The organism is Pseudomonas sp. A-RE-22 (assembly GCF_019956035.1).
Taxonomy (GTDB): domain Bacteria; phylum Pseudomonadota; class Gammaproteobacteria; order Pseudomonadales; family Pseudomonadaceae; genus Aquipseudomonas; species Aquipseudomonas brassicacearum.
In genome coordinates, this window is sequence record NZ_JAHBCZ010000014.1 from 57,197 (window position 1) to 104,438 (window position 47,242).

General features: G+C 59.9%; 50 protein-coding genes and 1 pseudogene (1 of these 51 only partly in view). 26 read left to right on the plus strand and 25 right to left on the minus strand.

Annotation, left to right across the window (positions count from 1 at the left end; all coding sequences use genetic code 11):
• The 7 genes from KGA89_RS09430 to KGA89_RS09460 form a co-directional block, all read left to right on the plus strand.
• Positions 1-68: the 3' end of a DUF4410 domain-containing protein gene (locus KGA89_RS09430; protein ID WP_043042784.1), read on the plus strand. Its footprint begins 478 nt before the window's first position; only the last 68 of its 546 coding nucleotides appear in the window; its start codon lies off the left edge, out of view; its stop codon occupies positions 66-68.
• 61 nt (positions 69-129) lie between these two features.
• Positions 130-348, plus strand: a complete 219-nt coding sequence (locus tag KGA89_RS09435) for a hypothetical protein (RefSeq protein ID WP_043042785.1) — start codon at positions 130-132, stop codon at positions 346-348.
• Between the two features lie 253 nt (positions 349-601).
• The gene (locus tag KGA89_RS09440; RefSeq protein ID WP_223471362.1) at positions 602-1,027 is read left to right on the plus strand and encodes a hypothetical protein; all 426 of its coding nucleotides are present in this window, start codon (positions 602-604) and stop codon (positions 1,025-1,027) included.
• 105 nt (positions 1,028-1,132) lie between these two features.
• Positions 1,133-1,333, plus strand: a complete 201-nt coding sequence (locus tag KGA89_RS09445) for a hypothetical protein (RefSeq protein ID WP_013693816.1) — start codon at positions 1,133-1,135, stop codon at positions 1,331-1,333.
• A gap of 307 nt (positions 1,334-1,640) precedes the next feature.
• Positions 1,641-2,147 (plus strand): AAA family ATPase, encoded by a 507-nt coding sequence (locus KGA89_RS09450; RefSeq protein WP_038858727.1) that lies wholly within the window; start codon positions 1,641-1,643, stop codon positions 2,145-2,147.
• Positions 2,148-2,210: 63 nt separating this feature from the next.
• Positions 2,211-2,648 carry a GNAT family N-acetyltransferase gene (locus KGA89_RS09455; RefSeq protein ID WP_033028208.1) on the plus strand — a complete coding sequence of 146 codons (438 nt, stop codon included), beginning with the start codon at positions 2,211-2,213 and terminating at the stop codon, positions 2,646-2,648.
• Positions 2,649-2,838: 190 nt separating this feature from the next.
• The gene (locus KGA89_RS09460) at positions 2,839-3,570 is read left to right on the plus strand and encodes a polyphenol oxidase family protein (protein WP_003203790.1); all 732 of its coding nucleotides are present in this window, start codon (positions 2,839-2,841) and stop codon (positions 3,568-3,570) included.
• A 137-nt stretch (positions 3,571-3,707) separates the two neighbouring features.
• On the opposite strand, the gene KGA89_RS09465 is transcribed toward KGA89_RS09460, so the two are convergent.
• Positions 3,708-3,917 carry a hypothetical protein gene (locus KGA89_RS09465; protein WP_003203789.1) on the minus strand — a complete coding sequence of 70 codons (210 nt, stop codon included), beginning with the start codon at positions 3,915-3,917 and terminating at the stop codon, positions 3,708-3,710.
• Between the two features lie 625 nt (positions 3,918-4,542).
• Positions 4,543-5,427 (minus strand): LysR substrate-binding domain-containing protein, encoded by an 885-nt coding sequence (locus KGA89_RS09470; RefSeq protein WP_100264115.1) that lies wholly within the window; start codon positions 5,425-5,427, stop codon positions 4,543-4,545.
• A gap of 106 nt (positions 5,428-5,533) precedes the next feature.
• Here KGA89_RS09470 and KGA89_RS09475 point away from each other — a divergent pair, with 106 nt between their 5' ends.
• The 5 genes from KGA89_RS09475 to KGA89_RS09495 all read left to right on the plus strand — a co-directional run bounded on the left by KGA89_RS09475 (position 5,534) and on the right by KGA89_RS09495 (position 7,975).
• Entirely contained in the window at positions 5,534-5,983 is a 450-nt protein-coding gene (locus KGA89_RS09475) for a PACE efflux transporter (protein WP_013693812.1), read from the plus strand.
• 119 nt (positions 5,984-6,102) lie between these two features.
• Positions 6,103-6,510: a hypothetical protein gene (locus KGA89_RS09480; protein WP_100264114.1), complete on the plus strand. Its 408-nt coding sequence runs from the start codon at positions 6,103-6,105 to the stop codon at positions 6,508-6,510.
• A 148-nt stretch (positions 6,511-6,658) separates the two neighbouring features.
• Positions 6,659-7,027, plus strand: a complete 369-nt coding sequence (locus tag KGA89_RS09485) for a hypothetical protein (RefSeq protein WP_003203784.1) — start codon at positions 6,659-6,661, stop codon at positions 7,025-7,027.
• A gap of 183 nt (positions 7,028-7,210) precedes the next feature.
• Positions 7,211-7,492, plus strand: a complete 282-nt coding sequence (locus KGA89_RS09490) for a hypothetical protein (protein ID WP_003203782.1) — start codon at positions 7,211-7,213, stop codon at positions 7,490-7,492.
• A gap of 84 nt (positions 7,493-7,576) precedes the next feature.
• Positions 7,577-7,975, plus strand: coding sequence for a hypothetical protein (locus KGA89_RS09495; protein ID WP_100264135.1), 399 nt, complete (start codon positions 7,577-7,579; stop codon positions 7,973-7,975).
• Positions 7,976-7,990: 15 nt separating this feature from the next.
• Here the strand turns inward: KGA89_RS09495 and KGA89_RS30760 are convergent.
• Positions 7,991-8,091 (minus strand): annotated as a pseudogene (locus KGA89_RS30760) (transposase domain-containing protein); the annotation flags it as partial.
• A 587-nt stretch (positions 8,092-8,678) separates the two neighbouring features.
• Between KGA89_RS30760 and KGA89_RS09500 the strand changes: the two are divergent.
• From KGA89_RS09500 to KGA89_RS09510, 3 genes are all read left to right on the plus strand, one after another.
• Positions 8,679-9,392 carry a helix-turn-helix transcriptional regulator gene (locus KGA89_RS09500; protein ID WP_100264113.1) on the plus strand — a complete coding sequence of 238 codons (714 nt, stop codon included), beginning with the start codon at positions 8,679-8,681 and terminating at the stop codon, positions 9,390-9,392.
• A 44-nt stretch (positions 9,393-9,436) separates the two neighbouring features.
• Entirely contained in the window at positions 9,437-9,745 is a 309-nt protein-coding gene (locus tag KGA89_RS09505; protein ID WP_223471364.1) for an antibiotic biosynthesis monooxygenase family protein, read from the plus strand.
• A 229-nt stretch (positions 9,746-9,974) separates the two neighbouring features.
• Positions 9,975-10,244, plus strand: a complete 270-nt coding sequence (locus tag KGA89_RS09510; RefSeq protein ID WP_100264111.1) for a YceK/YidQ family lipoprotein — start codon at positions 9,975-9,977, stop codon at positions 10,242-10,244.
• A gap of 121 nt (positions 10,245-10,365) precedes the next feature.
• Here KGA89_RS09510 and KGA89_RS09515 read toward each other — a convergent pair whose 3' ends face one another.
• Positions 10,366-10,794, minus strand: coding sequence for a DUF2628 domain-containing protein (locus tag KGA89_RS09515; protein WP_003203778.1), 429 nt, complete (start codon positions 10,792-10,794; stop codon positions 10,366-10,368).
• A gap of 237 nt (positions 10,795-11,031) precedes the next feature.
• Entirely contained in the window at positions 11,032-11,946 is a 915-nt protein-coding gene (locus KGA89_RS09520) for a LysR family transcriptional regulator (protein ID WP_223471366.1), read from the minus strand.
• Positions 11,947-12,179: 233 nt separating this feature from the next.
• Here KGA89_RS09520 and KGA89_RS09525 point away from each other — a divergent pair, with 233 nt between their 5' ends.
• From KGA89_RS09525 to KGA89_RS09535, 3 genes are all read left to right on the plus strand, one after another.
• Complete coding sequence (locus KGA89_RS09525; protein ID WP_028236718.1) at positions 12,180-12,944, plus strand: sulfite exporter TauE/SafE family protein; 765 nt, start codon at positions 12,180-12,182, stop codon at positions 12,942-12,944.
• 93 nt (positions 12,945-13,037) lie between these two features.
• Positions 13,038-13,748 carry an AzlC family ABC transporter permease gene (locus KGA89_RS09530; RefSeq protein ID WP_223471368.1) on the plus strand — a complete coding sequence of 237 codons (711 nt, stop codon included), beginning with the start codon at positions 13,038-13,040 and terminating at the stop codon, positions 13,746-13,748.
• Complete coding sequence (locus KGA89_RS09535; RefSeq protein WP_223471370.1) at positions 13,745-14,053, plus strand: AzlD family protein; 309 nt, start codon at positions 13,745-13,747, stop codon at positions 14,051-14,053. The genes KGA89_RS09530 and KGA89_RS09535 overlap by 4 nt, the downstream gene beginning before the upstream one ends.
• A gap of 53 nt (positions 14,054-14,106) precedes the next feature.
• Here the strand turns inward: KGA89_RS09535 and KGA89_RS09540 are convergent, their stop codons facing one another.
• Positions 14,107-14,313, minus strand: a complete 207-nt coding sequence (locus tag KGA89_RS09540) for a hypothetical protein (RefSeq protein ID WP_027912993.1) — start codon at positions 14,311-14,313, stop codon at positions 14,107-14,109.
• Positions 14,314-14,545: 232 nt separating this feature from the next.
• Entirely contained in the window at positions 14,546-15,757 is a 1,212-nt protein-coding gene (locus KGA89_RS09545) for an MFS transporter (protein ID WP_223471371.1), read from the minus strand.
• Positions 15,758-15,886: 129 nt separating this feature from the next.
• Here KGA89_RS09545 and KGA89_RS09550 point away from each other — a divergent pair, with 129 nt between their 5' ends.
• A complete protein-coding gene (locus KGA89_RS09550; protein ID WP_223471373.1) occupies positions 15,887-16,399 on the plus strand; it encodes an anti-virulence regulator CigR family protein in 513 nt (170 codons plus the stop codon).
• Positions 16,400-16,896: 497 nt separating this feature from the next.
• Here the strand turns inward: KGA89_RS09550 and KGA89_RS09560 are convergent, their stop codons facing one another.
• Positions 16,897-18,747, minus strand: coding sequence for a sigma-54-dependent Fis family transcriptional regulator (locus KGA89_RS09560; RefSeq protein ID WP_223471375.1), 1,851 nt, complete (start codon positions 18,745-18,747; stop codon positions 16,897-16,899).
• Between the two features lie 420 nt (positions 18,748-19,167).
• Between KGA89_RS09560 and KGA89_RS09565 the strand changes: the two genes are divergently transcribed.
• From KGA89_RS09565 to KGA89_RS09590, 6 genes are read left to right on the plus strand one after another with little or no spacing between them, the layout of a single operon-like run.
• Positions 19,168-20,262 (plus strand): ABC transporter ATP-binding protein, encoded by a 1,095-nt coding sequence (locus KGA89_RS09565; protein WP_003203764.1) that lies wholly within the window; start codon positions 19,168-19,170, stop codon positions 20,260-20,262.
• The gene (locus KGA89_RS09570) at positions 20,262-21,371 is read left to right on the plus strand and encodes an ABC transporter ATP-binding protein (RefSeq protein WP_223471376.1); all 1,110 of its coding nucleotides are present in this window, start codon (positions 20,262-20,264) and stop codon (positions 21,369-21,371) included. Before KGA89_RS09565 ends, KGA89_RS09570 begins: the two co-directional genes overlap by 1 nt.
• Entirely contained in the window at positions 21,368-22,234 is an 867-nt protein-coding gene (locus KGA89_RS09575; RefSeq protein ID WP_003179834.1) for a carbohydrate ABC transporter permease, read from the plus strand. Before KGA89_RS09570 ends, KGA89_RS09575 begins: the two co-directional genes overlap by 4 nt.
• Before the next feature lie 10 nt (positions 22,235-22,244).
• A complete protein-coding gene (locus tag KGA89_RS09580) occupies positions 22,245-23,045 on the plus strand; it encodes a carbohydrate ABC transporter permease (RefSeq protein ID WP_003203759.1) in 801 nt (266 codons plus the stop codon).
• A 10-nt stretch (positions 23,046-23,055) separates the two neighbouring features.
• A complete protein-coding gene (locus KGA89_RS09585) occupies positions 23,056-23,328 on the plus strand; it encodes a DUF2160 domain-containing protein (RefSeq protein WP_003203757.1) in 273 nt (90 codons plus the stop codon).
• Between the two features lie 48 nt (positions 23,329-23,376).
• On the plus strand, positions 23,377-25,119 hold the full coding sequence (locus KGA89_RS09590) for an ABC transporter substrate-binding protein (RefSeq protein WP_003203755.1): 1,743 nt from the start codon (positions 23,377-23,379) through the stop codon (positions 25,117-25,119).
• 318 nt (positions 25,120-25,437) lie between these two features.
• On the opposite strand, the gene KGA89_RS09595 is transcribed toward KGA89_RS09590, so the two are convergent.
• The 17 genes from KGA89_RS09595 to KGA89_RS09675 form a co-directional block, all read right to left on the minus strand.
• Positions 25,438-26,376, minus strand: coding sequence for an alpha/beta hydrolase (locus KGA89_RS09595; RefSeq protein WP_263292957.1), 939 nt, complete (start codon positions 26,374-26,376; stop codon positions 25,438-25,440).
• A 161-nt stretch (positions 26,377-26,537) separates the two neighbouring features.
• On the minus strand, positions 26,538-27,296 hold the full coding sequence (locus tag KGA89_RS09600; RefSeq protein WP_223471380.1) for a ChbG/HpnK family deacetylase: 759 nt from the start codon (positions 27,294-27,296) through the stop codon (positions 26,538-26,540).
• Positions 27,268-28,443 carry a GNAT family N-acetyltransferase gene (locus KGA89_RS09605; protein ID WP_003203750.1) on the minus strand — a complete coding sequence of 392 codons (1,176 nt, stop codon included), beginning with the start codon at positions 28,441-28,443 and terminating at the stop codon, positions 27,268-27,270. The genes KGA89_RS09600 and KGA89_RS09605 overlap by 29 nt, the downstream gene beginning before the upstream one ends.
• Before the next feature lie 5 nt (positions 28,444-28,448).
• On the minus strand, positions 28,449-29,138 hold the full coding sequence (locus KGA89_RS09610; RefSeq protein WP_003203748.1) for a GNAT family N-acetyltransferase: 690 nt from the start codon (positions 29,136-29,138) through the stop codon (positions 28,449-28,451).
• Entirely contained in the window at positions 29,135-31,084 is a 1,950-nt protein-coding gene (locus KGA89_RS09615; protein WP_051003472.1) for a hypothetical protein, read from the minus strand. The genes KGA89_RS09610 and KGA89_RS09615 overlap by 4 nt, the downstream gene beginning before the upstream one ends.
• 113 nt (positions 31,085-31,197) lie before the next feature.
• Positions 31,198-32,502, minus strand: a complete 1,305-nt coding sequence (locus tag KGA89_RS09620; RefSeq protein WP_013693803.1) for a lipopolysaccharide biosynthesis protein — start codon at positions 32,500-32,502, stop codon at positions 31,198-31,200.
• Positions 32,499-33,503, minus strand: a complete 1,005-nt coding sequence (locus KGA89_RS09625; protein WP_003203742.1) for a polysaccharide deacetylase family protein — start codon at positions 33,501-33,503, stop codon at positions 32,499-32,501. The genes KGA89_RS09620 and KGA89_RS09625 overlap by 4 nt, the downstream gene beginning before the upstream one ends.
• A gap of 12 nt (positions 33,504-33,515) precedes the next feature.
• The gene (locus KGA89_RS09630; RefSeq protein WP_003203741.1) at positions 33,516-34,652 is read right to left on the minus strand and encodes a glycosyltransferase family 2 protein; all 1,137 of its coding nucleotides are present in this window, start codon (positions 34,650-34,652) and stop codon (positions 33,516-33,518) included.
• Complete coding sequence (locus KGA89_RS09635) at positions 34,645-35,604, minus strand: glycosyltransferase (RefSeq protein WP_003203738.1); 960 nt, start codon at positions 35,602-35,604, stop codon at positions 34,645-34,647. Before KGA89_RS09635 ends, KGA89_RS09630 begins: the two co-directional genes overlap by 8 nt.
• The gene (locus tag KGA89_RS09640; RefSeq protein WP_003203736.1) at positions 35,601-36,971 is read right to left on the minus strand and encodes an O-antigen ligase family protein; all 1,371 of its coding nucleotides are present in this window, start codon (positions 36,969-36,971) and stop codon (positions 35,601-35,603) included. The genes KGA89_RS09635 and KGA89_RS09640 overlap by 4 nt, the downstream gene beginning before the upstream one ends.
• Positions 36,968-38,071 (minus strand): glycosyltransferase family 4 protein, encoded by a 1,104-nt coding sequence (locus tag KGA89_RS09645; RefSeq protein WP_028236724.1) that lies wholly within the window; start codon positions 38,069-38,071, stop codon positions 36,968-36,970. Before KGA89_RS09645 ends, KGA89_RS09640 begins: the two co-directional genes overlap by 4 nt.
• Positions 38,068-39,660, minus strand: coding sequence for a GumC family protein (locus tag KGA89_RS09650; protein WP_223471382.1), 1,593 nt, complete (start codon positions 39,658-39,660; stop codon positions 38,068-38,070). Before KGA89_RS09650 ends, KGA89_RS09645 begins: the two co-directional genes overlap by 4 nt.
• A 16-nt stretch (positions 39,661-39,676) precedes the next feature.
• The gene (locus KGA89_RS09655; RefSeq protein ID WP_003203731.1) at positions 39,677-40,702 is read right to left on the minus strand and encodes a polysaccharide biosynthesis/export family protein; all 1,026 of its coding nucleotides are present in this window, start codon (positions 40,700-40,702) and stop codon (positions 39,677-39,679) included.
• Positions 40,703-40,722: 20 nt separating this feature from the next.
• The gene (locus KGA89_RS09660; RefSeq protein ID WP_003203727.1) at positions 40,723-41,367 is read right to left on the minus strand and encodes a CpsD/CapB family tyrosine-protein kinase; all 645 of its coding nucleotides are present in this window, start codon (positions 41,365-41,367) and stop codon (positions 40,723-40,725) included.
• Positions 41,368-42,114 carry a sugar transferase gene (locus KGA89_RS09665; protein WP_003203726.1) on the minus strand — a complete coding sequence of 249 codons (747 nt, stop codon included), beginning with the start codon at positions 42,112-42,114 and terminating at the stop codon, positions 41,368-41,370.
• Positions 42,101-43,180, minus strand: a complete 1,080-nt coding sequence (locus tag KGA89_RS09670) for an NAD-dependent epimerase (RefSeq protein WP_223471383.1) — start codon at positions 43,178-43,180, stop codon at positions 42,101-42,103. Before KGA89_RS09670 ends, KGA89_RS09665 begins: the two co-directional genes overlap by 14 nt.
• Positions 43,177-44,541, minus strand: coding sequence for a UDP-glucose dehydrogenase family protein (locus KGA89_RS09675; protein ID WP_223471384.1), 1,365 nt, complete (start codon positions 44,539-44,541; stop codon positions 43,177-43,179). The genes KGA89_RS09670 and KGA89_RS09675 overlap by 4 nt, the downstream gene beginning before the upstream one ends.
• A gap of 375 nt (positions 44,542-44,916) precedes the next feature.
• On the opposite strand from KGA89_RS09675, the gene KGA89_RS09680 reads away from it, so the two are divergent.
• Positions 44,917-46,614: a sulfatase-like hydrolase/transferase gene (locus tag KGA89_RS09680; protein WP_223471385.1), complete on the plus strand. Its 1,698-nt coding sequence runs from the start codon at positions 44,917-44,919 to the stop codon at positions 46,612-46,614.
• The last annotated feature ends 628 nt before the right edge of the window (positions 46,615-47,242 follow it).

The window sequence follows — 47,242 nt, forward strand, 5'->3', positions numbered from 1 at the left end:
CCAAAGAGCAGGTCCAGGCTATTTCTCAGAAAATCATCAGTGACATCAAGAGCGCAAAAACCAAGTAATGCGATCCTGGATAACCGGCGTCATGAGTCGACGAATAAAGTGGGTTGCGGAAGAGCGCGGATGACTCAATGGAAAACACAGGGAGTCTGGAGCAAGGCGTGGACCTATGCGTTGTTGGTATTTCTCGTAGTGTTTTCCTTTTACTCCGACGCGACCTGGCTGGGCGACGGCCCATCCAAGCCCAAGCGGGTCTTCAGCCCCGGCTTCATCGCGTTCTGCGCATTGGTGGCTGTGTTTGAGCTAATAGTGCTGAATCACTTCTATGGTGCGAGTAGATGAGGTGAGAGTTAAAGGATTGAGGGGACGCGGGGCAGGCCACGATTATGAGACGGGCTGATTACAGATGAACTCAAAATCGTGGTCTGTCCCCCTGTTTCCCACCTCACGCCCGGCTGCATCCCTCCAGCTTCACTCAATCCGGCTCCGGAACTTTTCCTTAAAATGATGTCAATTTGATAGCGTGTCGCGACGCTCAATAAAACAGGATCAACCAGTGCCAGGCTGTTTCCTGGCAGGCCCAGGAACGTATGAAATGAAAGTGATTCTTGCGATGGTATTGATGTTCAGCGGTTACGCCTTTGCCGGTTGTGGCAACATCGATGATCATGACCAGCGCGCTTATTGCAATGCCAGGGAAAGCGGCAGCAGTTGCGGGAACATTGATAATCACGATTTGCGTGCGGCGTGTAACGCAGAGCTGGGAGGCAGTTCCTGCGGCAACATTGATGATCATGACCAGCGTGCCTATTGCAATGCCAAGCAGGGCGGCAGCAGTTGCGGCAACATCGATAATCATGACTTGCGTGCGCGATGCAACGCGGAGACGGGTAGCAGTTCCTGCGGCAACATTGATGACCATGACCAGCGCGCCTACTGCAATGCCACCACCGGCAGCAGTAGTTGCGGGAATATCGACAATCATGACCAGCGCGTCCAGTGTGAGTCCGCGAAGCGCTGATTGGGGGCATCGGCGGGGGATGGGTAGGGAGCACCTGCATAGCGTTCTGCCGTGATGTATCTGCGTCGAAGCTGATGAAGCAACGCCCCCAGGGAGGGTTGATCAATGCCAAAGAAACTTCAGGAAAGCAAAGCAGCGACGGCTGCTGACATTGAGCGCTCCATCCAGGCACTGAACAAAATGGCGGAACGCCTCTGGGGCGATGGTCGGGAGGCTGAGGCGAAAGCCCTGCTCGATGCCTTGGATGCTTTAAACAGGGCGCTCGACAGGATCAGGATTGGGGAGAGTCGCAGGGTTCTTCATTGAAGCATGAAGGGAAATGGGTCACACCCACGATATGAAACGGGCCGATTACAAGGGGGCCAAAATCGTGGTCTTGTCCCTGGTTTCACGGCGTCGGCGTACCTTTGGCGCGCAAAGAAAAGCCCGACTGGGGAGGCCGGGCTAAAAGGGTTTCACTAGGAGCTGAGATGACCATAGGCGCTCGGCTGTGAAAGGGATGTGAAAGATTGCGTCCAGTACGAGTTTAAAATCGTAGTCTGTCCCTTGGTCTCGCTGCCGCATAACTGGTTGCTGGCTACACTGGGTTAGCTCACTCATCGAAGGACATGGAATGCTCATCGTCTTCAGCGGCCTTCCCGGCACCGGAAAAACGACTATCGCCAATGATCTTGCCGCTGCAACAGGCGCCGTGTACCTGCGGATCGATACGATTGAACAGGCGATTCGAAACTCGGGTGCTCTTGCGCGAGATGTGGGACGCAGTGGTTACATGGTTGCTAATGAGCTCGCCCTGAGCAACCTTCGTTTGGGGCGCACAGTCATTGTTGATTGTGTCAATCCCGTCCTCGAAAGCCGAGTCGCGTGGAGCGAAATCGCCTCACAGGCTGGTATTCGATTGGCAAATATCCAAGTGATTTGCTCCGATAAACATGAGCATCAGCGCCGGGTCGAAACAAGGATGGTTGATGTTCCCGGGCTGACTCCACCCACTTGGCAGTCTGTACTGGATCATGAATATGAGCAGTGGGAGGAAGCTCCGTTTTGCATAGACACAGCCTTGACCTCTCCGGTGCAAGCGGTCTCGATGATCATCGACCGATTTTTGTCCAGTGAGTAGCATCCCTGCGCCGCTCGGATACAAATGATGGGCGAGCCTATGCAATACCCAGTTGAGAACAACATGAAAGTGCGAAAAGCCTTACTAGCCGATGCAGAATCGGTATCCAAACTCCTAGGCCAGTTAGGCTACCAAGTCTCGCAAAAGCTAATCCGAGATAAGCTTGAGGCTTTAGAGCTTAGCGCTCGCGATACCGTGCTGCTGGCACAAGACGGTAAAAATATTGTCGGTGTCATAAGCTTGCACGTACTTGAGCTGTTTCATCAGCCGGGTAGGCTCGGACGCATAACTTCCCTTGTCATTGATGAAAATTTCCGAGGACAAGGAGTAGGGGCAATGCTTGTTTCCGCTGCTGACGCGTTTTTTACAGAGCAGCTTTGCGTCCGAGCTGAGGTGACTAGCAGTGATCATCGAATACAGGCTCACACTTTTTATCAACAGCACGGTTACGCGGTCGACGAGCGCCGGTTTGTCAAACGGTATGATTCTTCCGGGGCATAGTAGGTTTAAATTCGGCTAGCACGTCACCCTGACCAAAGAACGTCCTGCGAAGTCACCTTGCGCTCCCTGGCGCTGGACTTAAGCCCATAACTCCGTGGCATCTGCGCGGCGCGGGTATCTACGGGCTTGATCCGCCCTCCATGCCGAAGTTGCGTCGGTATCACGGATTCCCATCAATAGGATCTGCTTTATGACCTACCACGCCTCGTTGCTGCTCGATATCCCCGGCATAGATCATGGTTTCGAAACTTCTGGAAATTTAACGCTGCCGGAAGGAACACGTTACTGCACTCAGGCTCATGGTACGGTCATCATCGATGCTGACGTGGTAGGGCGGGGTGAACGCCCTGTCGCCGATGCACTGTTCTCAAGAGGAGTTCGGGATGCAGTAGCGGTCATCACTGCCGATTGCTTACCGGTGTTGGTGGCGTCGGTAGATCAACCACTTGTAGCGGCAATCCACGCCGGGTGGCAGGGGTTGAAAGCTGGCATCCTCGGCCATTCGTTAAGCCGGTTAGAGAAGGAAGGTGCTCCTCTCGCTGGATTGCGAATAGCAATAGGCCCCTCCATCGGCCCCTGTTGTTATGAGGTGAACAGGACGTTTGTCGAGCGTATTGAACATGCCGATAGCCATCTTTGGCAAAACGATTCTCCTCCGTGGACGGCCCACAGAGTGCCACCCGCGAATACGCCATGGGTCGAGCCCGAGGCCACACATAATGAAGCCTGGTTCGATCTACGAAAATATGCGTTGTATCACCTGGCGGGGAGTGGTGTAAGTCGTGAACAGGTCCAGGTGCTTGGACATTGTACTTATTGCTGCGGCGCTGATCTGGGCAGCTACCGGCGGAGGAGCCATCGAGCCGAACCTAAAACCTTCCAGTATTCTTGGATAAGACGTCAAGGGGAGCAGATTCGCTGAGGGTGGAATATCAGCATGAGGCAGAATGCTTGAGGTAGATAACGCGGACAGGGAACTTACTTTGTGCAGAGAACGGCGGAAACGGCTTTCGAATAGCCTCGTCTCCATTCAAACCCAACATTGTACGGATACGGGGTCTAGAACTGGTGCAGCGCCACCATTATCGCAATCACCACAGCAGCAATTCCTAATCCCATCGTCCAGTTCGACTCGGGCGTATCCTTGAACCACATACCTTTACTCGGGTAGCGGCCCCAACTGATGAGCTTGACTATCGGCCAACCGATTGGATAAAAAATTGCCCGCGCCACAGGTTCGAGAACGAAGTCCACTAATATGTCCAGCATCGTAGCTCCACCTCGCGATCCTCGGTAAGCGTACCGCAAGCACGCCTTGCGTAGTTAAATGGATGCCCACTTATGAAACAGCAATTTCAGTCGCTCGTTTCGTCGGTAGACGAGTCCGGGGGGACAGAGACAGACCACGATGGTCGACGTGCTGCTTTCAGGATCTGCTGGGTGGATTATGGTACCGAACAGGCCTCAGGTATGGATGAAAACAGAAAAAAGCGCCTTCAGATACTAGCAGAGTGGGCAGATAACCATAGTTGGAACAACCGTGAAGAAATAGCGGCAAGTGAACGCTGTCTTTGTACGGGATGCGGTCTATGGTTGAAGCCTTCCGAGATCCTTAAGTGGTATCAGGACAGGCATGCGTGCTGTCCCGACTGCGGTTTGACCGGGGTCATTGTCGGCTCCAGGTCGGGTATTCCGCTTGATGAGTACCGGAGCAATATGGACATTGAATAGCTCAGTTTTACAGGGCGAGAGCAGATCACGATTATTCGGTGGACCGATAATGGATGGACTTTTAAGCAGTTCCATCTCGCAGCTTTTGGACTTCCAGCTTCTGCGGGAACGATGCTTTCATGGCGCTGAAGGCAGAATGAAAGTTTGTAGTTGCGAATAGGCTTTACTCATTAATCACCCCCAACAACCACTCACTAAACCCCCGCACCGCCGTCTGCCGCTCCCGTCCCGGCACACACACCACCGTATACCGCGCACCCGCCAAGCGAACCTCAGGGCGATAATCAACCAGCTCCCCACGCGCAACAGCCTCAGCAACCAGCACATTGCTGGCGAGCACCAGCCCGTGCCCGGCGATCGCCGCCTGCAGGGCATGCTGCTCCTCGTCATAACGTCGAAAACGCGCGTTCTCCAGCCAGCCCAGGGTCTTGGCTTTGGCGCACCATGCAGGCCAGTCGACCGCCACCTTTGCACTGCTCAGCCACGGCACGTCGATCAGTTCGATGGACGAGCCCGCTGCGGGCGGTTGCCAGCCGGGACGGCAATACACGCCAAAGTACTCGTCCAGCAAAGGCTGTTCGAACAGCTGTGGGTCAGGCATGAAGAGGGCGCGGATCGCCAGGTCGATGCTGGCGTCACGCTGCAGGTCGACCACGTCGTTGCTGGTATGCAGCCTGACGTCGATCTCGGGGTACAACCGATGAAAATCCCCGAGCCGCGGTATCAGCCACAGGCTGGCGAATGCCGGCGTCGTGCTCACCACCAAGGACTGGGCAGCACAAGGCGGCGACAGCACCTGCAGGCCATGTTGGATATCAAGCAGGGCGCGGTGCATGAACGGCTGAAGGCGCTCGCCATCGGCGCTCAGGCGTACGCTTTGGCTGGAGCGTTCGAACAGCCGCACGCCAAGGAAGGCTTCAAGGCTTTTGACCTGATGGGAGATCGCCGCCGGGCTGACGTTCAGTTCCTGGGCCGCTGCCTTGAAGCTGCCCAGTCGTGCAGCGGACTCGAAGCCGCGCAAGGCGGTGAGGGGCAGTTTGGCGAACATGGGTGGGTAGGTTACTCAGGTTGAGCGTGGCTCAATTTAGCTCAATTGTGCGCGGGTGCTCAACTTGCCAGGCTGTGGTCTCCCACCTCGCTCCAGGAGCCCAGCGATGCAAGGCACGCCCCGTAAAATCCTTCAGGCCATCCTCTACGAAGCCGGCGGCGTGCTGTTCGTGGCCCCGGCGCTCGCGCTGACCTACGAACAAGGGATGGGCTATTCAACTCTGCTGTCGCTGGTGATTTCTGCCGTCGCGCTGGCTTGGAACATGCTTTTCAACGGCCTGTTCGAGTGGTGGGAACGTCGCCAACCCAGTCGCCATCGCAACTGGCAGCGACGGCTGCTTCACTCCCTGGGATTTGAAGGCGGCTTGACGTTGATTCTTACCCCGGTGATTGCTGCGTGGCTAGGTATCAGTCTATGGCTGGCGCTGATGACCAATCTGGGACTGTTTGTGTTCTTCTTTTTTTACTCGCTGGTTTTTCAATGGCTGTTTGATCGGGTGTTTGATGTTCCGCTTTCGGCGCAGGCCGATCAGGGTTCTGTATCCAACGCCCGTTGAGTCAGTTGCAGGAATTTGTATGGGAGGCAGTGAGTTATTCCTGGCCGAAAGTCGTTACAATTTGGCACGACTCGGGGCATTCGCAACGCGCCGCATTTCATTGAACAAGGAAGTACTACGTGAAACGGAATTTCTCCCTGGTCCTCGTCCTGGCTGCAACTCTCCTTGGCTGCGCCGCCAACAAGTCGGCCAACGACCCATCCTTGATCGGTTCATGGAAAGGCCTGCGGGCAGAAAACGGCAAATGCCAGTTCCTCTCCTGGAAAAATGACTTCAAGCCCGACGGTCGTTTCACCATCACCTTTTTCCGGGATGCCCAACAGACTCAGCCAATTCAAACCGAACATGGCACCTGGTCCGCTGCCAATGGCAAGAATGAATTGAGAACCGATGGCGTGCGTATGCCAGATGTCTACACGTACAAGTTGATCGATGTCGACACGGTGCACTACGTAAGTGTGGCGTCAGACCCTTCCGGCGATTGCCAGGAAGATTATGACTTCATTGAGCGACGCATTCGCGGTTAAGCCGATTTGACATGAGTTTGCCTTGTTGGCGACGTGTTTTCCGCAATCAGACATCTACTCGTTGGCCTGAGCCTGTTTGATCTTGCGTGAATAAATGATGCTGGTATGGTGGCGCCTCGTTTAAATCAGCATTCCAGAGGGATCTCTTATGCGCTCATTTTTCGCCAAGACGTTTGGCGGTCTTACGACCAGTTACTACATCCGCCAGTTTCTTTTTGGGCTGGTGTTTACAGTGATGATCATCTCCTTGGCGGCCAACAGCCCCGCAGGAATCGGTGCGAAGCCTGGGCTGATCGTGTTGGCGATCATCAATACTTTGCTTTATCCGTACTCTCGGTTCGTCTACGAAAGCGTTGTCGGCTACATCATGGGCAACAATGTTTTTTTCGTGAATGCACTGTTCATGCTGATGGTGAAGGCTTTCACCATGGCCATGTGCTGGTCGTTCGCGATTTTCGTAGCGCCGGTGGGGTTGGCGTACCTGTTCTGGCGCAACAGCCGTTCGGTCGTTGAATAGGTCAATAGCTCAACGCGTTTGCAGTTGAAAATTGGTGTGGGTAGGGCAAACGTGAACAGACCTTGATTATGGGGAAACTCATAATCGTGGTCGGTGCCCGGTTTCCCAGTACGAGGAAAGCCGCAGGGTTCTCTATTGATCCGCTACCGGATGTGAGTCCTCAATTTACGATATGGAAATCTCATGAAAAAAAACCTCGCAATACTTGCTCTCTTGGCCCTGACCGGCTGCGCCTATCAGAAATCTCAGTACGTTCTCGATATCGAGAATGCGCCCCTGCCAACGACTCCTGAAGCAACAGCCAGCGAGTGCGCTCGCATCTACGCCGAGATCGACAAGAATAACCAGGCTATGGCTCGCAGCTACCAGGACGGTAGCTTCACCATGAAGGCTCAGAACGAAAAAGATGCGCGTAATGAAGCGCTATCTATTCGGACATTCAAGATAGGCTGCCCTCGGCGGTAATGTCAGCACTGGCGGTCCTGATGGTCGTTAACCACTCCGATCCCGCTATGATGCAGGGCTTAGATGGCGACTGTAGATAAAACCATGCAAAGGTTGTCATTCTTCGTCAGAATGTTGTTTGCATGTTGCCTTCTTGTCGCCACGGCTAATCACATCCGTACGGATGCTTTACATGGTTTGCTCTGGGACTACGGATACGGACCTGGCGCTTATTTGGCGAGCCGTATCTTTTGGGGAGCGCTTACATTTTTTGACCCGCTCGCAGCTCTGCTCCTGTTCCTCAAGCCAAGAGCCGGAATTGTGCTTACGGCTGCGATCATCTTGGTCGACGTAGCTCACAACACCTTATACGTCGCATTGAAGCAGCAGTGGCTGGAGCCGTTCTATCTGTCCCAGTTGGCGTTCCTTATCTTTGTATTCCTGCTGTCCCCCATCGCTTGGCGCGGCTTGACTCCAGACGCTGTAATTACCAGTCCAGCTTGAACGTAATTCAGTCCGCTGATGCGGCAGTAGCTGATTGATTTCACTCGCCCGCTGCGTCGGCAGGCGCGCGCGAACCTCCTTCAGATAAGAATCGGGTCATGACCATTCAGCCATGCATGCAGTCTGGATCAACCGGGTGCCGATGCTAGAAGAACTCATTATCGACGATGATATTGGGCGCGCCGGGGTAGGGTGTCATTGGTCGGCGACTCGTCTAGACCGGGGGTTTATGCCGGGCTGAGGGTTGCCACGCAGGTTGTTGGCGACTACCCTGAAAATGTTTGGATTGTTACGAGAGATTTTAAGCGTGGCGATTTTCGGTCAACCCACTTACGGATGAGGTGAACACAATGTTTTCTCATGAGGGTGCTGCAATAGAGGTATTGCTCTTCATTTTTGGCTTTGCCGGGTTTGCCCTGGCACTGTGGTTCGTTCATGCCTATTTTGAGCGAAAGACTAGAACTGGTGTAAAAAAACAACATTCAGGTCGTTAAGGCAGTTGAGTTTCGGCTGATGTTTCTTCGTAGACGTCTGCCGAACCTGCCGTCAGGGTGGCCACGCTCAGGGTGAGGGAGTCCATCTATTGAGATGCACTCTCCCGTGGGGCAAACTCCTGTTGCTTCATTGGCCGATAACAGGAGTTTACGGATGCCATTTCCACTGATGGAACAGAATGCCTTGAACCCTCAGTTGAGCGCACAAGGTGCGTAAAGCTGATCGCTTATTTCAATTGGTGAATCTGATTCGTATCCATCAGCCAATCTCTGCTGAACGACTGGCGAGCCGAATTGGCGTTTCCGTTCGCTCGATCTATCGATACATCGATGACCTTTCCTTCAGTGGAATCCCAATCTATGGGACCACCGGTGTGGGATATGCCTTGGACGCCGACTTCGAGATGCCGCCTTTAACGTTGAACAGGCTCGAACTGGATGCATTGATGCTCGGGATGGAAATGCTTTCAGCCTCCGCCGATAACGATCTGAGTGCTGCTGCAAGGATGTTGTTGAGCAAAATCTCAGCGTCTCTGGTCCATCACAAGGTTGACCCCAGCACGGCAAAAATCAGGGCACTTGGAACAACACCTTCCTCCACGCGTGGTCATCTGGCAACGCTTCGCAATGCCATCGAAAACACTCAGGCGCTGAAAATAACGTATACCCGTTTGGACGGTGCGGTTTCGCAACGCCTCATTTGCCCCCTTGGTCTTTTCTACTGGGGAGGAAAGTGGACAGTTGGAAGCTGGTGTTGCACCAGAACGGCTTACCGCGATTTTCGGGTCGATCGCATCACCTCCATCGCTGTTGCCCAACAACCATCACCCAACAATCCTGCCCTTGACCTCCAAGCGTATATGAAGCACCAGGCAAGCCAGTGGAAAGCGATCACCGCTACTGACACTACGCTGTCAGTATGAGCCACTGATAATGGGGACTCCTTAACACGCAGAAGGTCATTCCCATGCAGCACTCGTCTCATGTACTCAAACTTGCCATTTTCAAGGTCAAGCAGGAATGCGTTGCGCAAATGCCTGGGCTCCGCGCAGGGCTTCGTGAAACATTAAAGAGCTTTCCTGGTTTGATCGAGTACCGTGCCTACTGCCCTATGAGCGACGATCGAGTCTTCGTGGACTTGGCCATGTGGGACAGTCTTGAGAACGCGCAAAAAGCGGCAAAGGCGTTCAACGATGGCGATCCGAGATTCTCTGGGTATATGCACGCCATTGAAAACCTGACGTTCCTGAGTCACCTCGTTCCAGAGATGAGTTGACCCTCGACGGACTGCCAGAGCGGACAAGAGACACCGATGCCCTTGCTGTCAGGCATCGGTGTCGTTACTTCCAGCGTAAGTATCCTCAGAGAGACTGACGTTCGGGTCGTTGTTTCTGACGGGAGTACGGCGCACTGATGCAAGACATGTAACTTATGTCGCCCGTTTCACAGGGCTTGGAGTAGAGTGCGGATCGCTCTTCTTCCGGTCCGTATTCGTGAGTGATCGCATGAAATTGTTCCTAGGCATATTGGCCGTTGTGCTGCTGGCAGGTTGTTCGACGCTCTCTGAAACCTTCGATGATCGTCCACGTTGTGGTCCCCATCCGTATTGCGGGACCTCCACCGATATTGAAGTGATCAAGGCCGCAACGGATGAAAACGCCGGAGTGTTTCGTGCCTTGGTGCCGTTGGCGTTGATTGACCTGCCATTCAGCTTGGTCACCGATACGCTATTGCTGCCGTATACCGTGTTTGCTGAAGAACCGACTCGGAACTAATCGGACCCGCCCGAAGACTTCGCAGGTCCGTAGGCTGGGTTATCCAGACTCCCACGACTCAGAAACAACAAGCCCGCACACTCATGATGAGGTGCGGGCTCTTGATGACCCAAGCCTGCAATCAGAGACGCATGCCTTTGAACGGGTTCCAGCCTTGCTCACCTTTCACTTCCTTGAGGTAGTAGGCGTAGTTGGCCATGAGTGCGTACATCATCGACAGGGCGATGCTCAGGCCTGTACTCAACGGCCGAGGAAACTCCATGCCGAGGATTGCGAAAATCACGCTCAATGCGATATTGATCGCCAGGAAAATACCCAGCAGGGCGAGGTTTTTCTTCCAGAGGCCGAGGACGAACAGGTAGATAGGGCCGAAGAAAAATGCAATCACGTTGGCATTGATGAGGATTTTCTTCTTGACGCCTGGCAGCGTCTTGACGGCTTCCTTGTAGCGCGGGTCGTTTGGTGCACCATAGGTTTCAAAGAAGTCAAAGCGTTCCTGCCACTTGGCGCTGTATTTACCCGTGCTTTGTACTTGTTCAGTTGTGCTCATTTTGCAAGGCTCCTGCTTTCCATTAGTAATTTTTCTTTCTTCCAAGAAATCCTGTGCTCTGTTTCTAGCGCATTGATTGCTTTGATCTTTGACGAAGGGCGCGAGTGAGTCGCCTGAGGTATTTATTTTGCCGTTTTATGGCCGTTGGTGTGGAACATTCCGCACTGGCCACTTGAGCGGTCGCCTGGTCTGTGACGTGCTTCACTCTATTTTTTCAACGGGGGCGCCGGCCGACCTTCAGGAGCGGCTGACGCTGTCTCCGTAGACACGGATCATGTCCAGCAGGTTTTTGACCCGCAACGGCAGGTTGCCGGCTGGATAGACCGCATGCATGCGCGGGTCTTTACCTGTGCTGGAGGTCAGCTTGTACTCGGGGAACACCCGCGCCAGGCGTCCCGCCGCCACTTCCGGCTCCGCCAGCCAGTCGGCCAGGCGGGCAATCCCGGCACCGGCCAGCGCAGCCTGGAACACCGCCGCGCCGGAACTGAAGCGAAACTTGGGGTGCACGCGAAAGCTGCCGGCCTGGCCCAGCCCACGAAAATTCCATTCCTTGAGAATCCGCGGTGCCGTGTGCAGGATCAATGCGTGCTGTTCCAGCGCCTCGATGGAAGCCGGCAGCCCGCATCGTTCCAGGTAGCCAGGGCTGGCGTAGAGGTAGCGCGAATAGCTCCACAGCGGGTAGCCGATCAGGTCGCTGGATTGTGGAAAGGCGCCGCGAATCGAAAAGTCCAGCTTGCCCTTGACCGGATCGACCGCCGCATCGGTGAAGATCACATCCACGCTGACATCGGGATAACGCTGGCTGTACTGGGCGATCAACCCGGGGATCACCGTGTGGGCGAAGGATTGCGGTGCGGAAAAGCGGATCCAGCCGGTGGCCAGGCCGCTGAGCCCGGCCAGGTCCTCGTCCGCCTCACGTTGCAGATCGAGCATTCTGTAGGCGTGGGGCAGTAGCCGCTCGCCGGCCTCGGTCAGCGTCACGGCATTGGCCGAGCGATTGAACAGCTTGACCCCGCTGCGTTCTTCCAGCCCTTGAATGGCGCGGGTCAGCGAGCTGGGGGAGCGCCCCAGGCTGCGGGCTGCGACGACAAAGCTGCGCTTGCGGGCCACCGTCGCAAAGGCTTCAAGATCAGCCAACATATCCAGCGCCACCGGCTACCTCATTGCACTTTTCACAATATGACATTGCAACACAAAAAAGCCCTTTCCGTTAGCCTTCCCGCTCTCAGCACAAGGACGTAGCTAAACAGGAGCGATGGATATGTCGACGCTGGATGAAACACTCAGAAAAGCAACCGCTCTTGCGGGTGAAGCGACCCACGAATGGCGGGTGCCAAAAGCCCCCCTCTCGACCACCCACCCCTTTATTGCCAGAGCCTGATTCAATGTTCGATATCGTCCTGCTATGTGTCTTCGCCTTCGCCGCCGGCCTGATCGATGCGGCCGTCGGCGGCGGCGGCCTGATCCAGATCCCGGCACTGTTCAATGTGTTGCCCAGCGCCCAGCCCGCAGCGCTGCTCGGCACCAACAAGGTCGCGGCGGCCTGCGGCACGGCCTTTGCTGCGCGCTCGTTCGTGCGCAAGGTGGTGATCGACTGGAGCCTGGTGGTTCCTGCCGCTGGCGCGGCCTTTGTCATGGCCTTCGCTGGCGCGGCGACGGTATCGATCGTGCCGCAGGCACTGATGCGCCCGGCGGTGTTGGTGCTAATCATATTGATGGCGATCTACACCTTCTGGAAAAAGGACTTCGGCAGCCTGCACAAGCCCATGCGCATCGGCACCAAGGAGAAGCTGCTGGCGGTACTGATCGGTGGCGCCATCGGTTTCTACGACGGTTTGTTCGGACCGGGCACCGGCAGCTTCCTGATCTTCCTGTTCATTCGCTGTTTCGCCTTCGACTTCCTGCACGCCTCGGCGTCGGCCAAGCTGGTGAATATCGCCACCAATGTCGCGGCGCTGCTGTTCTTTATCCCGAGCGGCAACGTGCTCTACTTGGTAGCGCTGCCGATGGCGCTGTTCAATATCTTTGGCGCGCTGACCGGCACCTGGCTGGCGGTGCGCAAGGGAGTGCCCTTTGTTCGCGCGCTGTTCCTGGTGCTGCTGGTGATCCTGATCAGCAAGCTGTCCTATGACCTGATCTCGGCGGGTTGAGTTGCCCATTGCCCCGCCAAAAAGTGTTCGGCAAGCAGATTCAGCCCCATACTCTCGGTTTTTGCCCCGCAGATATTCAGAAGAGGCCCTGTTTTGTCGAATGTTGAACCCCACCTGCACGCGCTGACGTTGAATCACATCTACGACGGTTTCAAACAGCTGATCCCCATCTCTCTTTTCGTCGTCGTGTTCGGCGTTGCTTTCGGCCTGGCGGCTGCGCAAACGGGCTTGAGTGATACGTCAGCGGTGCTCATGAGCGCGCTGGTTTTTGCCGGCGCTTCTCAATTTGCCGCGCTGGACCTATGGGGCCAGCAAGTGCCGGTCGTTCCGCTGATGATCACCGTCTTCGCCATCAACGCCCGGCACTTATTGATGGGCGCGACGCTTTACCCGTGGCTGCGGGAGCTGCCCGTTGCCAAGCGCTACGGTGTCATGCTGGTTGTTTCGGACGCCAACTGGGCCATGGCGATGCAGGCGTTCAGTCGTGGCAAGCCGGGGCTCGGGCTTTTATTCGGCGGCGGCATTGCACTCTGGGTCGCGTGGATCCTGGGCAGTTGGCTGGGGCTTCATTTTGGCAGCGCCATTGAGAACCCGGTCAGTTTCGGGCTCGATATGGTGATGGGCTGTTTCTTGTTGGCGATGGTCGTCGGCGGGAAGAAAAACCTGCGCATGTTCATCATCTGGACCGTGGCGGCCTGCTCATCGCTGTTGGCTTACTGGTACTTGCCGGCGAACAGTCATGTCGTGGTCGGCGCTTTGGCGGGGGGCATTCTGGGCGCGCTGTGGATGGAGAAAAAACAATGAGCATTGAAACGGCGGGTTACGGCACCCTGGTTGTCATATTGATAATGGCCGCGGTGACGTTGGCGACTCGGTGGGGCGGTGTTTTCGTGATGTCGTTCGTGTCGATCAACTATAGGGTGCAGCAGTTCATCACGGCCATGTCCGGTTCGGTATTGGTGGCGGTGTTGGCTCCGCTGGCGGTTAAAGGTGACAACGGCGCACGCCTGGCTTTGCTGACCACGGCAATCGTCATGCTGACACTGAAAAAACCGCTGCCGGCAATTGGGGCCGGCATACTTGCAGCTGCTTTAGCCAGGCAGTTCTGAAAGGTCGAGTCGCCCGCGAACAAGCGAGCGACGAAACCCCATCAACACCCAGGTCAAAAACTCAGCGCCGCCGCTTCCCCAAACGAGTGATCCTGTACACCCGTCATGAAGTGCAGCGACATCTCCTGTGGCGCCTCGATGGGTGGAATTTCAAAACTCCCCACCACCTGACCCTGAAGCGCACTCAGCCGCATCGACTCTTCTTCCTTTAACTTTGCCATTCTCGCGTGATTCGCTGCGATTTCGTTGAGAGTTGACACGGTACATCTCCGTTTGCTGACCAAGCATTGATTAATTTGCCGCCGCGTCAGAATTACGTCGTTCTTGGCTGCTGAGACAGGCCAGTGCAAACCCTGAGCCAGACGTGGCCGCCTGTTGGCCCCGACACTCGACAGGTGACGAATGGCGGGCAGGCGTGCATTGACGTCGGCAACGTTGCAACCATGCCTCAACAATAAGTCACTGATAATACAATCCGCCCCCCCGATAGGGTCAGTCGGTCTCGGCGTTGTAGACGCTTGATCGGTATGTCGAATGCCTGTGCAGCACAACCACTGCGGCTCCGATCAGACTGGTGGCAACCGCCAGCAGCAGAATCACCTGCTGCGTTCCAACCGGCGCGGCCAGTACCGCGACCAGCAGGCCCGCGAGCGGTTGCGACAGGTTGTTGAGCAGTGTGATGACGCCGACGGTCTTGCCGAAGTCCTGGGGCGGAATGACTTGCTGGCGGAGGGTACGGAAGTAGACGTTGAACATTTTGTCGAAACCGACAATCAGCAAGAAACCGACGACGTAGCCCCCTGTGTTCGGGCTGAGGGCGGTGATGAAGGCGCCGACGGCAATCAGCGTGTAGGAGAGGGCACCCAGTAGTTTCAAGGGCAAGGTGACCCGAGCCAGGAGAAACAGGATGAGGATGGTGGTGACGGCACCGGCTGCCTGTAAGCCTGCGTAGTCATCCTTGCCGGCGCCGTAATGGCCGATGACCATGGCCGCCGAGGTGGCGAGGGTGACGCCGATGATCAGGTTGACGCCCACTGCCAGGCTGATGATCTTTTTCAGTTCCGCCAGGTTGCGAATGTGGCCTAAGGCAATGCGCAGCGGGTTCAGCCAGAGGTCGTGATGCTGCTCGAAGGTTTCCAGGGTGACCGAACTGATGCGTTGCCAGTACAGCATCGCCAGGTCCGCCAGCAGGAACAGCCCGGCAATCGCCAGCACCACCCAGTGCCACGCCCACACCTCAAGCAGCAGCGCAGCGATCAGCGGGCCCAGTACCAAACCGGTCTGGTCGGCGATTTGCGAGTAGGACAGGGTCTTGGTGTAGGTGTAGTGCTTGAAGATGTACGGCATCACCACTTCGCGGGCCATGATGCCCTGCGTGGTCAGCACGCCGCACAGGGCCGAGAGCGCGACGATCCAATAGATACCGCCGAAGACACCATGGAGCACGACCGTCACCCCGCAGGCGACGGCGCGATAGACCTGGCTGATGTGCAGGATGCGAATCGGCGAAAACTTGTCGCACAGCGCGCCGCAGATCGGGAACGCCAGGTAGCGTGGCAAGGACTCGACGAAAAAGGCCAGGCCTGCCCAGGCGACGCTGTTGGTGGTCTGGAAAACAATCAGCGGGACGATGAACAGCAAAATCTGGTCGGCCAACCGGGAGAGGAACATCGAGACGAAAAAAGCCAGGTAATCCTTGCGCATGAAACTCCTTGATTGCTGTGTTCAGGTGTTATCCGGTCCAGGCAAACGGCGCTCAGCGTGATATGGAACTAATATCATCGTTAGTCTCTATATCTTTACAGGGGTCATCCCTTTTTTGAGAGAACTGCCATGTTCAAATCGCGCTCGTTGATTGCTGCAGTGACCTGTTTCGCCCTGGCGGCTGGCCCTGGCATTGTTGTCGCGGACCCGGGCAACGGCAAGGGAAATGCTCAATTCGATCAAGGTCCTGGCCACGGACAGGGAGGCAAAGGCGGGCAAGGCAACAAGGGCGGTCAAGGAAATCCCGGTAACAAGGGTAACCAGGGCGGCAAAGGCAACCAAGGTGGTGGCGGCGGTGATTGGCATAACGGCCCGAGCCTCGACCGCGGCGGCATCCTCGGTGTGATTGGCGGATATCGCGATTACTGGAGCCCCGGCCCGGCGCTGCCGCCAGGCATCCAGAAAAATCTTGCACGAGGCAAGCCGTTGCCACCCGGTATCGCCAAAAAGCTCGATGGGCGACTGCTGGGGCGGTTGCCGCACTATGACGGTTATGAGTGGCAACAGGTCGGCACGGACCTGATCCTGGTGGCGATCGCCACTGGCATCATCTATGAAGTGCTCAATGGCGCGTTCGACTAAGTCGGAGTAATGCCAATCAGTTAAGCAAAACGCCTGTGGGAGCGAGCCTGCCCGCGAAAACGGTGGGTCATTCAACATTGATGTTGGCCGACTCGACGCCTTCGCGAGCAAGCTCGCTCCCACAATTTTTTCCGAGTTGTTCTCGGGTATCACACTCAGCACAAATCCCCTGTGGGAGCGAGTATGACCGGGAGAGCCAGGCCGGCCGCAAGGCCGCCTCGCGAGCAAGCTTTGCTCCCACAGATCTGACGGGTGTACAACTGGGAGAGTCAGGCCGGCTGTTAGGCCGCCTCGCAGTGGACGTTGATCTCGGGCATGCCGAGCCTAAGCGAGGCACCAAGTGGTGGGGCAAAGCGTTTTTGGTTTCTTTTGGCTGGTCCGGCTCCCGGCTTTTCCAAAAGTGACCCGCCGTCAGGGCGGAACCCTAAGTTGCCGTTACCGCAGCAACGGATATGTACTCAATCAACAAGAGCCAGCCCACTCCCACAGGTTTCGTATCAGCTTTCCAGTTGCCGCAAGCGTTTGTACAGGGTATTGCGGCTGACTCCCAGCCGTCGCGCCAGGTGTGAAATATTCCCGCCCACGGCCTGCAACTGACGGTTCAGGTCCTCGGCATCGTTCAGGTCCACCGTCATCGGCTCAGGCGTTTCCACCGGCTCCATTTCAAGATCGACAAAGAAGTCGTCGGGCAGATGTTCCGGACGGATCGGCTGTTCCTCGGCCATCGCCAGGGCCACTTGCAACACGCTGCTGACCTGCCGCAGGTTGCCCGGCCATGGATGGCGCTCGAACAGGTCCAGTACCTCGCGGCTCAGGCCGGCCCATTGGGTCGGTTCGCGGTGGTGTTCCCAAAGGCGTTTGAACAGGGCCTGTTTGTCGCTGCGTTCGCGCAGCGGTGGCAGCTCCAGGGTCAGGCCGCCGATGCGGTAGTACAAGTCTTCGCGAAACCGCCCCAGTTGCACCTGTTCACGCAGCGAGCGGTTGGTGGCAGAGATGATGCGGATGTCCACCGGGAACAGCTCCGCGCTGCCCACCGGCTGTACGCAACGTTCCTGCAAGACTCGCAGCAGCCGGGCCTGGGTCGGCAGGGGCATATCGCCGATCTCGTCGAGGAACAGCGTGCCCCGGTCGGCCTTGCGGATCAGGCCGATGCTGCCTTTCTGATTGGCGCCGGTGAAGGCGCCTTTTTCATAACCGAACAATTCCGATTCCACCAACTCGGCGGGGATCGCTGCGCAGTTGACGGCAATGAACGGCTGTTTGCAGCGCGAACTGGCCTGGTGCAGGGCTTTGACGAAGACTTCCTTGCCAACGCCGGTCTCGCCGTGGATCAGCAGCGGAATGTCCTTCTCCAGCAAGCGCTCGGCCTGGCGCACGGCTTTCTCCACGCGGCTGTCACCGAAGTGCAGGGTGTTGAGGCTGATGACATGGGAGGCAGGAGCCGAGGCCGGCGTGGGCGCGGGCTCGGTGAACACGCGAGCCTTGATCGACACCTGGCTCGGGCGCCTGAGCAAGCACTGGAAACGATTGCTGCCGGACGCTTGCAGGGCGAACGGCAGGCCGTCGGGCTGGTTCAGCAGTTCCAGCAGCGAGACCTTGAACAGGCTTTCGATGCTGACCCGCGACAGGCTCAGGCCCAGCAGGTTGTCGGCCCGACGGTTGGCGGACAGGACCTGGCCGCTCTCATCGAAGATCAGCAGCCCGGCCCATTGGCTGTCGAGATTGTTCAGGCCGGTGTTGAAGGTCAGTTGGAAGTGTTCACCGCGAAACAGGTTGAGGATCAGCCGGTTCTCCACGGTCTGGCTCATCATCTTGACCATGCCCAGGGTATGGGAGGGCGGCAGGTAGCTGTCACTGGAGACGTCCAGCACGGCGATGACCTTGCGCTCGGCATCGAAGATCGGCGCGGCGGAGCCGGTCATGAAGCGATTGGCCTTGAGGAAGTGTTCATCGTGCTCGATGTGCACCGCCTGTTCGCAGGCCAGCGCGGTGCCGATGGCGTTGGTGCCTGTGCAGCGCTCCATCCAGCTCGCCCCGGCGCTGAAGCCATGGGCCAGTTTCGGTTCGATGAAGCGCTGGGTGCCCCAGGAGGTCAGCACTTGGCCCTGGTTGTCGGCCAGCATGATCAGGCAGTTGGAGTTGCTCAGGATGTTTTCGTAGTACGGCAGGACTTCCTGGTGAGTGGTCTGCACCAGTGAATGCTGGCTCTCCAGCAACTGGGCGATGCCTTGGGCGGGCAACTGGTCGAAGGCCGGCACGCTTTGATGGTTCAGGCCGAAGGCGCGGCAACGGGACCAGGAGGCCTGGATGATTGCCTCGTGAGACAAGGCTGGAGCAGGTGCGGCCATGGGGCACTCTCGCAGGAGCTGTTTTTATTGTTGTGGCAAGTCTCGCACAGACTCCTTGTGCTGGGGCAGGCCTGAATACCACTTCATACACAAACCCTTGTGGGAGCGAGCTTGCTCGCGATAGCGGTGGATCAGCAGTATTGATGTGGCTGACACACCGCTATCGCGAGCAAGCTCGCTCCCACAGAGGGCATGGCCAGGCTAGCCGAAAACGTTCTTTCAGTGTTGTTCAAAATTGTTCATTGTCAACCCAGGCGTTGTTCAGTTGTTCATTCATGGCTGTTCACTTGTGTTCATCAACGAACGTCTTTTTCCTACGGATAAATAGAAATTTTAAACAGATCAAGGGGTTGTGATTTCTGGCACGGCTTTCGCTTTCTAACTCGGGTCGCTTGACTCCAATAATAAAAAGGCCGAGCCATGTCATTAAAGCTTGAGCACATCTGTCGCACCGTCGAAGGCCAGACCTGGATCGACGATGCCAATCTGAGTTTCGAACCCGGATCCTTCAACGTTTTGCTGGGCCGTACATTGTCCGGCAAGACCAGCCTCATGCGCCTGATGGCCGGGCTGGACAAGCCCGACAGCGGCCGCATCCTGATGAACGGCGTCGACGTCACCAAGCGCCCGGTGCGGCTGCGCAACGTGTCGATGGTCTATCAGCAGTTCATCAACTACCCGACCATGACCGTTTTCGAAAACATCGCCTCGCCGCTGCGCCAGGCCGGTGTGTCCAACGAGGTGATCCAGAGCAAGGTGCTGGAAACCGCCAGGATGCTGCGCATCGAGAAATTCCTGCAGCGTCATCCGCTGGAGTTGTCCGGTGGCCAGCAGCAGCGCACCGCCATGGCCCGGGCCTTGGTCAAGGACGCGGAGCTGATTCTGTTCGACGAGCCGCTGGTGAACCTGGACTACAAGCTGCGTGAAGAGCTTCGCCAGGAAATGCGCGAATTGTTCCAGGCCCGCCACACCATCGCCGTCTACGCCACCACCGAGCCCAACGAGGCGTTGGCCCTGGGTGGCACCACCACGATCCTGCATGAGGGCCGGGTGATCCAGAGCGGCAAATCGTCCTCTGTGTATCACCAGCCGCAAACCGTGCTGGCCGCCGAATTGTTCTCCGAACCCCCGATCAACCTCATGCCGGGACGCATCGCCGGCAACGAGGTGAGCTTCGCCAATTTCGTGCACTTCCCGCTGAACGTCGACCTGCGCCCGGTGGGCGAGGGTGAGTTCCGTTTTGGCGTGCGCCCCAGCCACATTTCCCTGGTGCCGAGCAACGACGACGACCTCGAACTGGCCGTGACCGTCGAGGTGGCCGAGATCAGTGGCTCGGAGACCTTCCTGCACGTGCGCAACGAGCATTTCCTGCTGGTGTTGCACTTGCCAGGGGTGCATGAGTACGACGTGGATGCGCCGATTCGCATCTACATTCCGACCCATAAACTGTTTGTCTTCGACGCCCAGGGCAAGCTGGTCCAAGCCCCAGGGCAGCGTATCGCGAGGGTTGCCTGATGGCCGAAATTCGTTTGCAGAACCTCGCCCACAGCTACACCAGCACGCCGGCGGGCCCCGAGGATTATGCGATCCGCGAGATGAACCACATCTGGGAGCAGGGTGGCGCCTATGCACTGCTCGGGCCTTCGGGCTGCGGCAAGTCCACGTTGCTCAACATCATTTCCGGACTGCTCAGCCCTTCCGAAGGGCAGGTGATGTTCGACAGCAAGATCGTCAACGAGCTGACCCCGGAACGGCGCAACATTGCCCAGGTGTTCCAGTTCCCGGTGGTGTACGACACCATGACCGTATTCGACAACCTGGCATTCCCGCTGCGCAACCAGGGCATGGCCGAGGCGAGGATCCACACCAAGGTGCAGGAAATCGCCGAGGTCCTGGACCTGCAGAACCTGTTGGATAAAAAGGCCCGCAACCTCACCGCCGACGAAAAACAGAAAGTCTCCATGGGCCGCGGGCTGGTGCGCGACGATGTGTCGGCGATCCTGTTCGACGAGCCGCTGACGGTGATCGACCCGCACCTGAAATGGAAACTGCGGCGCAAGCTCAAGCAGATCCACGAGCAGTTCAACATCACCATGGTCTACGTCACCCACGACCAGTTGGAGGCCTCGACGTTCGCCGACAAGATCGCCGTGATGTACGGCGGCCAGATCGTGCAATTCGGCACGCCCCGGGACTTGTTCGAGCGCCCCAGCCACACCTTTGTCGGCTACTTCATCGGCAGCCCGGGGATGAACCTGATCGAGGTCACGGCACAGCCCGGTGGCGTCGGTTTCGCCTCGACGCACTTGCCTTTGTCCGAAACCTTGCAACGTCGGGTCGCCGAAGCCGAGGGCAAAAGCCTGAAGGTCGGTATCCGTCCCGAGTTCGTGCATGTCTGGGACGGCCCTTACGACGATGCGATGCGCGCTGACGTGGTCCACGTCGAAGACCTGGGCACCTACAAGATCCTGACCCTCAACCTCGATGGCGTACCGCTGAAAGTGCGCCTGGCCGAAGACAAGCCTGTGCCCGAAGGCACCGCGTACATCAGTTTTCCGGGCCAATGGCTGATGGTCTATGCCGATGAATACCTGCTGGAACCGTTGAGTGAGGTGCAGCCATGAACAAGGTGCAGAACAACAAGGCCTGGTGGCTGGTATTGCCGGTGTTCCTGCTGGTGGCCTTCAGTGCCGTGATCCCGATGATGACCGTGGTCAACTATTCGGTGCAGGACATCTTCGACCAGTCCAGCCGCTACTTCGTCGGCGCCGACTGGTACAAGCAGGTGCTGCTCGATCCACGGCTGCACGATTCGCTGCTGCGCCAGTTCATTTACTCGGCGTGCGTGCTGCTGATCGAAATCCCCCTGGGCATCGCCATCGCCCTGACCATGCCGACCAAGGGCAAATGGTCGTCCCTGGTGTTGATCATCCTGGCGATCCCGCTGCTGATTCCCTGGAACGTGGTAGGCACCATCTGGCAGATTTTCGGCCGCGCCGACATCGGCTTGCTGGGCTCCACCCTCAATGGCCTGGGCATCAACTACAACTATGCGGCCAACACCATGGACGCCTGGGTCACCGTGTTGGTGATGGACGTCTGGCACTGGACTTCGTTGGTAGCGCTGTTGTGCTACTCGGGGCTGCGGGCGATTCCGGACGTGTACTACCAGGCCGCGCGGATCGACCGGGCTTCCAGCTGGGCGGTGTTCCGGCACATCCAGTTGCCGAAGATGAAGAGTGTGCTGCTGATCGCCGTGATGCTGCGCTTCATGGACAGTTTCATGATCTACACCGAGCCGTTCGTACTCACTGGCGGCGGGCCGGGCAACGCCACCACGTTCCTCAGCCAGACCCTGACGCAGATGGCTATCGGCCAATTCGACCTGGGCCCGGCGGCGGCGTTTTCCCTGGTGTACTTCCTGATCATTCTGTTGGTGTCCTGGCTGTTCTACACCGCCATGACGCATTCCGACGCCAACCGTTGAGGCCCGCACGATGAGCAAGAGAAAGCTGATACCCCTGCTGATCTACATCCTGTTCCTGCTGGTGCCCATCTACTGGCTGCTGAACATGTCGTTCAAGAGCAACACCGAGATCCTTGGCAGCCTGACTTTGTGGCCGCAGGATTTCACGTTCCACAACTACAAGGTGATCTTCACCGACCCGAGCTGGTACACCGGTTACCTCAACTCGCTGTACTACGTGAGCCTGAACACGGTGATTTCCCTGTGCGTCGCGTTGCCGGCGGCCTATGCGTTTTCCCGTTACCGGTTCCTGGGGGACAAGCACCTGTTCTTCTGGCTGCTGACCAACCGCATGGCCCCACCGGCGGTGTTCCTGCTGCCGTTCTTCCAGCTGTATTCGTCCATCGGGTTGTTCGACACCCATATCGCCGTGGCCCTGGCCCACTGCCTGTTCAACGTGCCGCTGGCGGTGTGGATCCTCGAAGGGTTCATGTCCGGGGTGCCGAAAGAAATTGACGAGACCGCCTACATTGACGGCTACAGTTTCCCCAAGTTCTTCACCAAGATATTCATTCCGTTGATCGGCTCCGGCATCGGTGTCACGGCATTCTTCTGCTTCATGTTTTCCTGGGTCGAGCTGTTGCTGGCCCGGACGTTGACCTCGGTGAATGCCAAGCCGATCGCGGCGGTCATGACCCGTACGGTGTCGGCGTCCGGTATCGACTGGGGCGTGCTGGCGGCGGCGGGGGTGTTGACCATCCTGCCGGGCATGCTGGTGATCTGGTTCGTTCGCAACCACGTGGCCAAGGGCTTCGCCCTGGGCCGAGTCTGAGGAGTCGATGATGGAATGGATGAATTGGACCGTCCCCACGGCGGTATTTTTCGGGGTTATCGCCTTGTTTCTGGCAGGCATGACCACCTGGGAGTTGCGTTCGCCGAGCATCCCTCGGCGTGGTTTCCTGCCGATTACCACGACCCGTGGCGATCGGTTGTTTATCGGTCTTCTCGGTAGCGCCTACCTGCACCTGCTGGTAATCGGCGCCACCGACTGGAGCATCTGGATAGCGTTCGCGTTGTCTTGGGTGTGGCTGTTGGCAGTGATGCGGTGGGGCTAGTCGCGAAGGTTCGCCGATCAGGCTCTTAAACCCAAACAGGAGGTCTCTATGTTCAATAAAAACAATAAGCTGCGACATAGCGTTTCATTGGCAGCCATGCTGGCACTCAGCGGGCTGAGTGCTGCGGCCTGGGCCGACGCCTATGAAGACGCCGCTAAAAAATGGATCGGCAGTGAATTCAAACCGTCGACCTTGACGCAAGACCAGCAGCTTGAAGAACTCAAATGGTTCATCAAGGCATCCGAGCCGTTTCGCGGCATGAAGATCAACGTGGTGTCGGAAACCCTCACCACTCACGAATACGAGTCCAAGGTACTGGCCAAGGCCTTTACCGAAATCACCGGGATCCAGTTGACCCACGACCTGCTGCAAGAAGGCGACGTGGTGGAGAAGATGCAGACGGTGATGCAGTCGGACAAGAATATCTATGACGGCTGGGTCAACGATTCGGACCTGATTGGTACGCACTTTCGCTACGGCAAGACCGAATCGATCACCGACCTGATGGCCAACGAAGGCAAGGCCTACACTTCGCCAACCCTGGACATCAAGGACTTCATCGGTATTTCCTTCACCACTGCGCCGGACGGCAAGATCTATCAGTTGCCCGACCAGCAATTCGCCAACTTGTACTGGTTCCGTGCCGACTGGTTCGAGCGTCCGGAGCTGAAGGCCAAGTTCAAGGAGAAATACGGCTACGAGCTGGGCGTACCAGTGAACTGGTCGGCCTATGAAGACATCGCCAAGTTCTTCTCCGAAGACGTCAAGGAAATCGACGGCAAGCGTATCTACGGTCACATGGACTACGGCAAGAAAGACCCCTCCCTGGGCTGGCGCTTCACCGATGCCTGGTTCTCCATGGCTGGCGGCGGCGACAAGGGCCTGCCCAACGGTCTGCCGGTGGACGAGTGGGGTATTCGCGTCGAAGACTGCCATCCGGTCGGCTCCAGCGTCACCCGTGGCGGCGATACCAACGGCCCTGCAGCGGTGTTCGCCACCACCAAGTACGTGGACTGGTTGAAGAAGTACGCGCCGCCGGAAGCGGCGGGCATGACCTTCTCCGAATCCGGCCCGGTACCGTCCCAAGGCAACATCGCCCAGCAGATTTTCTGGTACACCGCGTTTACCGCCGACATGACCAAGCCGGGCCTGCCGGTGGTGAACGCCGATGGCACGCCGAAATGGCGCATGGCACCTTCGCCACGTGGTCCGTATTGGGAGCAGGGCATGAAGCTGGGGTATCAGGACGTGGGTTCCTGGACATTCATGAAGTCCACGCCTGAGAAACAGAAACTCGCGGCCTGGCTCTATGCGCAGTTCGTGACGTCCAAGACCGTGTCGCTGAAGAAGACCATCGTTGGCCTGACGCCGATTCGTGAGTCGGACATCAACTCCCAGGCGATGACCGACCTGGCGCCGAAACTCGGTGGCCTGGTGGAGTTCTACCGCAGCCCGGCCCGCGTGCAATGGACCCCGACCGGGACCAACGTGCCGGACTATCCGCGCCTGGCGCAACTGTGGTGGAGCCACATCGCCGAAGCCGCCAGCGGCGAGAAGACCCCGCAGCAGGCCCTCGATGGCTTGGCCAAGGACCAGGATGCGATCATGACGCGCCTGGAACGCTCCAAGGCCCAAGCCACCTGCGCCCCGAAAATGAACCCCGAGCGCGACGCGCAATACTGGTTCGACCAACCGGGTGCACCGAAGCCGAAACTGGCGAACGAGAAGCCTAAAGGTGAAACCGTGAGCTACACCGAGCTGTTGAAATCGTGGGAGGCAGCACGCAAGTAAAGCCCCAAGCGTGAAAGCGAACGGCACCGAAAGGTGCCGTTTTTTTTGCGTGCGCTTGCACAGTTTTTCCGCGTCGCTCACAGACCTCGCGTACACCACAAATCCCTTGCTCGCGAAGGCGGTGGCACATTCAGCATTGATGCAAGCAGACCCACCGCTATCGCGAGCAAGCTCGGCTCCCACAGGTATCGGCAGTGAGCACTGATCCTGTAAACAACCAAAGAACTGTGTGGAGGGCGATCTGTGGGAGCAAAGCTTGCTCGCGATAGCGGTGTGACAGTCAATGAAGGTATTGGGTGTCAGCCGGGGACCTGTGCGTTAGCCGGCCTTGGCCGAGCTTACCTGGGGGCGTTCGGCCATGGGCGATGGCTTGTTTTTCATCAACGTGTCCAGCGCTTGCCGGTAGTTTTTGCCCGCCAGGCTCATGCTGTTGTTATGCGTCGCCCCCGGCACCAGCAGCAGGCGCTTGGGCTCCCGGGCGGCGTTGAACAGTTGCTCGCTGAAGCGCGGTGGTACGTAGCGATCGGCAGAGCCATGCACCACCAGCAGCGGCATGTTGATCTCGCCGATTTTGTCGATGGAGTCGAATTTCTGCGACAACAACCAGCGCACCGGCAGGGACGTATTCGCCATCGCGGTGGCGACATCGCCCAGGGAGGTGAACGTGGATTCGATGACCAGGCCTCGGACCTGGGCAGCGCCATTCTTCGCGGCCTCCTGGCCCAACTGCGCAGCGAGATCCACCGCGACGGCACCGCCCAGAGAATGACCGTAGATCAGTCGCAGGGCCGGGTCCGGTTGCAGTACCTTGAGACGCTCCCAGGCGATGCGCGCATCTTCATAGACGCTGGCTTCCGACGGCAGATCCCCATGGCTTTTGCCAAAGCCACGGTAATCGATAGCCAGCACCGAATAGCCCAGCGCCCTCAGTTGCTGGATACGAAACAACTGGCCGGTCAAATTCCAACGCACACCGTGCAAGTACAGGATGGCCGGCGCATTCTTGCGTTCGGCCGGCCACCACCAACCGTGGATATTTTCCCCGGCCTTGAAGTTCTTGGGCTTGAGATCGAATTCCTGCACGCCGCTGGGAAGCCCACTGAACCAGCTCGCGGTCCCCGGCTCGATGCGAAAGACCAGCTCGCGTTCCTTATGCTGCAGCACTGCACAGCCCACCGGCAGCCCGACCACCATTGCGCTCATGACAAGGAAGGCCAGCCAGCGCCGCCGAAGGCGAGAGAATAAAGGTAAAGGCATCGACGCAATTCGCTACTCGAAACTGAAGATGCCTTGTAGCAGATTCTCCGAAAGCGGCGCAGGGATTTCGGACGGCCGTGGCGAGGTAGCAAACGCCCTCGCCACAGGTATACACCGCGTCCCTGTCAGTGCACATCCCCATACTCAACCAGCGTCAATACCTACGCGGTCCGGCCGTACGCGACCTTGGGCACGCCCGCCAGGCGCTTGTTCAGTACTTGGGTCAACGACTCGCCTGGCCTCAGGCTGGCATCGCCAAAATCCTCGTCCAGTTGCATCGGATGCACGATGACCTCAAGCGAGCCATATGCCGGTGGCGCGGCGTAGTCCAGGTCGGCCGGGGTGCAAACGTAGTCCGCTGTCGCACCGCACAGGCTGCGAATGCGCCGGTTGAACAGGGTTTTGAAGATACGCTTGGGCGGGGTCAAGTTCGCCCCCAGGTTGCGCGCCAGGCGCATGGGCACGCCTTGCCTGGCGGCGAAGCGGGCCACCAGTTCGCCGATGGGCCAGATGTTGTGCACATGTTGATGGGAGTCGAGATGGCTGGGACGCAGGCCGCGGTCCAGGCAGTGTTGCCATTGCGCCTGCAGTTCATCTTCCACTGCCGCCAGATCCTTTGAACCCAGGCGCAGGCAATAACGCGACAGGTTCAGGTCGAACTGGCCATTGGCGTCGCAAAAAACCGGGCGCGAGGTGATCGCCTGGCCCAGCGGCGGGCCGTAGCTGAGGTTGAAATGCAGGCCAACGTGGCCGTTGAGCAGCGGTTGCCGGGCCATTTCACACGCCTGCTCGAAACCCGGCATGTTGGCCATGGCCGTGGCCGAACTGATCACGCCGGTCTCGAAGGCCCGCAGGATCAGCGCGTTCTCACTGAGGCTGAGCCCGAAGTCGTCAGCGTTGACGATCACTTGACGCGGCATCTGTCTTCTCCTGGTTTTTAGGGGGGGACGATGCCGTCGTCGCGGTCGGTTTGCTTCGGCGTTTGCCAAACCATGGCTTCAAGCTTTTCCAGAGTCGCAAGGCAAATCCCAGAAGCAAACCACCGGGCTGCCATGAATAGAAACTCCAGCGCCAGTGTTCCAGTTGGCCGGTCATGCGTTCGTGTAACTGATGGCTGGAGTTCTCCAGGCTGACCCGTGATGCGTCGATCCAGCGCCAGTTTTCGTCCAGCCCCCAGCGAATCCACTCCTCGAGCAACACCCGGCCGCTGCCCAGGTCGGCATGCTGCGGCAGGAACGCCAGGTTGTAGTCGTACAGCCGCCCCTGGTCCAGCAGGCCGAGGCGATAGCTGATGCATTCGCCGTTCAGCTCCAGCATCACCACCCGCACCAGGCCTTGGGCGGCGAGGGCGGTGAAGGCGAGGTTCATCCATTGCCGGCGCCCGGGGTCGGCGAAGATGCCGACGCCTTCCTCGCCTTTCCAACTGGCCGCCTCGACATCGGCGAGGGTCCGCAACAGCTGGCCCATGCTGATGGCGTCCGGTTTCACCCGGAGGATCTCGGCACCGCAGGCAGCGATCCGCTTGCGGGCCCGGCGCAACTTGTAGCGTGGGTCGCCAGAGATTTCCTGATGGTCATTGTCGCTGATCAAATGCACTGGCACCCGGCAACTCAGGCGGCGCTCTCCGGTGGAACTCAGCGCCATCCAGGCGCTGAGGACGCTTTGCTCACCGACCGGCTCGATCACTTCATTCAATTGCAGCAGTGCGTGGGGCAAGTGCTGACGGATCTGCGTCAGCGCCTGCCCCATGCCTTCGGCGTCCAGGCGCACCATCAAGGCGATGCGGTCGGCCAATGGATAACCCAAGTGACGCAACACCCGGAACCGCAGCCCGCCGATACGCTCACGCCCCGATACCAAGGGCAGGCACAGGCACAGTGTCTGGTCTTGCCAGCCCAGCAACACGTGCAGCTGCTGGTCCGGCAGCAGGGCGAATTCCGCCGCTTGCAGCCAAGCCAGGGTGTTGAAGGGCGTAGCGTCGGGCACCTGGGTTCGCAGCTGTTCATAAGCTGTCATGGGAAAGTCCTCGGCGCCCAGGGAGCGACACCATTGGAACCGGATCGCCATGGGGGTCAGGCCGCCGCAGTCGAAGCAACCGGCTGGGCCGGTTTACGAAAGGCGTCCAATGCCGAGCCGTTGTAAAGCGTGTCGTGGAAAAAACGCCAGCGACCGAACAGTCGATACATGTGGGTGATCTTGCCGCGCTCCTGGAAGCCCATGCGCAGGTGCATCTTGATCGCCGGGATGTTTTGCAAGTCGCAGACATCGACCATCGTGCTGCAACCTTTGTCCGCCATGACTTTCCACATCTCCAGCTGCATGTCCGCCGATATACTGGAGCCCCAGTATTTACGAATCGCCTCGCCACCGAACTGAAAGTACTCGCCAGGCTTGATCGGGAAGTTGCATTGGTAGAAATGGCGGTCGAAATAGTCTCGCGTACTGCCCCAGGCAAACCCCACGGTGTCGCCTTGATCATCCAGGTACATCAAGCCTGTGTAGCCTTCGGCGGCCAGTTCGCGCATGGTTTTGACGCGGTCGCCGAAATACCGGGCAAAAGCGTCGGCATTGCTGACCGTGATGAACTCCAGGCGCATCGGCGGGTAGGCCTTGAGGTTATGCGGGGGCAGTGGAGTGCGCACATCGTGTTCCAGCCACACCAGTTTCGAGTGGAGAAACACGTAGCGTCTGAGCAGCTGTTTGAAGACGGCGCGCAGGCCTTTTTTCTGAATGCGGTCACGCAATTTCTGCAGAACGTTCATGGTGCCTCCTGACGGGTGGCGGGTTGGGGGGAAACGGGAGCGGTCCAGCTCAGGGCAAACAGGGTTTCTCCTGGCAGGAGAAAGCGGATCTGCCCGGCCTCGCAGTTGAACGGGGCGCTGAGGCTATGGTTGTCGGGGCCGAAATACACCAGCTCGGCTTTCGCCTGGGGGCAGGGCACGCCGTCCAGGCTGACCTGTTGCGGGCGGGTGCTTTTGTTCACGCCCAGCAGGCCGCGTCTTGCGTCGGTGGCCATGGCCAGCACGTCGACTTCAAAGGCGTCGTTGTCCAGGCGCAACACCTGTTCGAGCCAATGCTGTTGGATGAATTGCTGGGCCAGCCCCACCGGCTTGAGTTCCAAGCGCTGGTTGTCCAGCACTCGCACCATGCCTTTTGGGTACTCCGGTTCGTCGGCGGACTGGAACCAGTTGAGCATGTCCAGCCAACCGTCCGCCGAGGCATTGATCACCACGGACGTCCACCACAGGGCGGCGTAATGGGTTTCCTGGTCGTAGGGGCTCAGGCTCGAGCCGCTGGACATGTTGGTCTGATCCAGCAACAAGGCCTTGCGCGGCCGGCCGTTACTGTCCAGGCCCACCAGGTCGGCGGCGCGGCGCACGCTGTTGCGATAGACCCGGGTCGCCAGCAGGTCGCGGATCATCCATTCGTGCCAGGCCAGGGCGTCGATCTGGTCACTGGACTCGGCCAGCAAGCGTCGCGCCCAGTCGATCCCGCGTCGATCAGCGGCGTTTTCCGCCAGGGGACCATTGGTGAACCGGGAGCTGGCCGGTATGGCAATGCGCACCCCGGCGCGGGTGTTGGCGGGGTCGGCGCGAACCTGGCTGGCCATGCTCTTGAACACCTGCTGGAAGCTGGCGAAGTCCGGGTAGTTGAGGTTCGGCTCATCGGCGAAACTGAGGTAGTGGAGGCCTTTGCCGTCCATGGCGCGAGTCGACTTGAGCCAGGCCTGCAAGCCGCTGGTGCTGACGCGATCGGCCTGCAGGTCGGCCTTGCGTGCGCTACCGGCCAGCAGGGTGATGTCCCGGGTAATGCCGAAGCGGTCCTGGTACAGGCGCCGGAACCTATCTTCGTGGTCCGGCTTGGCAGCGGTGACGTCGACAAAACTGTAATAAGTGGCGGCCTGGGGCTTGAGGGTATCGATTACCGGGTAGGCAGAGGGCGGGGGCATGGCGTAGGGCAGGGAAATGCCCAGTTTCGGGGTTGTTCCCAGGACGTCGCCATAGAGTTTCAGGTGAGCCTGCCCCGGGTCCTGGCGCAGCGGCTGCAGGTGCTCAGCGGTCTGGGCGAACAGGTTCGCCGTGCCGTCCAGCCAGAACGCTGCCTTGCCGTTGCCCTGCAACTGCAAACGCCAGGTTTGCTCGACGTTGGCAACGGGCAGGGCGACCTGATCGAACTGCCAATAGGCCGGGTATGGCTTGAGGTTCAGCTGCACCTGTTTGCCATCGGTCACGCGCCGGGCTTGCAGGCTGCGCACACCGCCGTGGAACTTGCCTGCCAGCACGGCTTGTTCACCGGGGGCGACCTTGAAGTACAACTCATCGCCGTCATGGGTTTCAGCGCTGAAATGCACCTTGGCCGGGGCGAACATCGCTTGGGTACGGGCGTCGTGCTCGACGGTGTAGCGGCGGAAACTGTAGCCGGGAATTTCCAGTCGATAACTGGCGGCTCCCGGCAGCAAGGGCCACTGCTGCTCGCCACGTTCCTGGGTCGCCTTGATCAAGCGCTCACCCACCAGGCGCCCCTGGCCGTTGAGCAGGTACAGGTGTTCTGAATTGGCGTTGGCCTGCCAGGCCGGGACCCAGCGCACGGTCACGTAATCCGGGCGGTCGGTCTGCAGGTACAGGCTGCCGTCGCGGATGCCGGTCCATTGCATCGCCGCGCCCTGGGCCAAGAAGGCCAGGCTCCAGAGGCACAGGCCAGCAGCCATTTTCCACCAACGCTGCCAAACCGCCATCGCGAGCAAGCCCGCTCCCACAGGGCAATCAGCAACCCCTGTGGGAGCGAGCTTGCTCGCGATGGCGGTTTGGCAGGCAACCACACTCATGCCGATTTCCCCAACAGCATCCGGCGCATCGGCAGCAAGTCGCTGGGCAGGATGATCAGTGTCTGCCACAGCGCCACGCCGCTGAGGCGGCAGTACATGGCCAGCAGCGCCACGGTCACGCCCAGGTAGGCGATTGAAGACGCGGCGGCGGCCCCGACGATGCCGTAGCGGGGAATCAGGATCAGGTTCAGCGCCAGGTTCAGAACTGCGCCCACGCCCATCAACAGCGAAACCGTGCCGGGGCGGTTCTTGCCCAGCAGATCCAGGCGCAGGATGCTCGCGTAGCACAGCCCGAACAGCCCCGGCAGTAGCGCCAGCAAGGCGGGATACGCCGGCTGGTAGGCGGCGCCAAACAAGGTAACGATCAACCATTGACCGATCAGCGCCATACTCAGGCAGGCGCCGAGCATCACCGTGGCGGTCAGGCGCAGGGCCAGGGGCGTCAGGCGCTGCATGTCGCTGTCCTGTTGCAACAGGCGTTTCATCAGCGGCGTGGTGACAGCTTCGGGCACGATCAGCAGCAGTTCGGCGGCGGCGCTGGCCATGGCGTAGTGACCCAGGGCCGTGCTGCCCAGCAGGGCACCGATGAACAGGAAGTCCGAGCGCAGCAGCACTTGCTGGAACAGCAGGTCCGGGTGGCTGCGGGCACCGTAGCGCAACAATTCGTTCTGACCGGTGCGATCCCAGCGCAGGGTGACCACATGATCGCGGCGCAACCACACCCAACCGGCCAGCACCACCAGGCTCAAGCCGGCCAGCCAACTGATCAGCGCCGCTTCCAGGGCGGCGTCTTTCCACATCCAGAACAGTGCAACGAACAGCAGCAGGGGCGCCAGGGATTCCATCAGGCGCAAGGCATTGAAGGCGCCCACTCCGCCGCAAGCATTGTGCATCGTCAGCAGACCGCTCTTGAGCACGGTCAACGGCACGGCCAGCAACAGCAACCAGGCGAGCAATCCCAATTGCGTGGCGATGTCCAGTTCGCCGCCGAACTCGCGCACCAGCGCCACCACCAGCAAGGTTAACAAGCCAGCCAACAGGCAGCCGAAGACCAGCACCTGGCTGAGCAGCAGACCCATCGAGCGCTGCTGCGCCGCCTGATAACCCACGGCGGAATTCAGGCCACCGCTGGTGGCGGCGCTGATCAGGTCCGGCAGGGTGCTGAGCAAGGCGAACAGCCCGCGTTCACTGGGTCCGAGAATCCGCGCCAGCAGCACATTGCGCAGCAGGCGCAGGCCGATCATCGCCAGGCGCGTGCCCATGCTCAGTGCCAGGTGCTTGAGGTAATGAGCGCGGCTCATGGGCGTGTTCCTCGGCGAATGCGCCAGGCCAGTAATTCAGGGTGGTGGGCGTTGCTCTGGCTGACGCCGAAACGCGGCAGGTTCAGCGGGTCACCGTCGTTGCGATACAGCCCCGCCTCGGTGCCGAGGGCGAAGGCAAAACCGTGGGCCGCCACCTGTTGGCGTACCCGGGCATCGTGATCGCCGTTGGGGTAGCAATACACCGGCAAAGGATGGGCGCAGCCGTTTTCCAGGGCGATCCAGCTGCGCGTCAGTTCTTCGTGCAGGCGCTGGTCATCCAGCCCGGTCAGGATCGCGTGGCTGGCGCCATGGGGGCCGAAGCGGACCAGCCCGGAATCTTCGAGCATGCGTACCTGGGGCCAGTCCAGGGCCTGGGGCTGGGAACCCTGCGGGCAGGCGTCGGTGAGGTCGCTCAATGTGTGTGCATCGAGACTCTTGAGACTCTGCAGGTAATGCAGCAGCGCCAGGCTGCGGCGCTCGTCGTCGATGTCATCGAGCAGCACCGGCAACGGTCGGCCGACGTGCTGCAAATGCTCGATCAATGAGCGCCGTGCCACCTGGCCATGGCTGCCCCAGAGGGTTTCACCGATGCTTTCCCACCAGAAGTGCTGGCGACTGCCGATGAAATCGGTGGAGAGGAAAATACTCGCTGGCACCTGGTATTGGCGCAGCAACGGAAAGGCATTCATGGCGTTGTCGCGCCAACCGTCGTCGAAAGTCAGGGCGACCCGCGGGCGGTTCGGAACGCTCTCAGGGTCGGCCAGCAACAAGCTCATCAGCGGCACGCACTCGAAATGCCGTAGCAGCCAGATCAGCAGATGTTCAAACGCTTCGGGCCCCACGCACAGCTCGTTGCGATGGGGCAGTTCGGCGGCACGGTCGTTGTTCAGCACGCGATGGAGCATCAGGATCACGCCGGCGCCACGCAGGGGATGGCGCCCCAGGGACGTGTTCAGGTACAGCCAGCCGCCGGTGCGCTTGAAGACTTGTTTGATCGACATCGGCCGTACTCCTTAGCGATTCTGCTCGGGGTTCCACTGGCTATAGCGCTGGCCCCGCAGGAACTGCCAGAGCCCGATGCTCATGCCCGCCAGCGTCACCAGCACGAATGCGGCCAGGCGAAAGGGCCGGGGCAGGCGGTGGCGCGCGTCCATCAAGCCGATCAGTGCCATGGCGTAGCCGAGCAATTGCGCCACCAGGCTCAGGCGATAGAACGGATGGTCGTTCCACAGCCAGGCATTGCTCAGCAAGAGCGGCAGCAGCAACACCGGCGCCAGGCGGCGGATCAACTTGTGGCTGATCAACCCAATGGCGTAGAGCCCATGGCGCAGCGGGTTGAGCAGTTCCCGGCGCTGAGCCAGGCTCTGCAGTCCGCCGACGGTGACCCGCTGGCGACGGCGAAACTGCTTGTCGGCTTCGTCCACACCCTGGTCGGTCACCCGGGCCATGGGGGCATAGACGATGGACTTGCCGGCGGCTGGCGCGCAGGTGCTGAGGAAAAAGTCATCGTTGACCTGGGCCGGTATCGGTTGGAACAGCACCCGGCGCAGGGCCAACAGCGCACCGTCGGCCGAGACCATGCAACCGGTGCGACTCTCCACCCGACGCAACCAGCCTTCGTAATGGCGATACAGGCTGTCGCCCAGGCTCAGGCCCTTGCCCGGCACCGGGATTTCCATGTGCCCGGCACAGGCACCGACTTCCGGATCGCCCAAGGGTGCCAACAGATGGCTGAGAGTGTCGCTGGCCCATTGGTTATCGGCGTCGGTGAACACCAGGATTTCGCCGCTGCTGTGGGCGACACCGGTATTGAGGGCGGCGGCCTTGCCCTGGCGCGGCAGGTCGAGCACGGTGATGCGCGGGTCGATCACCTTGCGTGCGCAGGCCACCGTGTCGTCGGTGGAGCCGTCGCTGGCGAGGATGATTCGCAATGAATGGGCCCGATAATCCTGGGCCAGCAAGGTGCGCAATTTTTCCTCGATGTGCCGCGCCTCGTTGTGGGCGGCAATGACGATGCTCACGTCCATCGGAAACGCCTTGCCGTAGCGCCGCATCGGAAACAGCGGCGCCAGCAGGCTCAACATCAAGGGATAACCGAGGTAGGCGTACACCGGCAGCAACAGGCACGACCAGTAAATGAATTCAGCCACGGGCAGGTCTCCTGGCATTCCAATGACACAGATTGAGCAGCAGTGCGGCGCCGGTCAGGTGCAGGCGCACCCCGTGCAAGGCCCACAATTGCAAGGTCAGGCGCGGATCACGCCGGCTCTGGCGCAGGCTCAGGAACAAGGGTGGCAGGGTGGTGACCAGCAACAACGTCAGCGCCAGGTGCAATTGCCCCTGGAGCAACGCGAGCACCGCCAGCAGGTCCAAGCCCCAGGCGCCAATGGACAGCGCCGGGAAGCGCAGCAGGCGCAGGCTCGGGCCATGGCTGCGGAGCAATTGCAGATGGCTGCCCTGGCGCCACAGTTCCTTGCTCATCCACTCGCGCCAACTGCCTTCGTAGCCCCAGTGCAGGGCGACGCTTTCGTTGACCAGCAGCAATTGCGCGTCGGCCTGGCGCAGGCGCAAGGAGAAGTCCTTGTCTTCGCCGGTGCGCAGGGTTTCGTCGAAGCCTGCGACCCGTTCGAACCAGCTGCGACGCATCAACAGGTTGGCACTGGGCAGCCACTGCACCCGATGCAGGAGGCGTGACCCCGGACGTTGGCTGCGGCGCTGCCAGGCTTCGGCGAACCACGGCGCCTGCCGGGGCGTGTCGAGGTCCAGGCCGAGTACGTCGCCCTGGTGGCCTTCGAGTTCCAGCAACAGCTTGAGCCAGTCGGCCGGCATCTCGATGTCGGCATCGATGAACGCCAGCCAGTCACCCTGGGCGACGGCAGCACCGCGGTTGCGCAGGGCGCCGATGTGCACGCCTGGCACGATCAACACCCGTGCCCCCAACTCGTTGGCAATGCGCGGGCCATGGTCGTCGGAGCCGTTGTCCACCACGATCAACTCACATGCCAGGCCTGCCTGGCGGGCGGCTTCCTGCGCTGCGTGCAGCGTACGGCCGATGTGTCGGGCCTCGTTGTACATCGGGATCACAATACTGACGCAGCTCATGGACGAGCCTCCTGCGGCGCGGCCTGCTCGGCGTCGTAGCGCAACACACTGGTGAGGGCGAGCATGATCCACAGCAACTTGTGGTTCGGCGCACTGAGGAACATCAGGAACAACGCCAGCGAGAGGAAACTCATGCCCAGGTGCGTCAGCAGGTCCGCTTGCGCCCAGTCCCGGCGTTGCAGCCAGAGCCGACGGGCGTGCAGCAGGTTATACAGGCCAAGGCCGATCATGCCGACGAACATCAGCCCGCCCGGGACGCCGATTTCGCTGAAGATTTCCAGGTAGGTGTTATGGGCCCGGCGATACAGGTCCCCCAGCTTGCGGTTGGCCGAGAACGCCTTGGCATAGCCGGTGGGTGCGTAGTGCAGCGGAAAGGTCCCGGGGCCTGAGCCGAGTATCGGGTTTTCGCGGATCATCTGGCTGCCGACGACGATGTACGAGGCGCGGCGGCCGAGGGATTCATCCTGGTGGGCGCTGGCGCCGGCGCTGAGGATGCTCAACGACTGGATGCGCGCGACATAGCCGGCCGGCATCACGGCGATCGCCAGGGGGATGATGAGCGCCAGCCCGAGCATGGCGAAGCCCAGGTGCCGTGGGCGGATGCGCGGCAGCTGCGCGCGGTAGTGATACAGCCCGATCATCAGGCTGAGCATCAACACCACCAGCCCCGAGCGCGATTCGGTCTTGGTCATGCCGCCCAGCAGCAGGATGAAACAGCCGCCCCAGAACAACCGGTGCAGCAAGCTCGGGCCGCGCACCACCAGCAGCAACGCCAGCGGCACGGTAAAGGCAATCAGCAGGGCGAAAGTGTTCGGGTCTTCCAGCAGGCCGGACGCGCGGCCCTGGTCCTGGTACTTGGCCGAGAACATCGCCAATACGCAGGTGGTGGTGACGCTCAAGGTCACCAGGCGGCAGAACAGGTCCAGGTTCAATTCACGACCGATCAGCAGGGTGATTACAAACAGAATCAACCCCACCCCCAGTTCGCGAAAATGGGTCATGGACAGGCCCATGTTTTCCGACAACATCAGGCTCAGGCCATAGAGCACCATGAAACCGATCAGCGGCCGCCAGATATTGCTGCGCAGGCGTGTCCCGGGAATCTGGTGCACCGCCAGTTGCAACATCAGGATCATGATCAACGCCAGGCCAAGGAATTTGCTGCCGGAAAAGGCGTTGTCCTTGAACAGGCCTTCGAACGGCACCAGTGCGGCAATGCCCAGCAAACCCCACCCGGGCTTGCGGTACAGCACGGCGACGCCGACCAGGCCGAGCACAGCGCCCGGTGCCAGGAACGGATAAGGGCTGGCCAGCAGCGCCAGGCATACAAGGCCCAGCAGGCTGACGATCGAGAGCGGGACAATCATGAGCGAGCCTCCCGTGCCGTGCGGATGTAAAGCTGCGACCAGCGTTCGGCCAGCGTGCGCAGGTCGTAGCGGTCCCGTTGGGTGCGGCGTGCGTTATCGGCCAGGATCCGCGCCAGGGGCGGTTCGCTGAACAGCGTTTCGATCTGCGCCGCCAGTTCCGCGCTGTTGGCCGGTGCCGCGAGCAGGCCGTTATGACGGTCCTGCAACACGTCGGGAATGCCGCCGACGCCGAACGCCACCACTGGCACGCCGGCTTGCATGGCTTCGAGCAGAATCATCGGGGTGCCTTCGGTGCGCGAGCTGATCACCAAGGCGTCGAGGCGACTCCACCAGGCGTTCATGTCGGTCTGGTAGCCCGGCAATTCGATGCGCGTGGGCAGTCCGGCGTCGGTGATGCGCTTGAGCAGTGCCTGGCGTTCCGGGCCGTCGCCGAGCATCACCGCGTGCAGCGATGCATGCTTCTGGCACAGCGGGATCATGGCGTCGAGGAACAGGTCCGGACCTTTCTCGCTGCTCAAGCGGCCGACGTAGCCGACCCGCCAGCGTTGCTTGTCAGAGCGGTGGGCCAGTGGCGTGCTGGCCGCTGGCAGGCCATTGGGGATGACGTCGAGTTTTTCCGCCCGCACGCTGGCCCGGCGATGCAGCGTGGCAATGCTCTCGGCCACGCAGACGACCCGCTTGACCGAGGCGGTGCGGCACAGTTGCAGGCTCAGCCAGGTATAGAAACGCTGCTTGGGGCTCCTTGGGGTGAAGCCATGCTGGGTAATCACCAGCGGCAGGCCCAGCAACGTGGCGGCGGACCAGCCGAACAACAGCCCCTTGAAGTTGTGGGTGTTGATCAGCGGCCGGTCGTCCCGGCGCTGGCGCAGGTGCTGCAACAACTCGGCCCAACTGGCGCAATGACGGCAATCGACCCCGGCCTGGCGAAAACGCGTGATCAAGGTCGGTGGCGCCGCCAGGAACAGCACCTGGTGCTGCCCGGGTGTCGCCAGGCAATGATCGAGCAGCATCCGCTCGGCCCCATAGAAGCCGCCGCTGTCGAGCAGATGAATGATCGACAGGGGGCTGCTGTGGCGGGGCGGGCCGAACGGCGCGTTCAATTTCGCACCCAATGGACAAGGCTGGGCAGGCTCCAGTTGCGGTGCGGGTTGACCTTGTCGGGGGACTGCTCGTTGATCACCAACAGCACCGGCACATCCAGTTGCTGGGTGATTTGCGCTGGATGCTTGAAGCGATGGTCGAAGAACTCACGCACATAGACCAGGGCAATCGCCAGCAGCAGGCCGCTGAACATGCCGAAGGCAATGATCAGCATCGGCTTGGGAAAGGCCGGGGCGGTTGGTTCGAACGGCGGGCTCAGGACCCGGGCGTTGGACAGGTCGTTGTCCAGCGAACGCGCGGTGCTGGCTTCGGCGAACCGCTGGGCATAGGTGGAGAACGCCGCATGCAGGGCGTTGATCTCGGTGTCCATCTGCCGCAGCTTGCTCTGGGTTTCCTGCAATTGATGGATACGCTGCTTGAAGGCGGCGATGCGTTCGATCTTCTGGTTGATCACCGAGCTGACGACGGCCAGGTCGGTGGTGCGTTCCTGGATCCGGTTGTTCACCACCTTCAGGAACTGCTGGCGCGTGCGGACGATCTGTTCCCGGGCCAGCAGCATCGGTTCGCTGCCGGGCTGGAAGATCGCCAGGTCATTCATGTAGCGGCTGACCTGGCTGGTCAGTTGCTCGCCCAGCTGCCTGATTTCCCGGTCTTCGAAGGCAATGTTGTCCACGGTGGTGGTGAAGGTGAACGGGAAGGTGTAGTCGTTGAACCGCGAGCTGTTCGCCGCCGCGAGACTGGTCTTGAGGTAATCGAGCCAGCGTTGGCTTTGCAGCAGGCGATCCTGGTACAGGTTCAGGGCCTGCTCTTCGGTATTGATGGCGTTCAGGCGGAAGGTGACTTCTTCCTTGGGATCGGACGAGCCGATGTTTTCAAGCAGCCCCAGCCGGTTGCCTTCCAGGCCGTCGAGACGGGTCTGGTATTGGGCTTTCTTCTGCTCATAGAACGTCTGTGGCAGTTCGATCGATTGCAGGTCCTGGCGGCCGGTGAGGTAGTTCTGCAGCAGTTGCGCCACGAACCGGGTGCCCTGGGCCGGGTCGCCGAAACTGTAGACGATGGAGATGACGTTGGAGCCGGGCAGGGTCTCGATCTTCAGGTTTTCGATGGCCTCGTCGGTCAGCGTATCGAGCACGGTGTCGCGCACCGGATCGACCTCCAGCCCCAGGCCATCGCGCAACGGGTTGATGACGTACTCGCGCAGGGGCTGGGTGATGTAACGCTTGAAGGGATCGCTCACCCACTTGTTGAAGATGCCCGGGCTGGGCGTGTATTCGCCCTGGTCGCGCAGGGTGCTGATGGTCTGCCGGATCAACGCCGGCGAGCGCAGGATATTGCTCTCGGTTTCCATGTCCGCCAGGGACGGCGGGATGAAGGTGGCGTTTTCCTGGTTCAGCGATGTGGTGGCGTCGCCCTGGGAGAGTTTTTTCGACTGGACAATCACCTGGGCGGTGATATCGAAGCTCTGCTTGAGCATCAACGGCAGCACCAGGGCGATCACGGCGAAAATCAGGAAGATACGCTTCACCCACTGCTTGTTGGCGAAGAAGATCCTGAAGAACTCATGCAGATAGTTTTCCTTGGGGTTCATGTCAGGTCACCTGGGGTCAGTTGCTGTTGCTGCCTTTGTTGTCGACGCGGTAGCCGAAGCTGAACCCCACGCCCTGGAACAGCACTACGTCGGCCAGTTGTCTGGCCAGTTCGCCGGCGCTGGCTAGCTTGGTCTTGGGCACGAAAAGCATGTCTTCCGGTTGCAGGTAGGCGATCTGCGAGGCGTCACCGCTCAGGGCTTTTTCCACGTCATAGTGGCGGGCTTCGACCAGGTTGCCGTTGCGTCGCATGATCACCACCGAGTCGAGCCGGGCCTTGACGTTCGTGCCGCGGGCCAGCGTCAGGGCTTCGAGCACCGAGATCGGCCGGCGGATCGGATAGGAACCGGGCTGGGCCACTTCCCCGAGGACGTAGATCTCGTTGCCGGCGGTGGACTTGAGCAGCACATCGACGGTCATGTGGCCTGGCAACTGGGCGTAGCGCTCGTTGAGGAAGGTCTCCAACTGGTTGACCGTCATGCCTTGCAGCGGCACGGAACCGATTTCCGGGAAGCTGGCGTAACCATCCCTGCCCACGGTGATTTCCCGGCTCATGCCGGTGCCCGGGTGGGTCAAGGTGTTGCGCAAGTTGGTCTCGCCGGACAGCGGACTGGTCACCAGCACCGTCAATTGGTTGCGATTGGGCTGGAACAGCATTTTCTGGTCATAGGCACGCTGCACCGCCAGGCGGGCTTCGTCGGTGGTCAGGCCGGCGACTTTCACCGAGGTGTTGGCCCCAGGCAGTTCGATAGTGCCGTCGGGCATCACCTGTTGCGTACCGTTGAGCTGGCTGGCGGCCGTGAAGTTCAGGGCAACCTGGTCACCGGCCTGCACGCGATAGGCTTGGGAGCCGGTGGTGCTGATGTGGAAAATCACATCCAGCACGTCCTGGGGCCGCAGGGTCTGTTCGACCTTGGGCATGTCGGTGGCCTGGGCGTTGGCCGGCGGGGCCGTGAGGATCTGCACCGGCATCGAGCGGGTATCGGTATTGCTGGAGCAACCGGCAAGCGGCAGCAACAGCAGGACAAGCATTCTGGCGTTCATCTCGTCATCCTTTTGCAGGCTTACAGGTTGTTGTAGAGCCACTTGGGCATGTAGTACTTGCGGCGATTGAACACGCTGCCCACCACTTTCGCGCCGGCCTGGGACAGGCGCTGGCGGGCGGCCTGGGCCACTTCCCAGCGAGTGTCTTCACCGCGCACCACCAGCACCACGCCGTCGACCTGGGTGCTGAGCACCAGCGTGTCGCTGGCCGAATACACTGCGTCGGCGTCGATCACCACAAAGCGGTATTGCGCCGCCAGTTGCCTGAACAGTGGGCGCAGTCGCTCGGGGCTCAAGCGTTCGGCATTGCGACCCAGGCGCCCATGGGGCAACACGTCGAAGGGCAGGCTGGACGCCTGCACCACGCAGTCCTGCAACAGGGGCGGGGCGAGGCTGTTGAACAGCAGGTCGGTAAAACCGCGCTCCTTGTGCAACGACAGTTGCTGGCTGAGGTTGCGCGGTGACTGGCTGGCATCCACCAGCAGTACGCGACCGTTGCTCATCTGCGCCAGTTGAGCAGCCAGCGCCATCGCGCTGGTGCTGGTTCCGGTGCCGGTGTTGGCGGCCGTCAAAAGCAGGATCCGCAGGGAAGGGTCGAGCACGGTCGAGGTCAGGTTGGTCTCGCTCGGGCTTGCTATGGTCAGGATATTGGTTGAACCGTCCATTTAACTCGCTCCGTGGCCGCTGAAAACTTTGAAGGGGGTAATCATCAGGATCTTCAAATCCAGCCACAGGCTTTGTTCAGCGATATAGCTGAGGTCCAATTCCACACGCTGGTCGAAGTCGATATTGCTGCGCCCGGAGATCTGCCAAAGGCCGGTCATACCGGGATAGATGCTCAGGCGCACAAGATGGTTGTCCTTGTAGCGATAGGCGTTGAACGAGGTCGGCCGCGGGCCCACCAGGCGCATGTCGCCGGTCACTACATTGATCAGGTTCGGCAGTTCGTCGAGGCTGCTGCGTCGCAGGAACCGGCCGATGGGCGTGATGCGCGGATCGTTGTCGATCTTGAAGTCGATGGCATCGGCGCCGTGTTTGTTGAGGTGGCGCAGCGACTCCTTGAGAGCCTCGGCGTCGGCAACCATGGTGCGGAACTTGTACATGCCGAAGACTCGGCCGCGATAACCGGTGCGCTTCTGCACGAACAGCACGGGACCGGGGCTGGAAAACTTGATCAGCAGCGCCAGGCCCAGCAGCAGTGGGCAGAGCATCAGCAGGATCGCCAGGGCGCCGAGGCAGGCCACTACGCGGTTGGTGCGCGAGACGGTCCAGGGCCGACCACCGTCGCGACCGGTCAACCAACCTCGGCCCTGACGGTGGATGGCCGCGTCCAGGCGCCTGCGGTGGTCGGGATCGACACGCTTGTCGCGTCCGGGGGCGTTGATCTCGATGACTTGCTCATGTCGGGTCATGGATTCCTCCGCTGAGGTTGGGCCGCAAGCGGTCAGTCGCGAGCGGTGCGTGGGCAGGCCGTGCGTAGTAATCGAGGAACCACTGGATGAAGCGGCCCAGGCCTTCGTCCAGTTCGATACGCGGCTTGAAACCGGTGGCCCGTGCCAGGTCGCTGGCATCGGCGCAGGTGTTGAGCACATCCCCCGCTTGCAGGGGCAGTAGTTCGATGCGGGCGGTTTGTCCCAGGTGCTTTTCCAGCAGTGCGACATAGCTGCGCAGCGCCACCGGGTGCTGCCCGCCGATGTTGTAGATCCGCCAGGGCGCACGGCTGGTGGCCGGGTCCGGTTGTTCGTGATCCAACAGGGGGGTGACCTGGGGCGCACGGTCGATCAGGCGGGCGATGCTTTCGACGATGTCGTCGATGTAGGTGAAATCGCGTTGGTGCTCGCCATGATTGAACAACTGCAGCACACGGTCTTCGACGATGGCGCGGGCAAACTGGATCGGCGACATGTCCGGGCGGCCCCAAGGGCCGTACACCGTGAAAAACCGCAGGCCGGTGCAGGGAATGCCGAACAGGTGGCTGTAGCTGTGGGCCATCAGTTCGTTGGCTTTTTTGCTGGCTGCGTACAGCGACAGCGGATGGTCGACGTTGTCCTGCACCGAATAAGGCGTGCGCGGGTTGGCGCCGTATACCGAGCTTGAGGAGGCGTAGATCAGGTGCTTGACCGGATAGCGACGGCAGTTCTCCAGGATGTTCAGGAACCCGGTGATGTTGCTGTCTACATAGGCCTGCGGGTTTTCCAGGGAGTAGCGCACGCCGGCCTGGGCGGCGAGGTGAATCACTACGTCCGGGCGCCGGGTCTGGAACAGTTCATCGATGGCCGGCGCGTCGACCAGGTCGATCCGCGCCAGGGGAAACGCGCCGGCCTGCTCGTTTACCCAGGTCACACGGTCGTGCTTGAGCTGCGGGTCGTAGTAGTCGTTGAAATTGTCCAGCCCGCACACCCGATGGCCGTCGCGCAGCAGTCGCAGCACGACGTGGGCGCCGATGAAACCGGCCGCGCCGGTGACCAGGATGTTCATGCTTGTGACCCGGGCAGCGGGGTGCCCGGCACGGTGTGCCGCAGCCCGATACCGCGATACAGCAGCCCGGCGGCGGCCAGGTGTTCGGGGTTGTACAGGTTGCGGCCATCGATGATCACCCGGGCGCGCAGCTTGCTGGCCAGCAGGTCGAAGTCCACCACGCGAAAATTTTTCCACTCGGTGCAGATCACCAGGGCGTCGGCGTCTTCCAGGGTGTCGTCGCGGGTGGCGCACAGGTTCAGGTCCTTGCGATAGCCGTAGAGGCGCCGGCATTCGGACATGGCTTCCGGGTCATAGGCGTGGACCCGGGCGCCTTCGCGCCACAGTGCTTCCATCAGGTAGCGGCTGGGGGCTTCGCGCATGTCATCGGTGTTGGGCTTGAATGCCAGGCCCCAGATGGCAATCGATTTGCCGGCCAGGCCATCCTGGAATTGCGTCGCCAGTTTCTCGAAGAGGATGTGCCGCTGGCTGTCGTTGACATCGGTGACGCTGCGCAACAAGCGCAGTGGCATGCCGCTTTGTTCGGCGGTGTGGAGCAAGGCCCGCAGGTCCTTGGGAAAGCACGAGCCGCCAAAACCGCAGCCGGGGTAGATGAAGTGGTAACCGATGCGTGGGTCCGAACCGATGCCTTTGCGCACTGCTTCGATGTCGGCGCCCAGCCGTTCGGTGAGGTTGGCCAGTTCGTTCATGAAGCTGATGCGGGTGGCGAGCATGGCATTGGCGGCGTACTTGGTCAGTTCGGCGCTGCGGTTGTCCATGAACATCAGTTTTTCGTGGTTGCGGCAAAAGGGCGCGTAGAGCTCCGTCATCTGGTCGCGGGCCAGCGGGTCGGCGGTGCCGACGATGATCCGGTCGGGGCGCATGCAATCGGCAAGCGCACTGCCTTCCTTGAGAAACTCGGGGTTGGACACCACCCGCACGTTCAACTGCTTCAGGCCCCGCCGCGCCAACGCCTGGCGGGCGCATTCGGCCACCTTGTCGGCCGTGCCCACCGGCACTGTGGACTTGATGACCAGGGTGCGGTCGCTGTCCATGAAATCGGCGATTTGCTTGGTGACGGCCAGCACATGGCTCAGGTCTGCCGAGCCGTCTTCATCGGCGGGGGTGCCGACGGCGATGAAAATCAGTTCGCCATGGTTGACCGCGTCGCTGGCCTGGGAACTGAACGACAAGCGTCCGGACTTGATGTTGTCTTCGAGCAAGCTGGACAACCCCGGCTCGCTGATGGTGGGTACGGCTTGTTGCAGTTGCTGGATTTTTTTCGGGTCGATGTCGATGCACAGAACGCGGTGTCCGACGTCGGCCATTGCGGCCGCCTGGATCAACCCTACGTACCCCGTACCAAATACGCTCACGTCCATTTTTGGCGCGCCTCGTAAACCGGTTGATGTAACTCGGATGAAACTGTTTAGAGGGGTATAGCGCAGCTTCAGAAAAGCGTGTCAGCAAAATGACAGTTGTCAGTGTTGGCAATTCAAGTGAAATCGGGCCTTTTGATATCAAGTCCTTGACTGTCTTAGTAAAGTGGCTGTTTTATTGGGCTTAACGGGAATTTGACAAAGCGATAAACGGTAGTAATCCATAGTTTTTTACATTTTGTGACGGGTTTTCGTGTCATTTTTGGGGTAACTTTTTTTTGACGCGTGGTGCGGTGAAGCATTTCTTGCGCTTTGAAAAACGGCTGCTAACGTGCAGGAACGAAGTGCTTTTGACACGGTGATCTGGTCGAGGAAAACATGGTCCGCTACCTCAAGGAATTGCTGCTGGTTCTGTACCTGCTCAAGGGATACGACTATTACCTCGACCGTCTCAACGCGTTGGGCCTGGGGTTCGCAACGTTGCTGTTCGGCGCCATGTTCGCGGTACTGGTGCTGGCGCTGTGGATGACTGCCTACATACGCCAGACCCTGGTGAGGCATGTGTTTGCCTTGGCGATGTTTGTTTCAGCAGTGTTTTTCGAGGTGTACACCCGGGTCACGGACAGTTACCTGACCTATAGCCAGTTCGTTTCGCTGGTGTACTCGGGGGGATTTATCCAGGAGGCGGCTTATCAGTACCGCGAGGTGATTGTCAGCGCGGTGATCAGCGGCTTGCTGCTGTTGTTCGGTATCGCGCTCAAGCCTCGGCGGTCGGTGCGATTGCCCGGTTATCTGCCGATAGCGGCGCCGGTGCTGGGCGTGTTGTTGCTCAGTGGCGTGTTGTTCCTGCGGGCGGGCGAGGGTGCGCGCGGCCTGCCGGTGATGTACACGCCGTTGGCCTATTTGAATCTGTTTGCCTACGAGTCCTTGCACAACACCATTGGCCCTCGGGAGCCGGTCACCCTGGTGCGACGGTCGTCTTCGATCGAGCAGGATATCGTGCTGATCATCGATGAAAGCGTTGGCGGCAATTACCTGGATATCAACGCGCCATTCGGCGTGCACACCGGCCTGAAGACGCCGCCCGAGGGCGTGGATATCTTCAATTTCGGCTATGCGGCCTCCATCGCCAATTGCAGCGCCGACACCAATGTCACCCTGCGCTATGGCGGCACGCGCGCCGACTACATGCGCATCAACAGCACCCGGCCGTCGATCTGGCAATATGCCAAAAAGGCTGGTTTGCGTACCGTCTACATCGACGCCCAGCGCACTGGCGGCTACCTGCAGAACCTGATGACCGAGCTGGAAAAACAGGACATCGACGAATTCGTCCAATTCGACCATACCAGCGTGCGCGACCGCGACATGGCGGCTGCGGCGAAGTTGATCGAACTGCTGGGCGACGACCAGGCTGAACTGGTGGTGATCAACAAGGTGGGGGCGCATTTCCCGGTACACGACAAATACCCCGACGACTTCATGACCTACCGTCCGGCCTTGCCGCGAGGGCAGTTCCAGGAAGTGGCGGACACGGGCAGCCGCGATGGCTTCAACGGCCAGAAAGATGACTGGTTGCTGTACCGCAACGCTTACCAGAACACCCTGCTGTGGAACGTCGGCGAGTTCTTCAAGCGAATCTTCCAGCAGGGCGATTTGAGCCATGCCGTGTTGATCTACACCTCCGACCACGGCCAGGACCTGCACGAGCGCGGCAACCCCGGGCTCAACACCCATTGCGGCGGTGACCCGGTGGCGGAGGAGGGGTTAGTGCCGTTGGTGGTGATCCAGGGCTCACAGTTGCATGCCCTGGATTGGCGCCGAGCCTGGGCACAGAACAAAGACCGCTCCAGCCACTACAACATCTTCCCGACGCTGTTGCAGTTGATGGGGTACGACCCGGCCGGGGTTGAATCGGCCTACGGGAAATCCCTGAGCCAACCGACCGATGATGATTTCACTTTCAACTATCGCTTCAATGCGCGGTTGGGGGCGAAACCGGCTTGGAAACACATCGACTTGGGCGACATCGTGACACCGCAGTCCGGCCAGGTTGAGATGGCGGTGGGGCATTGACTGGCGCTGAGCTCTTGTTGATTGAGTACATATCCATTGCCGCGGTAACGGCCACTTAGGGTTTCGCCCTTACGGCAACTCACTTTTTTTCAGACGCCAAAAAAAGTAAGCAAAAAAGGCTTGCCCCACCACTCGGCACCTCGCTTAGGCTCGGTGTGCCCTCACTCCGGCATTGCTCCGTGGGCCGCCGCGAAGGGCCATCCATGGCCCAGCGCGGCTAACCCGGCATCCATGCCGGGTTGCCCACTGCGCAATGCCTGCGTTCGGCCAGCGTGGTTAACGGGGCGTCCAGATCAAGATCCAAAGCAAGAGCAAGAGCGGGCACATGCCGGCATCTATGTGGCTGAACCACCGCTATCGCGAGCAAGCTCGCTCCCACATTGGGTCTTCAGAAGCCACAAACTTTATGTACACCGCAGCCCCTTGTGGGAGCGGGCTTGCCCGCGATGAGGCCGGCATATCCAACATCTTCATCGACTGTGACACCGCCTTCGCGAGCAGGCTCGCTTGTATGTTTAGACTTGAAGGGGTGGGCGGGACTAAAAGCTCGATTCCGACTCTAGCCAGTACGGACCGTGGGAGACTTCTCGTCCCGCCCTTTCTACCCAAAGCGCCAATAAGGAATTCA

Excerpts from the sequence above, each read along its gene's own strand:
- KGA89_RS09435 (WP_043042785.1), top strand. The coding sequence starts at position 130 with ATGACTCAATGGAAAACACAGGGAGTCTGGAGCAAGGCGTGGACCTAT.
- KGA89_RS09440 (WP_223471362.1), top strand. The coding sequence starts at position 602 with ATGAAAGTGATTCTTGCGATGGTATTGATGTTCAGCGGTTACGCCTTT.
- KGA89_RS09445 (WP_013693816.1), top strand. The coding sequence starts at position 1,133 with ATGCCAAAGAAACTTCAGGAAAGCAAAGCAGCGACGGCTGCTGACATT.
- KGA89_RS09450 (WP_038858727.1), top strand. The coding sequence starts at position 1,641 with ATGCTCATCGTCTTCAGCGGCCTTCCCGGCACCGGAAAAACGACTATC.
- KGA89_RS09455 (WP_033028208.1), top strand. The coding sequence starts at position 2,211 with ATGAAAGTGCGAAAAGCCTTACTAGCCGATGCAGAATCGGTATCCAAA.
- KGA89_RS09460 (WP_003203790.1), top strand. The coding sequence starts at position 2,839 with ATGACCTACCACGCCTCGTTGCTGCTCGATATCCCCGGCATAGATCAT.
- KGA89_RS09465 (WP_003203789.1), bottom strand. The coding sequence starts at position 3,917 with ATGCTGGACATATTAGTGGACTTCGTTCTCGAACCTGTGGCGCGGGCA.
- KGA89_RS09470 (WP_100264115.1), bottom strand. The coding sequence starts at position 5,427 with ATGTTCGCCAAACTGCCCCTCACCGCCTTGCGCGGCTTCGAGTCCGCT.
- KGA89_RS09475 (WP_013693812.1), top strand. The coding sequence starts at position 5,534 with ATGCAAGGCACGCCCCGTAAAATCCTTCAGGCCATCCTCTACGAAGCC.
- KGA89_RS09485 (WP_003203784.1), top strand. The coding sequence starts at position 6,659 with ATGCGCTCATTTTTCGCCAAGACGTTTGGCGGTCTTACGACCAGTTAC.
- KGA89_RS09490 (WP_003203782.1), top strand. The coding sequence starts at position 7,211 with ATGAAAAAAAACCTCGCAATACTTGCTCTCTTGGCCCTGACCGGCTGC.
- KGA89_RS09495 (WP_100264135.1), top strand. The coding sequence starts at position 7,577 with ATGCAAAGGTTGTCATTCTTCGTCAGAATGTTGTTTGCATGTTGCCTT.
- KGA89_RS09505 (WP_223471364.1), top strand. The coding sequence starts at position 9,437 with ATGCAGCACTCGTCTCATGTACTCAAACTTGCCATTTTCAAGGTCAAG.
- KGA89_RS09510 (WP_100264111.1), top strand. The coding sequence starts at position 9,975 with ATGAAATTGTTCCTAGGCATATTGGCCGTTGTGCTGCTGGCAGGTTGT.
- KGA89_RS09515 (WP_003203778.1), bottom strand. The coding sequence starts at position 10,794 with ATGAGCACAACTGAACAAGTACAAAGCACGGGTAAATACAGCGCCAAG.
- KGA89_RS09525 (WP_028236718.1), top strand. The coding sequence starts at position 12,180 with ATGTTCGATATCGTCCTGCTATGTGTCTTCGCCTTCGCCGCCGGCCTG.
- KGA89_RS09535 (WP_223471370.1), top strand. The coding sequence starts at position 13,745 with ATGAGCATTGAAACGGCGGGTTACGGCACCCTGGTTGTCATATTGATA.
- KGA89_RS09545 (WP_223471371.1), bottom strand. The coding sequence starts at position 15,757 with ATGCGCAAGGATTACCTGGCTTTTTTCGTCTCGATGTTCCTCTCCCGG.
- KGA89_RS09550 (WP_223471373.1), top strand. The coding sequence starts at position 15,887 with ATGTTCAAATCGCGCTCGTTGATTGCTGCAGTGACCTGTTTCGCCCTG.
- KGA89_RS09560 (WP_223471375.1), bottom strand. The coding sequence starts at position 18,747 with ATGGCCGCACCTGCTCCAGCCTTGTCTCACGAGGCAATCATCCAGGCC.
- KGA89_RS09565 (WP_003203764.1), top strand. The coding sequence starts at position 19,168 with ATGTCATTAAAGCTTGAGCACATCTGTCGCACCGTCGAAGGCCAGACC.
- KGA89_RS09570 (WP_223471376.1), top strand. The coding sequence starts at position 20,262 with ATGGCCGAAATTCGTTTGCAGAACCTCGCCCACAGCTACACCAGCACG.
- KGA89_RS09575 (WP_003179834.1), top strand. The coding sequence starts at position 21,368 with ATGAACAAGGTGCAGAACAACAAGGCCTGGTGGCTGGTATTGCCGGTG.
- KGA89_RS09580 (WP_003203759.1), top strand. The coding sequence starts at position 22,245 with ATGAGCAAGAGAAAGCTGATACCCCTGCTGATCTACATCCTGTTCCTG.
- KGA89_RS09585 (WP_003203757.1), top strand. The coding sequence starts at position 23,056 with ATGGAATGGATGAATTGGACCGTCCCCACGGCGGTATTTTTCGGGGTT.
- KGA89_RS09590 (WP_003203755.1), top strand. The coding sequence starts at position 23,377 with ATGTTCAATAAAAACAATAAGCTGCGACATAGCGTTTCATTGGCAGCC.
- KGA89_RS09595 (WP_263292957.1), bottom strand. The coding sequence starts at position 26,376 with ATGCCTTTACCTTTATTCTCTCGCCTTCGGCGGCGCTGGCTGGCCTTC.
- KGA89_RS09600 (WP_223471380.1), bottom strand. The coding sequence starts at position 27,296 with ATGCCGCGTCAAGTGATCGTCAACGCTGACGACTTCGGGCTCAGCCTC.
- KGA89_RS09605 (WP_003203750.1), bottom strand. The coding sequence starts at position 28,443 with ATGGCGATCCGGTTCCAATGGTGTCGCTCCCTGGGCGCCGAGGACTTT.
- KGA89_RS09610 (WP_003203748.1), bottom strand. The coding sequence starts at position 29,138 with ATGAACGTTCTGCAGAAATTGCGTGACCGCATTCAGAAAAAAGGCCTG.
- KGA89_RS09615 (WP_051003472.1), bottom strand. The coding sequence starts at position 31,084 with ATGGCTGCTGGCCTGTGCCTCTGGAGCCTGGCCTTCTTGGCCCAGGGC.
- KGA89_RS09620 (WP_013693803.1), bottom strand. The coding sequence starts at position 32,502 with ATGAGCCGCGCTCATTACCTCAAGCACCTGGCACTGAGCATGGGCACG.
- KGA89_RS09625 (WP_003203742.1), bottom strand. The coding sequence starts at position 33,503 with ATGTCGATCAAACAAGTCTTCAAGCGCACCGGCGGCTGGCTGTACCTG.
- KGA89_RS09635 (WP_003203738.1), bottom strand. The coding sequence starts at position 35,604 with ATGAGCTGCGTCAGTATTGTGATCCCGATGTACAACGAGGCCCGACAC.
- KGA89_RS09640 (WP_003203736.1), bottom strand. The coding sequence starts at position 36,971 with ATGATTGTCCCGCTCTCGATCGTCAGCCTGCTGGGCCTTGTATGCCTG.
- KGA89_RS09650 (WP_223471382.1), bottom strand. The coding sequence starts at position 39,660 with ATGAACCCCAAGGAAAACTATCTGCATGAGTTCTTCAGGATCTTCTTC.
- KGA89_RS09655 (WP_003203731.1), bottom strand. The coding sequence starts at position 40,702 with ATGAACGCCAGAATGCTTGTCCTGCTGTTGCTGCCGCTTGCCGGTTGC.
- KGA89_RS09660 (WP_003203727.1), bottom strand. The coding sequence starts at position 41,367 with ATGGACGGTTCAACCAATATCCTGACCATAGCAAGCCCGAGCGAGACC.
- KGA89_RS09665 (WP_003203726.1), bottom strand. The coding sequence starts at position 42,114 with ATGACCCGACATGAGCAAGTCATCGAGATCAACGCCCCCGGACGCGAC.
- KGA89_RS09670 (WP_223471383.1), bottom strand. The coding sequence starts at position 43,180 with ATGAACATCCTGGTCACCGGCGCGGCCGGTTTCATCGGCGCCCACGTC.
- KGA89_RS09675 (WP_223471384.1), bottom strand. The coding sequence starts at position 44,541 with ATGGACGTGAGCGTATTTGGTACGGGGTACGTAGGGTTGATCCAGGCG.
- KGA89_RS09680 (WP_223471385.1), top strand. The coding sequence starts at position 44,917 with ATGGTCCGCTACCTCAAGGAATTGCTGCTGGTTCTGTACCTGCTCAAG.